General features: G+C 55.2%; 52 protein-coding genes, 1 pseudogene, 1 riboswitch and 2 other annotated features (1 of these 56 only partly in view). Of the genes and pseudogenes, 47 read left to right on the top strand and 6 right to left on the bottom strand.

Features of this window, described 5'->3' with window-relative positions; all coding sequences use genetic code 11:
- Positions 1–1268, top strand: partial view of a hypothetical protein gene (locus HGBM_RS05985; RefSeq protein WP_019120184.1) — the 3' portion only. 13 nt of this gene lie to the left of the window's left edge; the window shows 1268 of its 1281 coding nt (coding positions 14–1281); the start codon falls outside the window, past its left edge; its stop codon occupies positions 1266–1268.
- A gap of 593 nt (positions 1269–1861) precedes the next feature.
- Here HGBM_RS05985 and HGBM_RS05980 read toward each other — a convergent pair.
- On the bottom strand, positions 1862–2800 hold the full coding sequence (locus tag HGBM_RS05980) for a DMT family transporter (protein ID WP_019120183.1): 939 nt from the start codon (positions 2798–2800) through the stop codon (positions 1862–1864).
- 225 nt (positions 2801–3025) lie between these two features.
- Here HGBM_RS05980 and hemA point away from each other — a divergent pair, with 225 nt between their 5' ends.
- The 8 genes from hemA to hemL all read left to right on the top strand — a co-directional run bounded on the left by hemA (position 3026) and on the right by hemL (position 11829).
- Complete coding sequence (gene hemA / locus HGBM_RS05975; RefSeq protein WP_026074240.1) at positions 3026–4390, top strand: glutamyl-tRNA reductase; 1365 nt, start codon at positions 3026–3028, stop codon at positions 4388–4390.
- 22 nt (positions 4391–4412) lie between these two features.
- The gene (locus tag HGBM_RS05970; protein WP_019120181.1) at positions 4413–5234 is read left to right on the top strand and encodes a cytochrome C assembly family protein; all 822 of its coding nucleotides are present in this window, start codon (positions 4413–4415) and stop codon (positions 5232–5234) included.
- A 14-nt stretch (positions 5235–5248) separates the two neighbouring features.
- On the top strand, positions 5249–5926 hold the full coding sequence (locus tag HGBM_RS05965) for a precorrin-2 dehydrogenase/sirohydrochlorin ferrochelatase family protein (protein ID WP_019120180.1): 678 nt from the start codon (positions 5249–5251) through the stop codon (positions 5924–5926).
- Entirely contained in the window at positions 5898–6845 is a 948-nt protein-coding gene (gene hemC / locus HGBM_RS05960; RefSeq protein WP_019120179.1) for a hydroxymethylbilane synthase, read from the top strand. Before HGBM_RS05965 ends, hemC begins: the two co-directional genes overlap by 29 nt.
- Positions 6842–8368, top strand: a complete 1527-nt coding sequence (gene cobA, locus HGBM_RS05955; RefSeq protein ID WP_019120178.1) for a uroporphyrinogen-III C-methyltransferase — start codon at positions 6842–6844, stop codon at positions 8366–8368. The genes hemC and cobA overlap by 4 nt, the downstream gene beginning before the upstream one ends.
- A 19-nt stretch (positions 8369–8387) precedes the next feature.
- Entirely contained in the window at positions 8388–9371 is a 984-nt protein-coding gene (gene hemB / locus HGBM_RS05950) for a porphobilinogen synthase (protein WP_019120177.1), read from the top strand.
- A gap of 1 nt (position 9372) precedes the next feature.
- Entirely contained in the window at positions 9373–10425 is a 1053-nt protein-coding gene (gene ahbA / locus HGBM_RS05945; protein WP_019120176.1) for a siroheme decarboxylase subunit alpha, read from the top strand.
- Between the two features lie 102 nt (positions 10426–10527).
- Entirely contained in the window at positions 10528–11829 is a 1302-nt protein-coding gene (gene hemL, locus HGBM_RS05940) for a glutamate-1-semialdehyde 2,1-aminomutase (protein WP_019120175.1), read from the top strand.
- Positions 11830–11863: 34 nt separating this feature from the next.
- Here the strand turns inward: hemL and HGBM_RS05935 are convergent.
- The 3 genes and pseudogenes from HGBM_RS05935 to HGBM_RS05920 form a co-directional block, all read right to left on the bottom strand.
- A pseudogene (locus HGBM_RS05935) lies at positions 11864–13425 on the bottom strand (glycosyltransferase family 2 protein).
- Entirely contained in the window at positions 13422–14396 is a 975-nt protein-coding gene (locus tag HGBM_RS05925) for an NAD-dependent epimerase/dehydratase family protein (RefSeq protein ID WP_019120172.1), read from the bottom strand. Before HGBM_RS05925 ends, HGBM_RS05935 begins: the two are co-directional and overlap by 4 nt.
- The gene (locus HGBM_RS05920; protein WP_051029625.1) at positions 14393–15703 is read right to left on the bottom strand and encodes a nucleotide sugar dehydrogenase; all 1311 of its coding nucleotides are present in this window, start codon (positions 15701–15703) and stop codon (positions 14393–14395) included. Before HGBM_RS05920 ends, HGBM_RS05925 begins: the two co-directional genes overlap by 4 nt.
- A gap of 202 nt (positions 15704–15905) precedes the next feature.
- Here HGBM_RS05920 and HGBM_RS05915 point away from each other — a divergent pair, with 202 nt between their 5' ends.
- From HGBM_RS05915 to HGBM_RS05905, 3 genes are read left to right on the top strand one after another with little or no spacing between them, the layout of a single operon-like run.
- Complete coding sequence (locus HGBM_RS05915; RefSeq protein WP_019120170.1) at positions 15906–17318, top strand: LysM peptidoglycan-binding domain-containing protein; 1413 nt, start codon at positions 15906–15908, stop codon at positions 17316–17318.
- Between the two features lie 17 nt (positions 17319–17335).
- Positions 17336–18343, top strand: coding sequence for a hypothetical protein (locus HGBM_RS05910; protein WP_026074238.1), 1008 nt, complete (start codon positions 17336–17338; stop codon positions 18341–18343).
- Positions 18340–19335 (top strand): protein kinase family protein, encoded by a 996-nt coding sequence (locus tag HGBM_RS05905; RefSeq protein WP_019120168.1) that lies wholly within the window; start codon positions 18340–18342, stop codon positions 19333–19335. Before HGBM_RS05910 ends, HGBM_RS05905 begins: the two co-directional genes overlap by 4 nt.
- Before the next feature lie 194 nt (positions 19336–19529).
- On the opposite strand, the gene HGBM_RS05900 is transcribed toward HGBM_RS05905, so the two are convergent.
- Complete coding sequence (locus tag HGBM_RS05900) at positions 19530–19718, bottom strand: hypothetical protein (protein ID WP_035286459.1); 189 nt, start codon at positions 19716–19718, stop codon at positions 19530–19532.
- A 144-nt stretch (positions 19719–19862) separates the two neighbouring features.
- On the opposite strand from HGBM_RS05900, the gene HGBM_RS05895 reads away from it, so the two are divergent.
- From HGBM_RS05895 to obgE, 30 genes are all read left to right on the top strand, one after another.
- Complete coding sequence (locus HGBM_RS05895; RefSeq protein WP_019120166.1) at positions 19863–20750, top strand: YitT family protein; 888 nt, start codon at positions 19863–19865, stop codon at positions 20748–20750.
- Positions 20751–20779: 29 nt separating this feature from the next.
- The gene (locus HGBM_RS28815) at positions 20780–22897 is read left to right on the top strand and encodes a PP2C family protein-serine/threonine phosphatase (RefSeq protein WP_019120165.1); all 2118 of its coding nucleotides are present in this window, start codon (positions 20780–20782) and stop codon (positions 22895–22897) included.
- Between the two features lie 58 nt (positions 22898–22955).
- Entirely contained in the window at positions 22956–24119 is a 1164-nt protein-coding gene (locus tag HGBM_RS05885; RefSeq protein WP_245552884.1) for an ATP-binding protein, read from the top strand.
- A gap of 186 nt (positions 24120–24305) precedes the next feature.
- Positions 24306–24629, top strand: coding sequence for an STAS domain-containing protein (locus HGBM_RS05880; protein WP_019120163.1), 324 nt, complete (start codon positions 24306–24308; stop codon positions 24627–24629).
- A 56-nt stretch (positions 24630–24685) separates the two neighbouring features.
- Positions 24686–24932 (top strand) — a binding site (T-box leader).
- 37 nt (positions 24933–24969) lie between these two features.
- Positions 24970–27636: a valine--tRNA ligase gene (locus HGBM_RS05875; protein ID WP_019120162.1), complete on the top strand. Its 2667-nt coding sequence runs from the start codon at positions 24970–24972 to the stop codon at positions 27634–27636.
- A 50-nt stretch (positions 27637–27686) separates the two neighbouring features.
- Positions 27687–29054, top strand: coding sequence for a bifunctional folylpolyglutamate synthase/dihydrofolate synthase (locus tag HGBM_RS05870; RefSeq protein ID WP_019120161.1), 1368 nt, complete (start codon positions 27687–27689; stop codon positions 29052–29054).
- Position 29055: 1 nt separating this feature from the next.
- Positions 29056–30441 (top strand): UDP-N-acetylmuramate--L-alanine ligase, encoded by a 1386-nt coding sequence (gene murC / locus HGBM_RS05865; protein WP_019120160.1) that lies wholly within the window; start codon positions 29056–29058, stop codon positions 30439–30441.
- A 207-nt stretch (positions 30442–30648) separates the two neighbouring features.
- A complete protein-coding gene (locus HGBM_RS28810; RefSeq protein ID WP_019120159.1) occupies positions 30649–31323 on the top strand; it encodes a prepilin peptidase in 675 nt (224 codons plus the stop codon).
- A gap of 60 nt (positions 31324–31383) precedes the next feature.
- Positions 31384–32655, top strand: coding sequence for an SPOR domain-containing protein (locus HGBM_RS26720; protein ID WP_019120158.1), 1272 nt, complete (start codon positions 31384–31386; stop codon positions 32653–32655).
- Between the two features lie 155 nt (positions 32656–32810).
- Positions 32811–33053 (top strand): DUF4321 domain-containing protein, encoded by a 243-nt coding sequence (locus HGBM_RS05850; RefSeq protein WP_019120157.1) that lies wholly within the window; start codon positions 32811–32813, stop codon positions 33051–33053.
- Between the two features lie 12 nt (positions 33054–33065).
- Positions 33066–33656, top strand: a complete 591-nt coding sequence (locus tag HGBM_RS05845) for a Maf family protein (RefSeq protein WP_019120156.1) — start codon at positions 33066–33068, stop codon at positions 33654–33656.
- Positions 33657–33729: 73 nt separating this feature from the next.
- Positions 33730–34434, top strand: coding sequence for a RadC family protein (gene radC, locus HGBM_RS05840; protein WP_019120155.1), 705 nt, complete (start codon positions 33730–33732; stop codon positions 34432–34434).
- A gap of 83 nt (positions 34435–34517) precedes the next feature.
- A complete protein-coding gene (locus HGBM_RS05835; protein ID WP_019120154.1) occupies positions 34518–35561 on the top strand; it encodes a rod shape-determining protein in 1044 nt (347 codons plus the stop codon).
- Between the two features lie 19 nt (positions 35562–35580).
- Positions 35581–36531: a rod shape-determining protein MreC gene (gene mreC / locus HGBM_RS05830; RefSeq protein ID WP_019120153.1), complete on the top strand. Its 951-nt coding sequence runs from the start codon at positions 35581–35583 to the stop codon at positions 36529–36531.
- On the top strand, positions 36531–37055 hold the full coding sequence (gene mreD / locus HGBM_RS05825) for a rod shape-determining protein MreD (RefSeq protein ID WP_019120152.1): 525 nt from the start codon (positions 36531–36533) through the stop codon (positions 37053–37055). The genes mreC and mreD overlap by 1 nt, the downstream gene beginning before the upstream one ends.
- A gap of 27 nt (positions 37056–37082) precedes the next feature.
- Positions 37083–39503, top strand: coding sequence for a peptidoglycan D,D-transpeptidase FtsI family protein (locus HGBM_RS26715; protein ID WP_019120151.1), 2421 nt, complete (start codon positions 37083–37085; stop codon positions 39501–39503).
- A gap of 101 nt (positions 39504–39604) precedes the next feature.
- Complete coding sequence (gene minC, locus HGBM_RS05815) at positions 39605–40276, top strand: septum site-determining protein MinC (RefSeq protein WP_019120150.1); 672 nt, start codon at positions 39605–39607, stop codon at positions 40274–40276.
- Between the two features lie 26 nt (positions 40277–40302).
- Positions 40303–41097, top strand: coding sequence for a septum site-determining protein MinD (gene minD / locus HGBM_RS05810; RefSeq protein WP_026074236.1), 795 nt, complete (start codon positions 40303–40305; stop codon positions 41095–41097).
- Between the two features lie 57 nt (positions 41098–41154).
- Positions 41155–42288, top strand: coding sequence for a rod shape-determining protein RodA (rodA, locus tag HGBM_RS05805; RefSeq protein WP_019120148.1), 1134 nt, complete (start codon positions 41155–41157; stop codon positions 42286–42288).
- A gap of 235 nt (positions 42289–42523) precedes the next feature.
- Positions 42524–42724 carry a cold-shock protein gene (locus HGBM_RS05800; protein ID WP_019120147.1) on the top strand — a complete coding sequence of 67 codons (201 nt, stop codon included), beginning with the start codon at positions 42524–42526 and terminating at the stop codon, positions 42722–42724.
- Positions 42725–42878: 154 nt separating this feature from the next.
- The gene (locus tag HGBM_RS05795; RefSeq protein ID WP_019120146.1) at positions 42879–43649 is read left to right on the top strand and encodes a M23 family metallopeptidase; all 771 of its coding nucleotides are present in this window, start codon (positions 42879–42881) and stop codon (positions 43647–43649) included.
- Positions 43642–44484, top strand: coding sequence for a M50 family metallopeptidase (locus HGBM_RS05790; protein WP_019120145.1), 843 nt, complete (start codon positions 43642–43644; stop codon positions 44482–44484). The genes HGBM_RS05795 and HGBM_RS05790 overlap by 8 nt, the downstream gene beginning before the upstream one ends.
- A gap of 75 nt (positions 44485–44559) precedes the next feature.
- Complete coding sequence (locus tag HGBM_RS05785) at positions 44560–45324, top strand: hypothetical protein (RefSeq protein ID WP_019120144.1); 765 nt, start codon at positions 44560–44562, stop codon at positions 45322–45324.
- Between the two features lie 69 nt (positions 45325–45393).
- Positions 45394–46947: an Rne/Rng family ribonuclease gene (locus tag HGBM_RS26710; RefSeq protein ID WP_019120143.1), complete on the top strand. Its 1554-nt coding sequence runs from the start codon at positions 45394–45396 to the stop codon at positions 46945–46947.
- A 167-nt stretch (positions 46948–47114) separates the two neighbouring features.
- On the top strand, positions 47115–49052 hold the full coding sequence (locus tag HGBM_RS28805) for a methyl-accepting chemotaxis protein (protein WP_019120142.1): 1938 nt from the start codon (positions 47115–47117) through the stop codon (positions 49050–49052).
- A gap of 76 nt (positions 49053–49128) precedes the next feature.
- Positions 49129–49214 (top strand) — a sequence feature (ribosomal protein L21 leader region).
- A 13-nt stretch (positions 49215–49227) separates the two neighbouring features.
- Entirely contained in the window at positions 49228–49539 is a 312-nt protein-coding gene (gene rplU, locus HGBM_RS05770; protein WP_019120141.1) for a 50S ribosomal protein L21, read from the top strand.
- 13 nt (positions 49540–49552) lie between these two features.
- Positions 49553–49909, top strand: a complete 357-nt coding sequence (locus HGBM_RS05765; RefSeq protein ID WP_019120140.1) for a ribosomal-processing cysteine protease Prp — start codon at positions 49553–49555, stop codon at positions 49907–49909.
- 2 nt (positions 49910–49911) lie between these two features.
- A complete protein-coding gene (gene rpmA, locus HGBM_RS05760; RefSeq protein ID WP_026074235.1) occupies positions 49912–50205 on the top strand; it encodes a 50S ribosomal protein L27 in 294 nt (97 codons plus the stop codon).
- A 238-nt stretch (positions 50206–50443) separates the two neighbouring features.
- The gene (locus HGBM_RS05755; RefSeq protein ID WP_019120138.1) at positions 50444–51031 is read left to right on the top strand and encodes a Spo0B domain-containing protein; all 588 of its coding nucleotides are present in this window, start codon (positions 50444–50446) and stop codon (positions 51029–51031) included.
- A gap of 12 nt (positions 51032–51043) precedes the next feature.
- Positions 51044–52321 (top strand): GTPase ObgE, encoded by a 1278-nt coding sequence (obgE, locus tag HGBM_RS05750; RefSeq protein WP_019120137.1) that lies wholly within the window; start codon positions 51044–51046, stop codon positions 52319–52321.
- Positions 52322–52407: 86 nt separating this feature from the next.
- Positions 52408–52520, top strand: a riboswitch (SAM riboswitch).
- Between the two features lie 66 nt (positions 52521–52586).
- Here obgE and HGBM_RS30930 read toward each other — a convergent pair.
- Positions 52587–52748, bottom strand: a complete 162-nt coding sequence (locus HGBM_RS30930) for a hypothetical protein (protein ID WP_154653321.1) — start codon at positions 52746–52748, stop codon at positions 52587–52589.
- A gap of 174 nt (positions 52749–52922) precedes the next feature.
- On the opposite strand from HGBM_RS30930, the gene HGBM_RS05740 reads away from it, so the two are divergent.
- From HGBM_RS05740 to pheA, 5 genes are read left to right on the top strand one after another with little or no spacing between them, the layout of a single operon-like run.
- Entirely contained in the window at positions 52923–53369 is a 447-nt protein-coding gene (locus HGBM_RS05740) for an ACT domain-containing protein (RefSeq protein WP_019120135.1), read from the top strand.
- Between the two features lie 25 nt (positions 53370–53394).
- The gene (locus HGBM_RS05735; protein WP_019120134.1) at positions 53395–54699 is read left to right on the top strand and encodes a homoserine dehydrogenase; all 1305 of its coding nucleotides are present in this window, start codon (positions 53395–53397) and stop codon (positions 54697–54699) included.
- Positions 54696–55778 carry a threonine synthase gene (gene thrC / locus HGBM_RS05730; RefSeq protein WP_019120133.1) on the top strand — a complete coding sequence of 361 codons (1083 nt, stop codon included), beginning with the start codon at positions 54696–54698 and terminating at the stop codon, positions 55776–55778. Before HGBM_RS05735 ends, thrC begins: the two co-directional genes overlap by 4 nt.
- A gap of 5 nt (positions 55779–55783) precedes the next feature.
- Positions 55784–56719: a homoserine kinase gene (gene thrB / locus HGBM_RS05725; RefSeq protein ID WP_019120132.1), complete on the top strand. Its 936-nt coding sequence runs from the start codon at positions 55784–55786 to the stop codon at positions 56717–56719.
- A gap of 19 nt (positions 56720–56738) precedes the next feature.
- The gene (gene pheA, locus HGBM_RS05720; protein WP_019120131.1) at positions 56739–57614 is read left to right on the top strand and encodes a prephenate dehydratase; all 876 of its coding nucleotides are present in this window, start codon (positions 56739–56741) and stop codon (positions 57612–57614) included.
- The last annotated feature ends 57 nt before the right edge of the window (positions 57615–57671 follow it).

The following is a 57671-nucleotide window of genomic DNA, read 5'->3' as shown; positions in this document are numbered from 1 at the left end:
TTTCATTTTTCGAGCAAAACATTTGTCGAGTGGCATTGGTTGGAATACTTACGTCAGCAATTACACTTTCTCCTTACTCCATTAATTTACAGTCAAAAAGTGTACTTGCAAAATCCGAATCCAAGGAACTGCTATTTGCATCCCGGAATAATTTAGAAAATTTAGATTTCTGGTCCGATAATGGTGCATTTGATAATGTTAAACAGGCATTAAAAGATAAAAAAATCATAATAAAATCTATTCATCCTGAGGAAAAAGAAGATGTATCTGAATTTAATTCAATCGCCTATAACTATAAAGATGTTAAAGGAGACAAAAAATTACAAGAATCTCTACAAACCGCTCTTTCTGATGGTAAAAAGGTATTCTTATATGGTGGTCTTACTGTTGAAGAATACTGTGAACTATTAGGAATAGAAAACATATATTCTAAAATAGAAAGCAGTGATTCAAAAGAAACGATTAAAGTTTCCTTCCATGACAGTAAGAAAGAAAAAAAGAAATTGAAAGAGAAGGAAGGATCATACAATATTAGCGATAATATACATGAAATCATTGGTTACACTCTAGATAAAGATGCTTCCTATAAAGTGTTTATTTCTGATATTAATAATTACGATGATAAGGGAAAGATCGATTTAACCGATGAAATTTATTTGAAGGAAATCTTAGAACATGAAAACAAAGATATTGAAAAGTCAAATATGTCATTGGCCTCAGCCAAAATTGTTGATAGCGAATATGATATCATAGCCAATGCATATTATTTAAACGACAAAGTAGGATCGATAAATTCACAGTGGAAACTTTATAAAGTTACCGATGAATCTGATTCCGACTACGATTTCTTCTATGTTAAAGATACAAGCACAATCGAAACGTATTCATGGAGTTGGGATGCAGAAAGATTCAGTGTCAAACACGATCTTCCCTTTGATGGTGACCAACTTGATGATGCTTCTCCAAATGACACATCCTCTAACCCTTATAGTATTAGTTTAAGTTTCCCATTTAATATATCGTATACCTATACACTTGATTCAGAACCTGATATTGATCTTACATTAAATAAGACCTATGATTATGCTAAATGGATAGTTAGAGACAACCAATTGGAGTCTGATCAGTACGATTATGAGTTCGTTACTGCGTGGGCATCCACCGGTTCATATGCTGCAATTGATATTGACCACACTGTAAATTTTTACTCGGGGATAGATGTTGAGGCCGATGCCGATCACTCTATTACTGTGCGATACGATTATTAAAGGTCGTTAGTAATCTTTAACAACATACATTCCATAATGATTCACTTGAAATTTAGTGGTTTTAGATTTTTAAACAAACTCCCTTGACAAAGGAAGCAAGGGAGTTTGTTTAATGATTGATGCAAATACACCGAAGTTACGACGATTTCTACAGTTTAATCAACCTACCTTTCATTACCAGCCCTTTTTTCAAGTTCATTTGAGACAAACACCCGTAGGAATGTGAGTATGGCAGGCGAGTATGTATTAGGAGTATGAAATAGGGCTGCCCCGGTAGGAATACAAGACCACGGACTTTCTGACTTAGAGAAGAAAAGCCTCGTTGAGACCGGGAAAAATGGAGCGAGCTGAGGCCTTGGCAGCGCCCACCCAGTCGGAACGGAAAAAAACGGCACACGCTTGTCGACCAAATTCTACGTTGAGTTACTCATGGTGATTTTTAGTCGACATGCCGTTTTTTGGAGTGAAGACGGCCAGTCCAGCTTCCCCGCTGGCGTGCCACGAACGAAGCGAGCCCATTTTTCTCGGTCTCCACGGCCTATATTCACCAAAGCAAAAAACGCGAGGCGCTTTGATTTGCACCTCGCGTTTTCCTATGCCGACCTCTTTTCCGGCCTCCCCGTCCGCGGCCCTTTCCACTGCTTAACCCAAGCGTTGATCGGCAGCTCAGCCAAAATCATTCCACTCAGGATAAGCGCACAGCCGACCAATTGAGGCCCCGTAAGAATTTCGTTGATCCACAGATAAGAGGTGAGCGCCGCAAACACCGGCTCCAAAGAATAGATCAGCGCAACACGGGTCGGGGACGTCTTTTTTTGCAGCGTCGTCTGCGCCAAAAAAGCCAAGGCCGTACCTGGAATGGCGGTGACGAACAATCCCCAGGCTACTTCCGGTTTCGCCATGGTGCCGATGTCAAAGGCCAGATGCCAGTTTTCAAAGCAGAAAGCGTAGCTAAAGCTGAGCACGGAAACGGTCAGAAGCTGCACAATCGCCAACAGAAACGCCGAATAGTGCGGTGCGTACTTGCCGGTAAAGACGATCTGCAGGGCAAAACAGATCGTGCAGCCAAAGACCAGCAGATCGCCCAGGTTGATCGTCAGCGCGCCCTTCAGCGTCAAGAGGTACAAACCGCACGCCGCCAGCACCACTCCGAACACCGCCGGCAGCTTTACCCTCTGCTTGAGAAGCAGAAAAGCCAGCAGCGGGACGAGCACAACGGACAACCCCGTGATAAACCCGGCTTTTGACGGGGTCGTGTAGAGCAGGCCGACGGTTTGAAACGCGTAGCCGCCGAACAGCCAAACGCCGAGAAATGCGCCTGCACCGATAAGCCGCCACGAGATGGTTGACCAGGCATTGCGGAAAAACAAGGTCATGATGACGATCAAAAACAAAGAGGCAACCATAAAGCGAACGGCATTAAAGGTATTGGGAGGCAAAAGTCCGATGGCGTTTTGCACGACCACAAAAGTCGCGCCCCAAACGAGGACGACCAACCCCAGAATGATGTCAGCAAGTATCGAATTTTTCAACGCTTCGCACCCCATGTTCCACAGATAATAGAGCCATTTTATCACTTTTTTGCCAGAATGGTTACTCCCTTTTTTCTGGTGCCGGGGCGAGCTGGAGGGCTTGACAATCCCAGCCTTGCAAGCTTAATAAACTTTTCACATTTGAAAGTGGCCTTATCGGGACATAATGTTATAATAAGAGTGCATTTTACAAGAAGAAAACGCATGGAAATCTGGGAGGAAGCTATGGAAATTCTGCTCTTAGGCCTTAACTACAAAACGGCGCCTGTTGAAATTCGGGAAAAATTTACCTTCAATGACGACAGTACACCACGGGCTTTGCATCTCCTCTCCCAGACGAAAAGCGTGGTGGAAAGTGTCATTCTCGGCACCTGTAATCGCACGGAAATTTACGTTATCTGCGATCAGCTGCACACAGGCCGTTTTTACACGCGCAATTTTTTGGCGGAATGGTTTGGCGTCGACAAAGAAGCAATCCAGCCGCATTTGTATATAAAGGAAAACGATGAAGCGATAGAGCATCTGTTCCGGGTTACCTGCGGACTCGACTCCATGGTGATGGGCGAGACGCAAATTTTGGGGCAGGTGCGAGACGCTTTTCTTCTGGCCCAGCAGAACGGCACGACCGGAACCGTGTTCAACACGCTGTTTAAACAGGCCGTCACCCTGGCCAAACGCGCCCACACCGAGACGGCGATCGGCCAAAACGCGGTATCTGTCAGCTACGCAGCGATTGAACTCGGCAAAAAGATTTTCGGGTCCTTCCAGGGCAAGGAAGTCCTGATCATTGGCGCCGGCAAGATGAGCGAGCTGGCAGCCAAACATCTGCACAGCAACGGCGTGTCGCGTGTCCGCGTCGCCAATCGGACGCTGGAGCGGGCTGCCCAGCTGGCGGAGAAATTCCACGGACAGGCGTGCAGGCTGGATCAACTGCCGGATTTGCTCCTGTCGGCCGATATCGTGATCAGCTCTACCGGGGCCAGCGGTTACGTTGTGACCAAGGAACAGTTGAAGCCGATTATGAAGCAGCGGAAGCAGCGCCCGCTGTTTATGATCGACATCGCCGTGCCGCGGGACTTGGACCCGGGACTGCACGAACTGGACAACGTTTTCCTCTACGACATCGACGATTTGGAAGGCATCGTCGCCAGCAACCTGGAGGAGCGGTCCAAGGAGGCGGTGCGGATTGAAGCGATGATCGGCGAGGAAATGGTCGCCTTCAAGAGCTGGTTCCAGACGCTGGGTGTAGTGCCGCTGATCTCGGCGCTGCGGGAAAAGGCGTTGGACATTCACAGCGATGCGATGCGCAAAATCGAGAATAAGCTTCCCGGCTTGACCGAGCAGGAGCTTCACATCATTCGCAAACACACTCGGGGCATCATCAACCAGCTGCTGCATTCGCCGATGGTTCGCCTGAAGGAACTGGCGGTTCAAAAACGCGCAGACGAGGTCTTCGAGATTTTCTCCTCGATTTTTGCGCTGGAAGAGATTATGGAACGCCGTGAACAAGAGGCGGCATGGGAAGAGAGAAAAAAACAAGCTGCAGGGCGTGAAAATGGGTTGGCGACGCAAACGGGCAAACAGTTTTAGGTGATACAAGGAGGAGGGTGCGATGGCGGAAGCGAGATGGATCTACGATCTGACGATCTTTCTCTACGCAGCGAGCGTTCTCTTCTACTTTAACGACTTCTTGCTGAGCAACCGGAAAGCGAACCGCATCGCTTTCGGGTTGCTTGCTGTCGTTTGGGCGCTGCAAACCGTGTTCTTTGTTTCGCAAATGGCGGCGAAACCTTACTTTCCGGTGCTGACCCTGTTTGAGACGCTCTTTTTTTATTCGTGGATACTGGTAACCGTTTCCTTGGCAATCAATTACTTTTTCCGCGTCGATTTGCTGATATTTTTTCTCAATGTGATTGGCTTTGTCGTATTGACAGCATCCATGTTCTTTCCGGAAACGTCGAGCGCTGCCCATTCCAAAGTGATTTCCGAGCTGCTGTTTATCCACGTCACGCTGGCCATGTTCAGCTACGCCGCTTTCGCGCTGTCGATGATTCTGTCGGTGCTGTACCTCCTGCAAAACAAGCTGCTGAAGCAGAAGCGCTGGACGCCTCTCCTCAGGCGGCTGCCCAGCTTGGATAAGCTGGAGCTCTTCTCGTACTTCACCAATATGGTCGGGGTGCCGCTCCTCTTGCTGGCGCTGCTGCTGGGGGCGATTTGGGCCCAGTTGGTGGAAACAGGGGGGTTCTGGACGGACGCAAAAGTCTGGATGTCGCTCCTGGTGCTGCTTGCCTACTCCGTTTTGCTGTACAGACGGTTTACCGAGGACTGGCTGGGACGCAAACTGGCTTGGGGAAATCTCGTCGCATTTGTTATTCTACTCTTAAATTTTGTTTTTACCGATGTCTTTTCCAACTTCCACCGCTGGATGTATTGAAGAGGTGAGCAGCTATGAAAAATCAGTATCCTTTGATGATCGATCTGACAGGGCGGGACTGCCTGGTGGTCGGCGGCGGTGGAGTTGCCCTGCGCAAAGCAGGTTCGCTGGCTGCGGCGGGCGCGAATGTCACCCTGATCGCGCCCGAGGTGCATCCCGGCCTTGCGGACATGGTTGCTTGCGGTAAGGTCCGTTGGCGCAAGGAGCCTTTTGGCGGCCACGATGTAAGCGGCTATGACCTGGTTGTGGCGGCGACCGATCAACCGGAGGTGAATCTGGCCGTCTACCAGGCAGTGGCAGCCAACCGGGGCTGGATCAACATCGTCGATCGGCCCGACTTGTGCAACTTTATCGTCCCGTCTTCGGTGCATCGCGGGAAGCTGGTCATCTCCGTTTCTACATCGGGAGCCAGTCCCGCCCTGGCAAGAAAGATCAAGCAGAAGATCGAGCAGGAGTTTGGCCCGGAGTACGAGCGGTATCTCGACTTTCTCGCACAGATGAGACAGCGGGTGCTCGCAGAGGTGGAGAATCCCGAAGAGAGAAGGCAGCTTTTTCAACAGCTGCTTGACGACGCGTTTTTACACGCGTCCGAGGAACAACAAAATCAGATGGCAGAAGCCTTGCTCGAGCGGCGCAAGACGGGCGGGGCGCAGGGAGGCAACGATGAGACAGTGGAAAGTAGGTTCGCGTAAAAGCATGCTGGCATTGACCCAGACCAACTGGGTGATCGATCAGCTAAGGAAGCTTGAGCCTGGCTATTCTTTTGAGATACATGAGATCGTGACCAAAGGGGATGTCATCCTGGACGTCACGTTGTCCAAGGTAGGCGGCAAGGGTTTGTTCGTAAAGGAAATCGAACAGTCGCTGCTGGATAAAGCAACCGACATGGCTGTCCACAGCATGAAAGACATGCCGTCGGAACTGCCGCCCGGACTTGTGATCGGGGCCGTTCCGGTGCGTGTCGACCCCAGGGACGTGCTTCTGTCCAAGGAAGGCAAAACGCTGGACGAATTGCCGCAGGGGGCGCTGGTCGGGACAAGCAGTTTGCGGCGGGCCGCCCAGCTGCTCGCTTACCGTCCGGACCTCTCCATCGAGCCGATTCGCGGCAACATCGACACCCGCATGCGAAAGCTGCGGGAAGGCAATTTTGACGCCATCGTGCTGGCAGCCGCCGGACTGGCGCGGGTCAGCTGGGAAGGGACGGTCGATCAGTTCCTCCCGGTCGAGATCAGTCTCCCCGCCGTTGGCCAGGGGGCGCTTGCCATTGAATGCCGCGAGGACGACGAAGAACTGCTGGCGCTGTTGTCCCGCCTTGATCACGAGCCCACCCGGCTGGCAGTGACCGCGGAGAGAGAGCTGCTGAATAAGCTGCAGGGCAGCTGCCAGGTGCCAATCGGCGGGTACGCGACAGTGGAAGAGGGGCATGCCGAGGGCGGCGGGCCGCTGATCCGCTTGACCGGCCTGGTGGCCGATCCCTCAGGCAGGCAGGTATACAAAGAGACGCTGGCCGGCAGCGACCCGGCGGCATTGGGATCGCAGGTGGCCGAGCGGCTGCTGGCAAGCGGTGCAGGCGACGTGCTGGCAAAGGTGAGGGAGGAGAATCAGCGATGAGCAGAAGCAAAGTATTTTTGGTCGGAGCCGGTCCCGGGGATCCCAAGTTGATCACGGTTCGCGGATTGGAAGCAATTCGGATGGCTGACTGTATCGTTTACGACCGGTTGGCTAGTCCCCAGCTGCTCTCCCATGCCAAGCCGGACGTTGAACTGATCTACTGCGGCAAGCTTCCCGACCGGCACACCTTGACACAGGAAGAGATCAACCGGGTACTGGTCGAGAAAGCCCGGGAAGGAAAAGTGGTGACGCGGCTAAAAGGGGGCGACCCGTCCGTCTTCGGCCGTGTCGGCGAAGAGGCGGAAGAACTGGTCAAACACGACATCCCCTATGAGATCGTGCCGGGGATTACTTCCGGAATCGCCGCCCCGGCGTACGCCGGGATTCCCGTCACCCACCGCGATTTCAATTCTTCTTTCGCCATCGTCACCGGCCATGAGCGGCCGGACAAGACGGAGTCGAGCATCAATTGGGAGAAACTGGCTACCGCTGTCGAGACGATTATTTTTTACATGGGCGTCGGCAACCTGCCGTTCATCCGGGAGCAGCTGATCAAGTACGGCCGCTCGCCGAAGACTCCTGTGGCCCTGATCCGCTGGGGCACGACTGTCGATCAGGAGACGCTGGTCGGCACCCTGGAGGACATCGTCGAGAAGCGCGAAGCGGCCAATCTGACGAATCCGGCGATCATCATCGTCGGCGAGGTCGTCCGCTTGCGCGACAAGCTGCAGTGGTTTGAGAAAAAGCCGCTGTTCGGCAAGCGTGTGCTGGTGACGCGCGCCCGCAGCCAAGCGAGTGAATTGAGCGAAAAGATCGTCGAGCTGGGCGGAGAGGCGTACGAGTTTCCGCTGATTAAAATGGTGTCGCCCAAAGAGAGCAGGCCGCTTGACGAGGCACTGTCCAACCTGGGATCGTACGACTGGGTGATGTTTACCAGCGTGAACGGAGTATCCTTTTTCTTCCAAAGGATGCGCGAGCTGGGCATCGACATTCGCACGCTTTCGGGAAAATTGGCGGCGGTCGGTCCCAAGACGGCGGAAGCGCTCCGCGAGCGGGGACTGACAGTCGCCGTGCTGCCGGGCGATTTTACCGCCGAAGGACTGCTGGAGAGTCTGCAGGGCGAGTTGAAACCGGGCGAAAAGGTGCTGCTGCCGCGTGCAGACATCGCTCGCGAGACGCTGCCGCGCGAGCTGCGGAAGCTGGGGCTGGAAGTGACGGAAGCCGATACTTATGATACAGTGATAGATGCGGAGAATGCAGCGGAAACGGCGCAACTGCTGGAAGAGAAGGCGATCCAGCTGATCACTTTCACCAGTTCGTCCACAGTGAAAAACTTTGTGCAGGCCATGGCCGGACACGACCTGACCCGACTGCTTGAAGGGGTTCAAATCGCTTGCATCGGTCCGATCACGGCGGGGACGGCAAAAGATTTGGGCCTGCCTGTACACGTCATCGCCAAGGAGTACACGATTCAAGGACTGCTTGACGCTGTCCTGCAAAACCGAGAAGAAACAACCTGTTAACCGTTTGGGGGGAGAGAATATGGCTATACAGTTTGATCGCCATCGCCGGCTGCGCACCAGTCAGGGAATGCGAAGTCTCGTCCGCGAGCACTATGTACGGACGGAAGATTTGATGTATCCGCTATTCGTCGTCGAAGGGGAGAACATCAAGGAGGAGATCCCGTCGATGCCGGGAGTCTTCCACTTCTCGCTGGATCGGCTGAAAGACGAAATGGCGGAGGTGGCCGCTCTTGGCATTCCGTCTGTGATGCTGTTTGGCGTCCCTGGCCACAAAGACGCCTGCGGGTCGGAGGCGTACTCTGACACGGGGATCGTGCAGCGGGCGATTCGCCAGATCAAAGCCGACTATCCGGATATGATCGTTGCCGCCGACAACTGCTTGTGCCAGTTTACCGACCACGGCCACTGCGGCGTGCTGACAGAAGACGGTCAGATCGACAACGACGAATCCTTGACCCTGCTCGCGAAGACGGCTGTCTCCCAGGCCAAGGCCGGTGCTGATATCATTGCGCCGTCCAACATGATGGACGGCTTCGTGGCAGCGATCCGCGAAGCGCTGGACGAGGCCGGAATGGTTCATGTTCCGATCATGTCGTACGCCGTGAAGTACGCTTCCTCGTTCTACGGACCGTTCCGCGATGCCGCCCATTCGTCGCCGAAGTCGGGGGACCGCAAGACGTATCAGATGGATCCGGCCAATGCCCGCGAAGGGCTGCGCGAGGCGGCGTCAGACGTCATGGAGGGGGCCGACTTCCTGATGGTAAAACCGGGGCTCGCTTACCTCGACATGGTGCACCGTCTGAAGGAAAGCTTTGACCTGCCGCTCGTCGTCTACAACGTCAGCGGCGAGTACTCGATGGTCAAAGCAGCCGCCGAAAAGGGCTGGATCGACGAAGAGAAGATTGTGATGGAAATGATGACGGGCTTTAAGCGGGCCGGAGCGGATATCATCATTACGTATCACGCCAAAGACGTGGCCGGTTGGCTGCAAGGAGGGAAGTAAGATGTCAGTTGATGTAATGGATGCGTTGGATCGTGAGATTCTCGATGTGGTACAGAGAGAGATTCCGCTTGTCGCCGAGCCGTTCAAGGTGATCGCCGAACAGATCGGCACGACGGAGGACATTTTGCTTGAACGTCTGCGCAAAATGAAGGGAGACACGATCCGGCAGACATCGGCGATCTTTGACACCAAGGCGCTCGGTTACAAATCCAGCCTGGTTGCCGCCCGCATCGCACCGGAGAAGCTTGATGAACGGGCGAAGGTGTTCAACCAGCATCCCGGCATCACCCACAACTACAAACGCAACCACGACTTTAACCTCTGGTTTACAATCGCCGTCCCTCCGAACAGCCGGTACGGCTTGGAAAAGACGGTAGACATCCTCGGCGAGCTGGCGGAAGTGGAATCGATCCGCATACTGCCCACCTTGAAACTGTTTAAAATCGGCGTCCAGCTCGATGTGAAAAAAGAAGCGGCAGCAGCCGACAAAGCGGCTCCGACCTACAGCGAGGAGATGCGCCAGGCGGCGATGCAGATTCCCGTAACCGATCAGGATATTGCCGTCATCCTCGAATTGCAAAAGGACCTGCCGTTTATCAAGCGGCCGTTTGACGCGTGGGCAGAGAACATCAACATGACTCCTGACGAGCTGTTTGCCCACGCCCAAAAACTGATTGACGCCGGAAAAATGCGCCGCTTCTCTGCCGTGCTGAACCATCGCAAAGCAGGTTTCAGGGCCAACGGAATGGGCGTCTGGAACGTACCGGCGGAGAAAACGGACGAAATCGGCCTGAAGATGGGGTCGTTCCGCGCTGTCAGCCACTGCTATCTGCGCCCGACCTATCCGGATTGGAAGTACAACATCTTTACGATGGTGCACGGACGGGATCTGGAAGAGTGCGAATCGATTCTGCAGGCGATCGAAGACGAGACGGGTATTACCGATCGGATTACCTTGTACTCGACCAAGGAATACAAAAAGACCCGCGTCTCTTACTTCACGCCGGAAATCTACGAGTGGGAAGCAGAAGTGGCAGAGCGCCTCGGCTTGTAAGGGAGAAGTGCAAAGCGCTTGTTTGGAAATGGTCAAACAGGCGCTTTTTTCCAATATGGAAGTTTTAGGATTGTCGATCATACTTTTTTGAGGTGGTCAGGGATGAATACCAATGTAGAGAATTCGAAGCGGCTTTTTGCCGAAGCAAGGCAGTACATACCGGGTGGAGTAAACAGTCCCGTCCGCGCGTTTGGCAGCGTCGGCGGAACGCCTGTGTTTATTCACAAAGGGGAAGGCTCCAGGATGACGGATGTCGACGGAAATACGTATATCGATTACATCGGCTCCTGGGGCCCGCTGATCCTCGGGCACTCGCACCCGCGCGTTTTGGCTGCGATCCAGGAGGCGGCTGTGCTTGGAACCAGCTTTGGAGCGCCGACGGAGCGGGAGACGGAAATGGCAAAGCTGGTCTGTGAAATCGTGCCGTCAGTCGAAGTAGTCCGCATGGTCAACTCCGGTACGGAGGCGACGATGAGCGCGCTGCGGCTGGCCCGCGGGTATACCAAGCGGGACAAAATCATGAAGTTTGAGGGCTGCTACCACGGCCACGCCGACAGTCTTTTGATCAAGGCGGGTTCCGGCGTGGCTACGCTGGGACTGCCGGACAGCCCCGGTGTCCCGCAGAAAACGGCAGAGAACACGATAACGGTGCCGTACAACGATCTCGACAGCGTGCGGCTGGCATTTGAACAGTTCGGCCGGGAAATCGCTGCCGTGATCGTCGAACCGGTCGGCGGCAACATGGGCGTCGTTCCTCCGCTTCCGGAGTTTTTGCCGGGGCTCAGGGAAATCACCCAGTCCTACGGCGCACTGCTGATCTTTGACGAAGTGATGACCGGTTTCCGCGTCGCCCGCGGCGGAGCGCAGGAGCTGTACGGGATCAAGCCGGACTTGACGACGATGGGAAAAGTGATCGGCGGCGGCTTGCCGGTTGGAGCGTACGGCGGCAGGCGGGAGATCATGGAGCAAATCGCTCCGGCAGGCCCGATCTACCAAGCGGGAACGCTTTCCGGGAATCCCTTGGCGATGGCGGCCGGACTTGCCACGCTGCAGGAGCTCGGCAAACCCGGCGCTTACGAACAGCTGGAAGCGCGCTCTGCCCGCCTGGCCGAAGGGCTTGGCGACAATGCCCGCAAACTGGGGATCGCCCATACGGTAAACCGCGTCGGTTCGATGGTCTGTCTCTTCTTTACCGACACGCCGGTGATCAACTACGAAACGGCAAAAAAGGCGGATGTAAAGCTGTTCTCCGCTTACTTCCACAACATGCTGGCAGAAGGCATCATGCTGCCGCCGTCCCAGTTTGAGGGAATGTTTGTCTCGCTCGCCCATACAGAGGAGGATATTGAGCGGACGATTGACGCCAGCTACAAGGCGATGGAAAAGGCGGTCAACAGATCGTAGGAAAAAAGGGCTGAATCCTGAAGCAGAAAATCTTCTACTTCAGGTTCAGCCCTTTCAATTTGTTCCTGGCCCGATTGCCGTCGTACAGACCGCCTCTTGGCCCCCTCGCCTGCAGCAGGCAGTACAGCCCTTCCAGGTGATCGCCAAGGATCCGCTCTACGGCAGGGGGGTAGCCCACGGCTGCAAAGTGCTGGTCTGGACGAATGCGGTTGAGCCGATCCGCCTCGACGCGATGAACACAGCGAACAGAGCATCCGGACAAGGCGGCCATGACCTGTGCCGCAACGGGCGAGAGCAGCATCTCCCAGCCGATGTGCCGAAGAGCGCGGCGGCTGATTGCATGAGGTACGGCAATCATCGAGCCGGCCCCGACATCCTGGCGATCCAGAGCCAGGTTTACCGCGTACTTGCACGCTGTCACGATATGCAGCGGGAAGCGCAGGTCCAGGTAGTAGTTCAAGTCGTTCAAAGCGACATCCACTCCTTGGGCGACAAAAGCGGCAAACGGGTAGAGATCGGCTGGAGGGATCGCGAAGTCCCCGTCGATGAAGAGCAAAATATCGCCAACCGCCGCCTTTGCGCCGACGGCCCGGCCCACGTCGTTGCCCAAGGCTTCTTCAAACAGAATCGTTTTTGCCCCGAGCTCTGCGGCAATCCGAGCTGTCGCATCCCCGGAGCCGTTGACCACGACGACGATTTCTTTCGGCTCGATTTTTCGCGCTTGGCGGATCACTTCTCCAATGGCGGCTGCTTCGTTTTGCGCGGGGATGATCACGGACAGGTCCTGCCCGCCGTACAGAGACGACTGAACACCCCAACCAGGCGATGCAACCGGAATAGGCCGGCTGCCTGTGTCAATCTGCTGGATGATGTCTCTTTGCCTGTTACCGTCGGTGAATCCTCCGCGCGGTGTGGTTAAAAATTCCGCCAGCGCCGCCAGGTGATCGCCCGCCATCCGCTTCTCGGCGCGCGGCAGGGTGTGATCACACCGGCCGTGCTCATCGGGGCGAAACCGATTCGGGGTGATCACGTCGATCGCATAGCCGTGGGCGATGCGAAATCCCGCTTGGACCAGCCGCAGATGGGCGACGATCGGATCAGCCAGGGCCTCTACGCCTATTGTTCGAACCGCCTTTCTGGTGATCGCATGGGGAACTGACAGCACAGAATCGATCTTTAGATCACTGCGTCCGATCAGTTCGTTCAACACCTGTCGCCAGACGGTGGCGGAGTGCGGCCGCTGGTTGGCGGTGAAGAGGGCATCCAGATCATTTAGCACCACATCGGCGTGACCGTACCGGATCGGTTCCAGAAAACGCTGCAAACTTTTGGGGGCAATCGCAAAATCGGCATCGATAAAGAGCAGGATGTCACCGGTGGCAGCTGCCGCGCCGACGGCCCGCCCCACGTCGTTTCCGAGCGGCTTCTCTTCTTCGATCACGATGCATCCGCCGCTCTGGCGGGCGATCTCTGCAGTCTCGTCGGTACAGCCGTTTGCGACGACGATGATCTCATGGGGACCAGCTGTTTGCAGGAGTGAATCACTTCGGCGATGGTAGCCGCTTCATTGCAGGCAGGAACAACGACGGAGATCAACCGCGCTCCCCTCCACGTGCCCGGTACCAGTCGATTGTCCGGGCCAAGCCTTCTTCCAAGCCGATCCGTGCAGAAAAATCGAGTATTCGCTTTGTCTTTCGCATATCCGGGAACCGGTTGGGGATCTCTTCAAAGCCAAATGAATACACCTGTTCAAACGGCACATTGACAATCCGCGATGACGATCCCGTCAGGCGTTTGACTAACACGGCCAACGCCCCGATGCTGGTTTGATGGGCGGAGCCGACGTTGAGGATTTCCTGATCGGCCTTGGGATCCACAGCCCTGGCCGTCGCTTCGACGGCATCGCTGACGTAGGTAAAGCATCTCGTTTGCGTACCGTCTCCGTAGACCAGCAAGTCGTTTCCCGCAAGGGCCGCGCGGATGAACCGGGGAATCACTCCGGCATAAGGGCCTTCCTTGGCCCGCGGCCCGTATATGTTAAAATACCGCAGGATGGTGACGGGAAGCCCCTTGTCACCATACCCCAGGCATAGTGTTTCCTCCAGGGTTTTCGCAACAGCGTAGATCCAGCGCAGTTTGGCAGTCGCGCCATAGACCCGGTCATTCTCTTCGGCAAAGGGAGGAGTTCCCTTTCCGTAGACCTCTGAGCTGGATGCGAATACGACCTTGCAGCCGGAACGGTACGCCGCCGCCAATACGTTGCGGGTGCCTTCAACATTGGCTTCAATCATTTCGACAGGCCGTGTCATGGTCGTCTTCACACCCAAGATCGCCGCCAGGTGAAAGACGACGTCAAACTCAGGGATGATCGCGTCCATGAGCTGTTTATCTGCCGTACTTCCTTTTATCAACGGTAACGGCCCCGGCAGCTTGGGCCGATCGCAAAGCGCTTCGCGGTAAAAGTTGTCTACGATGGCCACCTCATGGCCGAGGTCCAGCAGACGCTCCGCGAGATGAGATCCGATAAATCCGGCACCTCCGGTCACCAAACAGCGTTTCCGGTTCATGCCCATCGAACCACCTTATCGTGTGATTCCGGATAAATTCCGCGCGTATCCAGGATAAACCGGGAGTGCCGACTGATAAAATCCCAATGAAAGGAAGAATGATCCGTGATGACGACGACCAGATCCGCCGCCCCGAGCCGCTCTGCGGTAAGCGGAATGGAGGTGTGCTTCCGGCCAGCCAGCTCCATTTCGGGGATGAGGGGATCGTGGTAGGTTACCTGAAAGCCTGCTTCCTGAAGCAGGGCAAAAATCTCGAATGCGGGTGATTCGCGAAGATCGCTCACGTCCTTTTTATAGGCGACGCCGAGGAGCAGAACAGACGGTTGGCTGTTCGGCGCATCTGGCCGCTTCAGCAGGTCAGTGACAAGCGAGGCGATCTCCTTGGGCATTTCCTCGTTTACCGTCCTGGCTGCCTCAATCATGCGGCTCGTCAATCCGAACTGGGCTGCCCGCCATTGGAAGTAAAGCGGGTCGACAGGGATACAGTGGCCGCCGATGCCTGGCCCCGGTTTGAACGGCGTAAATCCGAACGGCTTCGTTGCCGCGGCTTGCAGCGTCTCGTGGAAGCTGATGTTCATCTTCCGGCACAAAATCAGCATTTCATTGACGAGCGAGATGTTGATGAAGCGGTAGATGTTCTCAAACAGCTTGCACATCTCGGCCACCTTGGGCGAACTGACGGGGACAACGGTGTCGAACAGCCTGCCGTACAGCTCCTGCACCTTCTTGCAGCAGGCAGGTGTTAGTCCGCTGATGACTTTCGGAATCTGTCTGATGCCAAACTGCCTGTTGCCGGGATCGATCCTCTCCGGCGAATAACCCAGGAAAAAATCCTTTCCCGCCTGCAGGCCTGACGTGGCGAGAATCGGCAGGATCACTTCCTCCAGCGTTCCCGGATAGGTGGAACTTTCAAATACCACAGTCTGACCCCGCCGCAAGTGTCCGGCGATATACTCGGCGGCCGATACCAGCGCTCTGAGATCGGGTTCGTTGTTCTGCTTATCCATTGGCGTGGGCACGGTAACGATGACGTAATCGGCTTTGCCCACTTGTCCGAATGGCAGTCGGGCGGAAAAGCGTTTCGCTTGCATCACCTCTTTTACACTGTCTGACGGAACGTCAGGGATGTAACTGTTTCCGAACTGCTCGTTGTCAATGCCGAGGACGACACAGTTGTGCCGGGCCATGTGCACGGCGAGCGGCAGCCCGACAAAACCGAGCCCGACGACCGCGACATTGACAGAAGTACTGCCCAAGTTAACTCCTCCTTTGTAAAGTTTCCAACAACTGCCGATTACGTCCTCCATCTGCAAATCCGCCTCGCGCATCGGTTACGGACAGGAGGTAGTGCAGCGCCTCCGCGTGGTCTCTGTAGATCCGATCGAACGCAGGCAGCCTGCCGTTTTGCCGTTGGTGCTCCGGGCGCAAGCGATTGGGCCAATGGTCTAAACACTTCCTTCTGTCCATATAGTAATAGGGAAATGTTTTTACCTGAAAGGAGGAGCAAGTGTGTCGTTACAAGATGGCATGTTGACGTTTCGCATTAAGGAGACCATCTTCCTCTCAGCAGATAAAGCAGGCATCGGGGAGTTGAAAGAATTGGAACTGCTTCCCGATGTGGAAATTATAGAAAATACCCAGGATATCTCCATTACAGGCTGCCTGCATCTTCAGGGAAAGTATCTGGTGGCGAAGGAAGGCCAGGAAACAGAGGGCGAAGGGGACTCCTTGCTGTCAGCGATGAAATTTCCCCCCTTCCATCTGAATACCGGACCGGAGCCGCCGTTTCTCTATGACACCGAACAGGAGCTGACCCACAGAATTCCGCTCAATATTACCATCCCCTTGTCCCGCGTCGCGGAAGTCGGGGAAATTTTTGCGGTTGTGGACGGATTGGACTACGAGTTAAAAGCGAACAACCAGCTTCAGATCGAAGCCGAACTAAAGCTTACCGGAATCACCTTGTTTGAACCGGAGACTGCGAGGAAAGCCGGGGAAGAGTGGGAGTTTGTCCATGTCGCCCACGAAGTGGATGATCGGGGCGGGCAGGATGTTCCATCCTCTTCCCTGGATGAAATCGAACAGAAACTGGAAGCGCTGGAACGGGCGGTAGAAGCGGACGAGGAACGGCAGCCGGAGCCGATCCAACCTCCAGCTCCTCCTTTCCTGCCCGTATGGGAACAGTTGAATGCGATCGAATCTACTGACGTTCGCCCTGTTTCCGGCGGTTACGCTCAGGCAGAATCGGAAGAGCCAGACGAGCAGGCGGAAGCCGCCGCATCCGCAGCGGGCCGCTCCGCTGGCGATGCGGAGTCGGAGCTGGCCTATGACGAGCCGGATGAACAGTCAGAGGCGGAGCAAACAGCCGTCCGCGAAGAGGAGCCGGCAAAAGAGGTACTGGCAGAGAATGCAGCGGAGTCTGAGACACAGGAGATGGCCGAGGGAGAGCCTGATCATCAGGACGCAGCCGAAGCGGCAGTGGAAGCGGAGGCGGCAGCGGAAGAAGTCGGCGCCGAAGAGGTCATGGCACAACCGGACGTCCCTCAAGAGACGGAACTGCGGGTTGCGATCAGCGGCAAACCGGCCAAGGAGAGCGAAGAGGAGCTTAATTTGACCTCGATCTTCACTCAGTCAAAACGCCAGTCCGCACCGCCGCCCGAGGCGACCGAACAGGCCTACCAAACCGACATGCCCGACGGCGAGACGGCAAGCAGCACATTGACCGCGGTCGGCAGTCTAAGCTCGTTCGTCCGTGAAGAAGAGCAGCCGTTCAGCCGGCTGAAGATGTGTATCATTCAACGCGAAGAGACCCTGCAGTCCATTTCCGAGCGTTATTCTGTGCCCATCTCCCGTTTGATGGAGGCCAACAGCCTCGAATCAGACCGCATCACGGAGGGGCAAGTTCTATACATTCCCCAATGAGGGGGGAGTGAAGACAAGTGCTACGTGACGAAAGAGAGTTGAACCGGATTTGCCAGCGATACCGCATGCGGGTGATCCGCATCCAGCCGCAGGAGGATTTCTATCTGTTGGAAACCAATCGCGGCCCGAAGGAACTGCGGGTTTGGCCGCGGGTGGATGTGCTGCGCTGGTCCTTTATGTGGAGGGAGCAGCTTGCCAGGCAGGGATTTCGCGATGTGGAACGATTTATTCGAACCCGCGACGCCAAACCGTATGTCGTATCTGGCAGAAAGGGATACACCTTGACCGATCATGTACGCTCCTGGACCCCGCTGACGCCGACGGTGGAGCAGGCGAAACTTTGCGGACAGTTGGTCGCTTCGATGCATCTGGCGCAGAGCAGCCAATCTTCCCCGGCTGCAGTAGACCTGTTAAACCGGGAACAGGCCCTGATTGCGGCCGAAACAGAGCGGGTTCGCAACCTTCACGATTCCTTTACCAGCCGTTCCCGGTTGTGGCAGCCCGAAGACAAATGGGTTGCCAGCCAATTCAGACCGCTTTTGGAGAGGATGGGACGCGGCGTAAGGCTGCTCTCGCCGGAATCGTTCGACGAGACGGAACTGGCAGTGTCACACCGTTTCATGGATCGGGGGAACCTCGGGATCATGAAGGAGCGCGTTTTTCTGCGCGGCTTTTACAGTCCCTCTCTCTCGGTTCAGCAGCGGGATACGGCACATTTTTTGCGAGATTTGCTGCTTGGCGGGGAGGGGGCAGAACGGGACCGGATTGACGCCTTTTTGGACGGATATGAGGCGGTAAAGCCGCTCACGTACTCCGATTACCGATTGCTGCTCGCGTTCATGGTTCCGCCGCAAGAGCTGTGGCAGGCATTGCACCAGTATGTCCATGCCGCTTCGGCAGGGCAGCGGGAGGATTGCGACATAGCCCTGATAGCCGAGTCCATCCGGCAGCAGCAATCCGTCGATGAACTGCTTGCCCACATCGCCCGGCGAGCGGAAGACGCGCGAAGAGGTCGTGGCGTATGAGCCGATTTGACGATATCTACCCCTTGTTTCCTGAATACGACATGTTCGCCCAGACGATCGACGTGTTAAAGGCGCCCAATGTGTACAAAGTGATGACTCCGTACGGATCGTACGTATGCAAGCGAACCTCGGCTTCGCCGGGACGTTTGGCGTTTGTCGCAGGGCTGCTGCGCAACTTGCAGCAGCGCGGATGGGACGGAGCTGTTCCGCTTGCGTACACCAAGTACGACGAACCGTACGTCCAAAGAGACGAACAGTACTACTACCTTACCGGGTGGCGGCCATCCGCGGCGATTGGCGAAGAGCAAATCCCCGTCTGGGGGAGGGCCACCCTGGTTCGTTTAGCTGAACTTCACCATTTGACGCAAAATTATCGCTTCGACGATCCCCGTCAAGTAGATCCGTTGGTAGATTCCTTGCTGGCCCGCTGGGAAAAATGGCTCGGGCTGATGGAGAAGAACGCCGCGATTGCCAGGGCCCGCAGCTACCCTTCCCCCTTCGACACCGTCTTCCTGGCGAACCAGGCGTATCTCACGGAAGCCGCGACCACAGCGATCTCCTCCTTGCGTCGGTGGGGGGAGCAGCACCGCACGTATGCCCACTTTCGCTTGAGCCTGGTTCACGGGGCGCCATATCCGGCCCACACGCTGCTTGATTCTTCCGGAAATGTTCAGTTCATCAATTTTGACCGTGCTGTTTTCGATACCCCAGCCCGTGACGTCAGCAAGTTTTACCGGGCGTATTTTCACTTGGGAGGGGAAGGGACGACAGCGTCCGAACTGTTTTCAGCGTATCAGGCGGTTTTCCCCTGGCGGCCGGAGGAAGTGAATCTGTTGATGGTCTTCCTCTCTTTTCCCGAACGAATCATGGGCGACCTCGAACTGTATTACCGGCACGCCAGGGAATGGTCTGAACTGTATGCCGTTCGCCGCCTGGAAAAAGATCTGGACCGCTACATGCGGATGCAGCGGTGGATGCAGCAAGCTTTTTGACAGGATAAGAAAGTATAACTTCTTGAGAGGGCTTCCCCATCCTGCATGAAAAGCTTCCTCAAAAGAAGGACTCGACAACTTCTTGGCGGAGGCTTCAATCGAAGCTTTTCATACTGGAAGTAAATATCCCCCTTCAAAGGCGTGCGCTGCGTTCCGGCAGCAGGAGATGGAAGGGGGATTTTTTGCGCTTACGTTCATATCCAGTCAAAGGTAATGGCTAAATGAACCGCCGCCAGCAGGCCGAGAATGATAACGTCAAATGTGCTGGGGACGATGATGGTGCGCACGAATTGGAAGATGATCAGAGGTACGATAATCTGGCGGCAAACGTTCTTGATGCGGTACAAATGGTGGTTAAACCTCCAACGTTGATTCACGGTCATCACCTCATTTCAGCTTATGCAAGCGTACGGATACCGGTACCTTTGTGCGGAATTTGCCTTGCGGAGAGTTCAGGTTTAGCGCTCGGCGGAAAAATACGGTATAATAGTCAAATGTAATTTGGAGTAGGAGGAGTGTCTGTATAAATGTCAGAAAATGGTGTTAGAGACTTAAAAAAACATCACCCGCATTCGCTTGCCTCAATTATCAGACGAGCGGTTTTTATTGTAATTGGCGCAATCTTGTACTCAGTCAGCTTGGAAGTTTTCCTGGTTCCCAACAACATTATTGATGGCGGGATCACCGGTATTTCCATCATCCTGTCGCACTTTACGCACCTGCAATTGGGAATGTTCCTGTTCGTGATCAACCTTCCTTTTTTGATCATTGGATATAAACAGATCGGCAAGACGTTTGCGATATCCACCCTGTTCGGGGTCGCGGTCATGTCGGTAGGAACCTACCTGCTTGGCCCGGTAACCGCCTTTACGGAGGATCCCCTCTTGGCGGCGGTGTTCGGCGGAGTTATCATGGGGATCGGCATCGGGTTGGTCATCCGCAACGGCGGCTCGCTTGACGGGACGGAGATCATCGCGATCTTATTCAACAAAAAGACCCCGTTTTCCGTCGGCGAGATCGTCATGTTTTTAAACCTGTTCATCCTCGGCAGCGCCGGCTTTGTCTTTTCGTGGAACAGCGCGATGTACTCGCTGATCGCCTATTTTATCGCCTATAAGATGATCGACGTCACCATCGCGGGGCTTGATCAGTCCAAGTCTGTCTGGATTATCAGCGATAAATTTCAGGAGATCGGCGATACGCTGCTGGCCCGTCTCGGCCGGGGGGTCACCTACCTTCACGGCGAAGGCGGATACTCGGGAGATGACAAGAAGGTCGTATTTTGCGTCATCACCCGCCTGGAAGAAGCGAAGCTGAAAACGATCGTGGAGGATGCCGATCCCAACGCGTTTCTGGCGATCGGAAACATTCACGACGTAAAAGGGGGCCGTTTTAAAAAGAAGGATATCCACTAAATCTGTCAAATTAAAGGATGTTATGTCGCTTGGAAGCGGAGCAGCCATCCGCTGCAGCCCAAAGGGACCGTATGGAAGGGGTTGAAGTAGTGGTTTGGCAGACAATGTTGTATGCCTTCAGCCTGTTTGTTTCGCTTTATGTTTTGCTGGCATCCCGTTTGACAGGTGCGGGCAGCTGCCGGTATGGCTATGGATTTTTGCTGGGAGGAGCGTTTTTCTTCTGGGGTCTTGGCGGGCTCTTATCGCCGGACAGCCCCTCCTCCCGCATGATCGTACCCTTTCTCTCGAACGGCCTGGCCTACGCATTTGCCTTGCTGGCTTTGCGCAGGTACCCACTGCTGCCGTCCTCCTACTTTGATCGCTGGAAAAGTGCGTGCGATGTCGGTTTGCTGATTCTCCTGCACTTTGCTTTTGGCGATGACGTCCTTCCCCGTTTGTTCCTTGCCGTCTCGGGTATTGCCGTCCTGGTTTTTGCCCGCCGGAAACACGGACTTAGAGAGTACAGCCTGCTTTCATTAGCGGGGACGATTTTGTTCTGGTTGATCCTGGCGCAGGGACCTTGGCTACCCGGCCCGCTTCTGTTTTTCCTCGGGGCTGCCTCACTCGTCGCCGTCTGTGCGGGCCTTGGGAAACAGTCTGCCCAGCCCGGGCAGGAGTGCGGGTGTGACGTATCCCGGCATACCCATGAACAGATCCTCGTCTACAGCCACTATCAGGGATTGGTCTTTTTCTATTCTGCGATAGCTGTATTTGGCGTGCTTGTCTATCCGCCTGACGCCATCCGGAATTGGGGGTTGGGTTTGTACACTGTTTTACTGACGTTTCGATGGCTGATTTTACAACATGAAAAGCGAGGAGTTCTGGAGCAGTCGTTCCAATTCACCCGAAATCTGGAACGGCACTTCGAGACAAATTTGGCGCAAATTCGCAAGAAAAATGAAGATTTGTCCCGGGTGTTGAAGCTGAAACAGAGCTATGAGGAACTGCTGATGAAAAGCAATGAACATACCATGCAGCCGATCAGCTATGAAAACCTGCATCAAAAGATCGAGCAGATCGTGGACGTTTGGTATATGACTATGATCGGAATGAGATTTTTACGGGTTTCACTGCAATCCGAACGGGGGGAAATATACTATCAGACGGAACGCGGTTCACAGCCCGAGCGGTATAAAGAGGGGTATGTGCTGGTTCGCCTGATCGTCGACAAGGAGCGCGACACCCCGCTGTCTCCCCGATATGTGGCGGTGGAGGCACTGACGGACGAATCGACGGAGGAAGTCAGATCGTTCTATCAACTGTTGGCGATTTACGTCAGCCGCCTGATCATGCGCTGTCTTCAGGAGCAGCAGTCCCTGGGGCTGCGCCTGATGGAACAAGAGATGGAGCTGGCTTCGCGCATTCAGTTTTCCCTGATCCCCAAAAACCGGCTGGTTTTGCCAGACGTGCAGGCGAAGGCGGTCTACATCCCCGCTGCTTACATCGGCGGCGATTACGTAGACTACTTTTCCATAAACGAGCGCTACACCTGTTTTCTCATCGCCGACATCTCGGGACACGGCATCCCCGCCAGCCTGCTGACGACGGGTATCCGCAATTCCTTTCGGGCCGTGGTGCAGATGTGTACATCGCCTGACGAGATGCTGGTCAGGCTGAATCACCTGTTGTACGAAGATTTGTCGGAAACACGCTCCTACATCACGATGTTGATTGCGGTTTTCGATCATCAGGAAATGGTGCTGCGGATAAGCCGTGCCGGTCACCCGGCCCCGTTTTACCTGTCGGGCACAAAGCAGATACACCTCACCTGTGCCAGGGGAATGGGGCTGGGTCTGTCGCTTGCGGCAGAGTATCCACTGGATGAATGGAAGGTGGAGGAAGATTTTACCTTGCTCTTGTACACGGATGGATTGATCAATCTTGGACGGGGGAGACAGATACCCGACTCCGAAAAGTGGCTGAAGCTGCTGGGACGAGTGATAAAGGCAGATCAAGCCAGGGAGAAGGACCGAATCGCTCTGCTCGAGCGTGAGATCTGGAAAAAGACCAGACAGCAGCAGCAGAATGACGATATCTCGGTTCTGATCCTTGATGTGAAGGCCCCTGGAAAGGGAGAGAGAGGAGGAATCGAGGATGTTTCTGTGTGATCAATGTCCCGCTCATCCGTCCTGCCGCAGATGCTTGGCTCTTCTTAACTGTGGGGAAATGGCATACAAAGTGCTTCCTCCTCGGCCTGTTTCACTGCTTCGACTGTCGACGGGAGAGCGCGTTTCGGGCGAATTGAGGGCAGTCAGCCGTCTGGCCATTGGCATCGCGTCAAAAGAGCCGCTTGTGAGCGACCGTTACGAAGTGGATTTGGCCACCGATTTTCGCATTATTGGCTCGACCGTTTCCGCTCCGCGCGATTCCCGTTACATGGTTCTCGATATCGAAAAGGTACTGCGCAAGGAAGAGGTTTTAGAGCGGCTTTTGCTGGAAGAGTTTCAACACTGGCACCTGACCCATGAACTGGAGCCGGCGGCCATACTGGAGCGGGCGTCTGGGCTGAACAAAAAACAGCTGGAAGCGGTCAAACGGGAATTGGACAAACTGTCGATCCTTCGGCAAATTCACGACATCTACATGTTTGTCTGGGACAAGGGGCAGTTTCGTTCACTGGGCGACATCCCGCTCGGCGGCGCCAATTGGGACCAGCTGAAACGCCTCTGCAAAGATTCCGTAGCCAGCGGAAACCCGATCCGGGAACAGCTGTTTTCCGAACAGTTGAACAAGGTGTTCGATACCCATATCGTGCCGATGTCAGACCGCTCCTGCGGCATAGCGATCATCGATGTGACGGAGGCGATTCTCGCTGAACGCATACGAAAGCAGCAGGAATGGCAGCTTTACAAAGACATCCTGTCTGTCGTCACTGGCGAGAAGCTGATGCTTTTGCAGGACGAGCAGCTGTATGAGCTGATTCGCTCCAGCAAGAAGTACGGCACCGTTCATATGCAGCACCCGGCGGATCTGGCTCACTTGCGGAAAGTACTGCGCGAGCTGCTTGGTCCGTTTGGGCTCCCGTCGAAAAGGCTGCTCCATTATGTGGTGGCGGTCAATGAGGCGGCGACCAATACGTTGACACACGGACAAAGCGGAAGTGTGGAGATTTACGTCAATGAAGTGGAGCAGGTGTGCCGCGTGGTCGTTTTTGACAAGGGACAGGGCATTTCTCTCGCCGATCTGCCAAAAGCCGCTCTGGTTCACGGTTTTTCCACCCGGGCATCGCTTGGTGCCGGGTTTCACGTCATGCTGCAATACGCGGACAAATTAATGATAAACTCGACCCCGCAAGGGACAAAACTCGTCTTGGAGTTACACCTGGCGTAAACTCCGGATTGAACACATCGCAGCCGAACGGAGGGGAACGTTTTAACAACCTCTTTTCGGGGAATTGAACTATACATCAGGTTAAAAGTGTTACTTTGGATTGTTCAGAAACTTGATACACACAATTTTGAAAGACGCAGAAAAAGAGATCAGCTAATGTAAGTTGAGGTGAAAGGAGATCAAGTGATGAACTATCAAGTGCAGGAGATGGAAAAGCAGGCATTGGTGACAATTAAAGGGGAACTGGACATGGCTGTCGGCGAGAAACTGGGCAATCTGATCCGCGAGGTAGGCCAGCGGAAACAATCTGTCATCCTCGATTTCCACGGGGTGACGTTCGTAGATTCGTCGGGGATCGGCAATCTGTTTTACACCACCAAAGAGCTGCTCGCCAGCGGAAAGCACGTGGAGATCGTGAATGTCCAGGAGGACATTCTTGATATATTGCGGGTGCTTGGCTTTGTCGAAGCGCTCGGAGTCAAAGTAAGCACCTGCGGATATGAGCGGTAAAAATTGACGAAGCCGGGAGTGTCGCTTATAATATCGTTGAGAAAGCGATGCATAGAAGAGATGCGATGAACGGGAAGAGTAGACTTTTTACCCTTGTCAGAGAGGGAGAATCAATTGCTGCGAGATTCTCTAAGGCGTGACGAGTCGAAGGTCGCCTGTGAGCAGCTCCGGCGAACCCACAAGTAGCCGGGGTCGGTGGACAGCCGTTATCAGGTAAAAGTGAGCGCAACAAGGCCGGGGTTCTTCGGCTGCCTGCTGCGCTAACAAAGGTGGTACCGCGGAATAACTCCTTTCGTCCTTTGGATGAGAGGGGTTTTTATTTTGGCAAAGGAGGAACGTTATGCAAGCGCAATCTGACTCACATGACCAGCAGCTTCCAAAAAACTACGATCCCAAGGCGGCCGAGGCGAAATGGTATCCGTACTGGATCCGGAATCTCTTTTTTCAGGCTGAACGCGACCCGGACAAACGTCCGTTTACGATTGTAATCCCGCCTCCCAACGTGACGGGAAAGCTGCACCTTGGACACGCTCTTGACACGACCTTGCAGGACATCATCACCCGGGCGAAGCGCATGCAGGGCTACAGTGCGCTCTTTTTGCCGGGGATGGACCACGCCGGCATTGCCACTCAGGCGAAAGTGGAAGCCAACCTGCGGGAAGAGGGGATTTCCCGCCACGACCTGGGACGCGAAAAATTCCTGGAGAAGGTCTGGGAGTGGAAACACGTCTACGCCCAGCACATTCGCGAACAATGGGAAAAACTGGGACTGGCGCTCGATTATTCCCGCGAGCGGTTTACCATGGACGAGGGGCTTTCCCGCGCGGTTCGCGAAGTGTTTGTCCGCCTGTACGAAAAAGGGCTGATCTACCGCGGAAAGCGGATTATCAACTGGGATCCGGTAGCCCGCACGGCCCTGTCCGACATCGAAGTGATCTACAAAGAAGTAAAAGGCGCCCTGCACCACATGCGCTATCCGCTCTCGGACGGCATCGGCTACATCGAGGTGGCCACCACCCGTCCGGAGACGATGCTGGGTGATACCGCTGTCGCTGTGCACCCGGACGACGAGCGCTACCGGCACCTCGTCGGCAAGACGGTCATCCTACCGATTGTCGGCAGGGAAATTCCGATTGTGGCGGACGACTACGTCGATCCCGAATTCGGCTCCGGTGCCGTAAAGATTACGCCGGCCCACGATCCGAACGACTTTGAGCTGGGCCTGCGCCACAATCTCCCGCAGATCATCGTCATGGATGAGACGGGCACGATGAATGAAAACGCCGGAGTTTACCAGGGACTTGACCGCTTTGCCTGCCGCAAGCAGATCATTCGCGATCTGACCGAGCAGGGCGTGATGTTCAAGATTGAAGAACACATCCACCAGGTCGGACACAGCGAACGCAGCGATGCGGTCGTAGAGCCGTACCTGTCCACCCAGTGGTTTGTCAAAATGCAGCCGCTGGCCGACGCTGCTTTAGCCAACGCTGCCAGCGACGAGAGCGTCAAGTTCGTACCCGAACGCTTCAAGAATACCTACCTGCGCTGGATCGAAAACATCCGCGACTGGTGCATCTCCCGGCAGCTTTGGTGGGGCCACCGGATTCCTGCCTGGTACTGCGGCGACTGCGGCAGCGAGATCGTGTCGCGAACGGACGTCAGTGAGTGTCCGAACTGTCACGGGCACGACCTGAAACAGGATGAAGACGTTTTGGACACCTGGTTCAGCTCGGCGCTTTGGCCGTTCTCGACGCTTGGCTGGCCGGACGAGACGGAGGACCTGAAGTACTTTTATCCTACCAATGTGCTGGTCACCGGCTACGATATCATCTTTTTCTGGGTGGCGAGAATGATCTTCAGCGGCCTGGAATTTACCGGGCAAAAGCCGTTTGACACGGTGCTGATTCACGGCATCATCCGCGATTCGGAGGGCCGCAAGATGTCCAAGTCGCTCGGCAATGGCGTCGATCCGATGGAAGTGATCGAAAAATACGGGGCTGACGCGCTGCGCTTTACGCTGGCGACCGGCAACTCCCCGGGAAATGACCAGCGCTTTTACTGGGAGAAGGTGGAGTCCAACCGCAACTTCGCCAATAAGATTTGGAACGCTTCGCGCTTTGCGCTGATGAATCTGCAAGGCTTTGCCCACCAGGATATCGATTTGTCGGGAGAGCTGTCCACACCCGACAAGTGGATTCTTACCCGGCTGCAAGCGACGATCAGCGATGTTACCCGCCTGATGGACGCTTATGAGTTCGGCGAGGCGGGCCGGGTCTTGTACAACTTCATCTGGGATGATTTGTGCGACTGGTATATCGAAATGGCGAAGCTGCCGCTCTACGGCACCGACGTGGCGGCCAAGCGGACGACGCAATCCGTGCTGGTCACGGTCCTCGACCAGACGCTGCGCCTGCTGCACCCGTTCATGCCGTTCATTACCGAGGAAATTTGGCAGGCGCTGCCGCACGAAGGCGACAGCATCACGGTCGCTCCGTGGCCGAAAGCGGATGAGGGACGAAGCTTCCCTGAGGCAGAAGCGGAGATGACCCTGCTGATGGATGTCATCCGCAGCGTCCGCAACATCCGCGCGGAAGTGAACGTGCCAATGTCCAAGAAAATCGAGCTGTTGATCAAAGCGGGCGATACCGTGTCACTGGAGCGGTTGAAGCGCGGAGAGGAGTTCCTCGTCCGCTTCTGCAACCCGGAAAAACTGGTGATCGAGCAGGAGCTTGACGCACCGGAAAAGGCGATGTCTGCTGTCGTGACTGGAGCGGAGCTGTTCCTCCCGCTGGCCGGCTTGATCGACCTCGACCAGGAGCGGAAGCGGCTGGAAAAAGAGCTTGCCACCCTGCGCGCGGAAGTAGAGCGCATCGAGAAAAAGCTGAACAATCCCGGTTTTATCGCGAAAGCTCCGGCAAAAGTGATTGAAGAAGAGAAAGTAAAAATGGCGGATTATATCGATAAACGGGACAAAGTGGTTGCGCGACTGGCCGAACTAGAGGCTTAGGTATGAACCTGGATGTACGTTCATATTTATGAGAATGGAGTTAACTTACAATGGGGCATCAATTGTTTTCCAGCTATGACGAAGCGCTAGAGTGGATTCACAGCCTGCTTCGATTTGGACAGAAACCGGGCTTGGAGCGAATGGAATGGATGCTGGAGCAGCTTTCGCATCCCGAGCGGCGCCTGGCGTTTGTCCACGTTGCCGGGACCAATGGCAAAGGATCCACGTGCGCGATGCTATCCCAGGTGCTGCGGGAAGCCAACTACACCGTTGGGATGTTTACTTCACCGTACGTGCTTGATTTTCGCGAGCGGATCCGTTATAACAACGAGATGATTTCGGAACAGGATTTGCTTGCGTTAGCCAATCAAATAAAACCTCTCGTCGACCGGTGCTGCGTCGAAACGGAGTACGGATCGCCGACGGAATTTGAAGTGATTACCGTCATGGCCCTGCTCTACTTTGCCAATATGACGCGTCCGGCGGTGGTGATTTGGGAAACTGGCCTGGGCGGGCGGATGGACTCGACCAATGTCGTCCACCCGCTGGTCTCGGTGATTACCAATGTGGGGACTGACCACGCGGATGTCCTCGGTCCGACGATTTCGGACATTGCCCGGGAAAAAGGCGGGATTATCAAGCCGGGAGTTCCCGTCGTGGTCGGTGAAGCGGGGACAGTGGCCCTGGCAGAGATCGAACGAATCGCACAGGAAAAGCGTGCGACCCTGTATCAGCTGGGCCGGGATTTTCACGTGCAGGTGGAGCGGATCGAAGGGTTGGAGGAACAGTCCTTTCGCTACTGCAGCTTCCATCGGCGGGGTGAGTCCGAGTACGTCCTTCACCTGCCTGGTCTGCATCAACTGAAAAATGCCGCCGTTGCCTTAATGGTGCTGGATTTGCTGCGCCAGTTTTTCGCTTACCTTATCGAAGAAGAAGAAATTTCGAGCGGACTGCAACAAACTCGGTGGCCGGGACGTCTAGAAGTCGTTGCAAAACACCCGTTGATTCTGTTGGACGGTGCACACAACAAAGAGGGCATGACGGCCTTGGTCCGAAGCGTATCGGCACTGCTGCCTGAGGAGGCCAGGCTGCATCTGCTGGTTGCCGCGCTGGCCGATAAGCCACTCGCTGACATGGCGGCTGCCTGGAAGCAGCTGGACAGCCGTCTGGAGCGGGTGTACGTCACATCCTTTGAGTTTCACCGCGCCGCTCCCCCAAAGATGCTGACAGATGCCTTTATAACGGCAGGGATTGCCGCCGATCGAGTGACAGAGGTGCTCGATTGGCGCCCCTTGCTCCGCAATTGGCAGCATGAGACAGAGCATCCGGATGATGTGTTCATCGTCTGCGGATCGCTTTACTTTATTGCACAAGTGCGCTCTTTCTTCCCCATTCCCATTGAAGAGGCAGGTGAATAGGGTGGATCAGACAAATCACGTCCACTTTGTAGGCATCGGCGGCTATGGCATGAGCGCCATCGCCCGCGTCCTGATTGACCTTGGCTTTAAAGTGACCGGCTCCGACGTCGCCTTGAACGACTTAGCCCAAAAATTGCAAGCGAGGGGAGCCTTTATTACGGTGGGTCACGATCCAGCCAATGTCAATGGTGCCGATCTCGTGGTCTATTCCACTAGTATCCCGAAAGACAACCCAGAAGTGATTGAAGCACAGGCAAAAGGGATTCCCCTATTGCACCGTTCACAAATGCTGGCAAAGATGTTGAATGAAAAAACCGGGGTGGCTGTCGCCGGAGCGCATGGCAAGACCACCACGACCTCGATGATTGCCCACGTTTTGGATGTGTGCGGCGTGGATCCCACGTATATCATCGGCGGCGAATTAATGAACGCCGGGACGAACGCAAAGGCGGGAAAAAGCGAGTACGTCATCGCCGAAGCGGATGAGAGTGACGGGTCGTTTCTGGAATACCGTCCCCAGATTGCCGTTGTGACGAATATCGAAGCAGATCACCTCGAGCATTTTGACGGTCAATTCGCCAATCTGAAAGCGGCCTATGTAAAGTTTTTGAGCCATCTGAAACCGGACGGCTTGGCGGTCTTGTGCGTGGATGACCCACACGTTCGCGAGCTCATACCGCAACTGGGGAGCAAGGCGCTGACGTACGCGATTCACCCTGACAGGTTCAAAGCCGACTACACGGCCACGGATATCGTCTGCGGCGACCGGCGAACCGCTTGCAAGGTGTGGGCGGGAGAGGACTGCTTGGGCGAGCTTGTCCTGCATATCCCGGGCAAACACAACGTGGCCAATGCGCTGGCCGCGATCATCGTCTGCATGCAGACAGGCCTGTCCTTTGCCCAGATCGCCAAAGCACTGGAGACGTTCCGCGGAGCGAAGCGCCGGTTTCAGGTCATCGGCGAAGCGAGCGGTGTCCTGGTGGTGGACGACTACGCCCACCATCCGACCGAGATCATGGCGACGCTGGGAGGTGCGCGTGCTTCCGGCCGGCGGGTCATCTGCGTATTCCAGCCCCAGCGATATACCCGAACCTATTTTCTCATGGAAGAATTCAGCCGCGCTTTCCGGGAAGCGGATGAAGTGATTATTACGGACATATACTCTCCAGCCGGCGAAAAAAGAATTGACGGCGTCAATTCGCAAGTACTGGTAGAGAAGATTCGCGCAAACAGCCATCCGGGCGCCCTGTACATCCCGACAAAAGAAGAAGTGCAGGAACATCTGCTCCGGCATCTTCGCCCGGGTGATCTGGTGATTACGATGGGGGCGGGCGACATCTGGAAGTCAGCCTATTGGTTTGTGGAACAATTAGACAAACTCGCATAATGGAGGAGACCGTGCAGAAGTGAAAGCTGCACGGTTTTTTTTGTGCCATCGGCAAGGCTATAATGTCTCCGCGGTCTGCAGTAAGAAAAGCGTCTAAAGATGCCCTTTCGGAGAAGCTGGTTCTTCTTTAGCGGATGCTTTTCTAGCTGTATCAGGATACTGGTTCACGGAAGTTTTTCCTGATACAGTCAAAAAAGGGGGGATGGCATGCCGGCTTTCAGTTTTCTGCTCGGGTTCTTTCTGCTGGGCCTGCTCGCCGGCGCCTCCTGCTTCTGCCTGGGGATGCGCTCGGGAGGCGATGGCGAAAAAAAGCATGCCAGGGCGGGCGTATTTTTCATGATGCTGACAGCGCTGGCCGCCGGGGGCGTCTTTGCGTGGACCGGCGTCGTATACGGCACTGGCCGGGAGTCGTTGATGGGGGCTTTGTTTGCCGCGATGCTGGCAACCGTCAGCGTCACCGATGTGCGTTTTCGCCTGATCCCGAATCGGGTGATCGTTCCTTTTGGGGCGGCATTCTTTCTCCTGCGCTGCCTTTTTCCGGCTGATCGCACCGTCGGCCCGCACCTGATGGCGATGGCTGCGAGTTTTGCTCTGCTGCTTCTGCTGGCACGGCTGCCTGCAGGCGGGATAGGAGGCGGGGATGTAAAGCTGTACGCTGTTGTCGCCCTCTTTCTGGGTATGCCGAAGTTTGCATGCGCCGCCTTGCTGTCCGCCGGGCTTGGCTGCCTGTACGGGCTTAGCCTCTGTGCGATCAAAGGGAGAGGAAAAAGAGTAGAAGTGCCGATGGCCCCTTTCATCGCCGCAGGCTCGCTCGCCGTTTACCTTGGCGGCCCCTCCCTCGCGGCTCGGCTGCCGCACTTTTTGTCCTCGTTGTTGGCATAACCTCCTGTCTGTCCTCGTATGCTAGTACTACTAGAGCTCTAAGGCGAGGAGGTTTTGGGATTGGAGCCAAAACGGACCGGACGGATTTCGATTAAATTGAATGGCGCGGATATTACCGAGCGGCAAAAGCAAACGGCGGGGCAGGCCGCTCCCGCTCATGCACCTGCAGCCCCGGAGCCAAAACGGTGGACGTTTCCTGCAGTGGACCGGGGCGGCGATTTTACCGGGTCACAGCCCGGGCTCCCGAAGGGGGAGGACGCATTTACCCGCCTCAGAAGGCTGCAGCTGGAAGTCCCGGCTTCAGAGCCGCGGGAGTACGTCCTTTTGGACGAAAGCAGCGATGAAGGGAAAGAGACTTACAGCGGGCAGGCGGCAGATGATCCCCCGCATTTTTCCTGGGAAGGCTGGCGGCCGTCCCGAAAACCGCCGTTCTCGCTGCTCCTGGCTGCAGCAAGCGCCGTTTCGCTGGGGCTTCTCTTCGGCTTTGGAGCGATGTCCGTGTTTCAGCAGGAGCAGGTGACAAAAACGTACCAGACGGTATTGGACGGGACCTTCCAGACCTTGACAGCCGCAAATCCGGCCGGCACGCCATCCGGCGCAAAGACAGCGGGGAACGACTCAACCGTTCCGGCGAGCGCAACGCCTGCCGCGGAAGATCCAGCCGGTGCACCCGCCAGCCTTCACCTGCCGCAGCTTTCGGTCTACATGGCACAAGTAGGCGTATTCAAGGACAAGGCGAATGCGCAATCGGCGGTCGATAGCCTGCAGAAGCAGGGATTGCCTCATTTCCTGTACGAACATCAGGGAGACCACTACGTCTTTGTGGCGACAGCTCCAACACGCGACGACATTCTTGGACTCGGGTCGGTGCTAAAAAATAAGCAGATGGAAGTGCATGTCAGGGAATTAGTCTTCCCCGCCGGTGACAAGCAGCTAGGATCGAACCAGGCGGCCGGGGCTTCGGCGGGAGGTTCTGTGATCGATCCCTTGGAGCGGTTTTTTGCAACGGGAAGCGAATTGGCCCGGAGTCTGTCGATCCTCTCAAGCCGCGTCGCAAACGACAGCCAGGGCCAAAAACGGATCCCCCAGGAGGAAGAAGCAAGCGCAAAGGAACTGCACTTGAGGTTCCTCGAGGAGAGCAGGGCTTGTGAGGCGGTGATTCCCGAGCAGTGGAAGCCGTTTGTCACGGAGATGGTAAACGGCATCAATCAGGCATTTACGGCTATGACAAAGGCGAAGACGGACAACGCGCAGCCCTATGCCTGGCAGGCCCAGGGCGGGATCCTCCGCTATTATGAAAATTACATGAATTTTACCCGGCAGCTTGGATAGCTTTTTGGCAAAAAGACCCTCTCGCAGAAACATTGCAGGAGGGTCTGTCTTTTTGTAGTATAGGATTGTCCTCCCCACCTCCATTTGCTACACTAAGTGTTGGTTACTTGAGCTACACTACCAACCTTTTGCTGAGGAATTGAAGGAAGAGGAGAATGAAGGGAAAAGAGACGCTGAAGCTCCTGATTCTGCTCGTTTTGGGCACGATCCTGGGCAACATTTTGGGGGAAGTGCTGGGACCGTACTTGCCGTTTTTGAACGTAACCGAGGTGATTACGTGGTCGCCGGCAGCGGACTTGGTTGTTTTGCAGTATGATTTACACTTTCAGGTAAAACTAAGTTTAGCGAGATTGTTGGGACTGGCCCTTGGTTTTTGGGCATATCGCAGATTGAAGTAGGATGTGAACGAAATGCAGAAGCAGGGTTCGGCAGCGATCATTTTGGCCTCGACATCACCCAGGCGCAAGGAACTCTTGCAAGCGATCGGGCTGCCATTTACGGTGATCGCCAGCAATGTCGATGAAACCGTGCCTCCTGAAATGAAGCCTGACCAGGCGGTAGAGTACCTCGCATTGAAAAAGGCCCGGGAAGTTGCCGGGAAAAGTGCCTCCGGACTGGTCATCGGTTCGGATACCATCGTTTTTCTGGACGGCGAAATCCTGGGAAAGCCTCGCGATGAAGAGCATGCGTTCGCCATGCTGCAGTCACTGCAGGGCAGGCAGCATACGGTTTACAGCGGAGTTGCCGTCGTCGAGGCGGATACAGGGCGCACAGAGGTATCGCACAGCGCTGCAAATGTAAACATTCGTCCGATGACAGACGAGGAGATTCGCGCTTATATCGCTACCGGCGAGCCCATGGACAAAGCAGGATCATATGCCATTCAGGGCATCGGCTCTACGATTGTTGAGGGAATTGTCGGAGATTATTTTGCCGTCGTCGGGTTGCCTTTGCATCTCACGGCGCGGCTGTTGGCCAGGTTTGGCGTAAGCCTTCTGTAAGCGGCAGATACCCGCATCCTAGACGGTTCTCATTTGACATGCCGTTATGATGATAACAGGGAGCGGAGATTGTATGGAAATTATTTCCTGCAACAAATGGAGCATGAAAAACGTCCCAATTTATGAACGTCCGCGGGAACGGCTGCTGCACAAAGGGGCAGGCCAGCTTGCCGATGCCGAACTGCTCGCCATTCTGCTGCGGACCGGTTCGGAGAAGGAGACGGCATTTGAGCTTGCCCAACGGCTGCTCTCCGTGTTCGGAGATTTGCAAGGGATCGTGCAGGCGTCGCATGAAGAATTGAGACGGATCAAAGGGATCGGCCCGGTAAAAGCGGTTGAATTGCACGCCGCATTCGAGTTGGGGCGGAGGCTGGTTCAGCGCCCCCAAAAGAGGCGCGTCGCGATTCGTCTGCCCCGTGACGTTGCAGAATTGATGATGCCCGAAATGCAGCATTTGACACAGGAGCATTTTGTCTGCCTCTACCTCAACACCAAAAATCAAGTCATCGGCAAGCAAACCGTGTTTGTCGGAAGTCTTGATGCCTCTATCGTACATCCTCGGGAAGTTTTCAAGGAAGCGATCAAGCGCAGCAGCGCTTCTATTATTTGCCTACATAACCATCCCAGCGGCGACCCGACGCCGAGCCGCGAGGATATCGCGGTCACCCGGACCTTGCGGGAAGTCGGCGATCTGATCGGCATCGCCCTGCTGGATCACGTCATCATCGGTGACGGGCGTTATGTCAGCCTGAAGGAACAAGGATATTTTCATTCATAGAACAACTGGCCGCGAGCAAGCAGCAATGCTTTGCCAGAGGTTTTGGCATGGGCCAAGTTTTCAAATACGGAAGGAGTTTTCTTATGATAGGCGGTTTTTCGCGTGATCTGGGGATTGACCTCGGCACCGCTAACACCCTCGTATATGTGAAAGGAAAAGGAATCGTCGTTCGCGAGCCCTCAGTGGTGGCGATTCGCACGGATACCAATACGATTGAAGCCGTCGGCAATGCGGCGAAGAGCATGATTGGCCGGACGCCGGGCAACATCGTGGCCCTTCGCCCGATGAAAGACGGGGTCATTGCCGATTTTGACACGACCGCTACGATGATGCGGTATTTTATTCGCCAGGCGCAAAAAAATCAGGGCATGTTCTCGCGGCGTCCCAGCGTGATGGTCTGCGTGCCGTCGGGGATTACGGCGGTGGAAAAGCGGGCTGTGGAGGATGCGACGAAACAAGCTGGCGCCAAGGAGGCATTCACCATCGAGGAGCCGTTCGCCGCAGCGATCGGTGCCGATCTGCCGGTCTGGGAGCCGACGGGAAGCATGGTCGTCGACATCGGCGGGGGGACCACGGAAGTGGCGATCATCTCCCTCGGGGGGATCGTTACCAGCCGCTCGATTCGCGTGGCCGGGGACGAGATGGACCAAGCGATCATTCAGTACATCAAGCGCCGCTACAACCTGATGATCGGGGAGCGCACATCCGAATGGCTCAAGATGGAGATCGGCTCGGCAATGGCTCCGGATGAGCCGGAATCCGTGGAAATTCGCGGCCGTGACCTCGTCACCGGACTGCCGAAGACGATTTCCGTCACCAGCACGGAGATCGCCGAAGCCCTTTCAGAAACCGTGGTGGCGATCGTGGATGCGGTGAAGATCACGCTGGAGAAGAGTCCGCCCGAATTGGCCGCCGATATCATGGATCGCGGCATTGTGCTGACCGGCGGCGGCGCCCTGCTGCGCAATATAGACCGGCTGCTCAGCAAAGAGACGGGAATGCCTGTTCACGTCGCGGAAAATGCGCTCGACTGCGTCGCGATCGGGACGGGGCGCGCCTTGGAAAACATCCACCTCTTCAAGTCAAAACACGGAATAACCTCGTCTCGCATCAAGCGGGGAAGATAATAACAGGAGATCAGAAAGAATGTCGTTCTTCGGAAATAAGCGACTCATTATCCTTCTCGTCGGGTTGGTGCTGCTCATCTCGGTGATCGGATTTACCTCTCGGGAACGGGCCAGCCTGACTTGGCCAGAGAAATTTTTAAAGGATACATTTAGCGTGGTGCAGGGTTTTTTCTATCGCCCTGCCCAGGCTTTTTCTGGTTTTTTAAAAGAGGTAGAAGATGCGTACAACGTTTACGAGGAAAACCGCCAGTTAAAAGCCAGCCTGGACCAGTTTGCGGAAATGTCGGCCCAGCTTAAACTGCTGGAGACGGAAAATGAACGCCTGCGATCGCTGCTTCAGGCCAAATCGCAGTTGAAGAACTACGAGTTTCGCGTCGCCGAGGTAGTCGCCCGCAACATGGAACAGTGGAACGATGTCATTACCATCGACAAGGGAAGCAAGAACGGTATCAAGAAAGACATGGCCGTGATTTCCTCATCCGGACTGGTCGGCCGGGTGAAGAGCGTCGCGAACTTTTCCTCGACGGTCGAACTGTTGACTGCGGCCAACCGAAGCAATCACATCTCCGCCTTGATTCTCGGCAAACCGGAGCTAAACGGGATTATAGACGAGTACGATCCCCGTGAACACCTTCTGATCATGCGGAAAATTCCGCTCGGTCCCAAAATCCAGGAAAAGTCGCAGGTGGTCACTTCCGGGCTCGGCGGGGTGACTCCCAAGGGGCTCTTGATCGGAGAGGTCGTCAGAGTAGAGCCGGGCGACTACGGGTTGACGCAGACCGCCTACATCAAGCCCAGCGCCGACTTCTCCCAGTTGAACGAGGTCTTGGTAGTGGAGCGGGCGTTTGTGACGACCGGGAGCGGAGAGCTCGTCCCCTCCTCGCAAGTGAATGTATCGGGACAAACCACTCCAGCTGATGCCGGCACCGGCGCGGGCAGCACTTCGGGAAGTCTGGGGGGAGGCCGTTGATGCCCCGGTTTGTTCTGACACTTACCATTCTGATCCTGTTCTTGCTGGAGGGGACGGTCCTGCAGCTGCTCTCGCCGACCGCCTGGGGCCTATCGGTGGTGACCGTTCCCCGCTTCGCGCTGGTTAGCATCATCATGGTAGCCCTCTTCCTCGGGCGGCGGGAAGGCCTCCTCTACGGCATGTGTTTCGGTTTTTTGCAGGACGTGCTGTACGGGCAGGTCATTGGCGTTTACACGCTGTCCATGATGGTTGCCGGCTACTTTGCCGGACTCGTGCTGCTGTTGTTTCACCGCAGCCTCGCCGTGGTGGTCGCGACTGCGGCCGTGATCCTGTTCGGACACGAATGGCTGTTGTACAGTTTATTCCGATTGTTTTCCGGAACGGCAGTTGATGTACAATGGATGTTGACGGAGAGAATTTTACCCAGTGTCGGTTTGAACCTTGTGTTTGCCTTGCTCATCTACCTGCCGATGACAAAAATGTGCGAATCGGTGCTGGCGCGCAAGGACAGACAGCATGATTAACCCCTGTGGTAATCGGAGGTGGGGCCTGTGGGAGAGCAGGAAAAAGAGAAGTCCCATATTCCAACGAGATTAAATATCTTGTTTTTGCTCGTCTTTTTGTTTTTTGCGGCGATTATCCTTCGACTCGCTTACGTGCAGCTGGTAGAGGGAGAACAGTACATGCACGATCTTGAGAAGTACAGCACGCGCGAGCTGTCCATTCCCGCTCCGCGGGGGCGAATCGTCGACCGCAATGGCGAAGTGCTCGTCGACAACAAGCCGGTCTTTACTGTGACGTACGTGAAAGAACAGGGACAGGATATCGACGAAGAGCAGCTCGCAGACAAGCTTGCCCAGATCTTGAAGATGGATGACGTAGAGCCGGGGACGGACTCAGAGCTGCTGAAAAAAGTCGTCGAACTGCACGCAACCCTGCCGGTTTCGTTCAAGCCAGACGAGACGAACGCCCTGATCGCCAAAATCGCTCCCAAGCTGAGCAGCTTGCCGAAAGTGGATCAGGTGGATCAATTTTCCGATCCTGTATTGGCCAAGGCGGCGATCCAGACGGGGATGCGGGTCAATGCCTCCCTCGACAAGGCGACCCAAGACAAGCTGATCAAACAGCTCAAACCGCTTGTCAAGCCGGTGCTTACCGATGAGAAGTGGAACAACATGTCCAATGCCGATCTGTTGAAATACGCAGTGGCCAATAACCTGTCTTTTTCGTTGTCCTTTGCCGACGACGACCGGAAAAACCTGAGAAAGAACCTCAAGGAGGAGCTGCGCCTGCTTCCGGACGCGGCGGACCTGCCCAAGCAGGATGATATGGAGCTGCTCCGTCTGGCGTCCCGATTTGACATCGAGGTCAAACTTCCGTTCAACGACGCACAGCGTCAGTATCAGTGGCGCAAAATGGCGATTCTGAACGAAATTCGCTCCTACGGGATTGCCAGCTACATCCCGCGGCGGATTAAAGTCAACATCACCCCGGAAGAAGACGCCAAAATCGAAGAGCGCTTGTCTGAGCTGCCGGGAATCAGCGTCATCTCCGAGCCGATCCGCCAGATCAGGCCGGATCCTGACGGCACGCCTTTTGCCACCCATATCCTCGGCTACACCAACACGATCAGCGAAAGCCGCCTGAACGAATACCTGGCGCAAGGCTACAAACAGACAGACCGCGTTGGCGTATCCGGGTTGGAGGGCTATTACGAGCGGCAGTTGAGAGGCAAAGACGGGGCGATGGAGGTCCAGATCAACAAGAACAGCCAGATGGTGGAGAAGAGCTTGAAACGGCCGGCCGAACCGGGGAATGACCTCGTTCTCGCTCTCGACTGGCGCTTCCAGAGCGCAGTCGAAGCTGCGCTCAAGCAGAAAGTGGAAGAGATGAAAAAGGATCCGAAGGTGCCCAAGGAAGCGACGGAAGCCCATGCGGTCGTCATGGACGTCAATACGGGCGGAGTTCTCGCGATGGCAAGCTATCCCGATTACGACTTGAACCTGCATTACGATCGCAAGGCATTTAACGAGAACTACGATACCTTGATCCGGAACGTAGAGGAAAACAAGCTGATTCGCGGAGCGTGGCCGCCCGGGTCGACGGCGAAGCCGCTGTCTGTCATGCTGTCCTTGCAGGAAGGTCTGGTCACGCCGAACGAGACGATCTACGACCCCGGCTACTGGATCGTCGGGCGGGACACCAAGAAGTACAACTGGAGGCGCAGCGGCCACGGCTACGTCAACGCCAGACGCGCCTTGCAGGTATCAAACAACACGTACATGTACGCGATGGCGATGCGCCTTGCCGATGTGGGATATAAAAAATACGGCAGCTACAAGCCGATGTTTTCCGTCGTTGACTTTTACAACGCCCAGTTCGGCCTCGGTGTGACGACAGGGATTGATTTGCCGGGCGAGCTGACCGGTTGGTTCTCGCAGTACCAGGAGATCGGGAACCTGGCGGACGCGTTTATCGGCCAGTACAACTCGTTTACGCCTATGCAGCTGGCCCAGTACGCCGCGACGATAGCCAACGGCGGTTACCGCCTGCGCCCTCACCTGGTCGAAGAGATTCGCGAAGGAACGGTCGATCCCAAACAACCCGGGCGGGTACTGAGTACCATCGAACCGGAGGTGCTCAACCGGGTCAACGTCGACCCGAAGTGGATCAAGCTCGTTCAGGAAGGGATGTTCATGGTAACGCAGGGAGACGGTACGGCCTCCCGGACGTTTGCCGGTCTGCCGTTTCACGTGGCGGCCAAGACAGGGACTGCCCAGACCGGAACCGGCGCCGACAACGCGATCATGATCGGATTTGCCCCCTATGAAAACCCGCAGATCGCATTCGCGGTCGTCGTTCCGAAGTCCCTGAGAGACGGATTCCACAGTGCTGACACGTCAGGTGCGATCGCCCGCAAGATCCTGGAGGCTTATCAATCGTTCTATATGGAAAAACAGCCAGCTAAATAATGGATCGATCACACGGGCGACACCATCCGGCAAATTTTTCCCGTTTGGCAGGAATTCTTCCTTTCCGTGGCGAATGGTAACGGTCGAGGTGAATCGGGACCATGACGATAACAAAAAGCAAGGTGACGATAAAAGGCACGAAAAACGGGCTTGTCTTTTTTATGGACGATACCTGTTCCTTTGAAGAGCTGGTCGCCGATTTGCGCGAAAAAATTGAGCACAGTCACCAGCAGATCCTCAGCGGACCGCTGATACGCGTGACGGTCAAGCTGGGCAAGCGGTACTGCACGCCGGAGGAGCAGGAGCTGTTGACGCAGATTATCCGGCAGCGGGGAAATCTGGTGATCCATCTGATAGATGCCGACGTCATCTCGAAGGAAGAGGCGTTTGCAGAGCGGTTGAAATCCACCTTTACAATAGAGACCCGGACGGTTCGGTCCGGCCAGGTACTGGAGTTTGACGGTGATATTTTGCTGCTCGGCGATGTAAATCCCAGCGGCGTAGTCAAGTGCACAGGCAGCATCTTTGTGCTGGGCAGCCTGCGCGGGGTTGCCCACGCCGGATGCAGCGGAGACAGAGAGGCGATCATAGCAGCATCTGTGATGAATCCGACCCAACTGCGGATTGGAGAAGTCATCAGCCGGCCTGGAGAAGAGTGGGCCAAAACGACGGGAAGCGCAGAGTTTGCCTACCTGGAGGATGACAAGATGTTGGTGGCCAAGATGAATTACTTGCACCGTGTTCGGCCCGACCTGGGGAGAAAGAAAGCTTGAGGCGGCATGAAGAGGGGGAAGACAAAGTGGGTATCGCAATTGTCGTAACTTCTGGCAAGGGGGGAGTGGGAAAGACCACCACCTCGGCAAATATTGGAAGTGCTTTGGCGCTGAATGGACAAAAAGTGTGTTTGGTAGACACGGATATTGGTTTACGCAATTTAGACGTAGTAATGGGACTTGAAAACCGCATACTGTTTGACTTGATCGATGTAGCGGAAGGAACGTGCGCGCTGCAGAAGGCGCTGATTGCAGACAAACGCTTTGAGAGTTTGGCCCTTTTGCCTGCCGCCCAGACCAGGGATAAAAACGCGATTACCCCGGAACAGATGAGTGAGATTGTCACCCAATTGAAGCGCGAATTCGACTATGTCATCGTCGATTGTCCGGCCGGTATCGAGCAGGGCTTCCGTAATGCCGTCGCCGGGGCAGATCAGGCGATCGTCGTTACCACACCGGAAAAAGCTGCCGTTCGGGATGCGGACCGGATCATCGGCTTGTTGGAGCGGGAGCGCGTCGGGATGCCGAAACTAATCATCAACCGTGTTCGCTCGCATATGGTAAAAAGTGGGGATATGCTGGATGTGGAAGATATATTGGCTGTTTTAGCCATTGACTTGATTGGCGTTGTACCCGATGATGATTTTATCATCAAGTCCGCCAACTCGGGTGAACCGGCAGTGATGAACCACGAGGCCCGCGCTTCGATTGCTTACCGCAACATAGCGAGACGGCTGCTGGGTGAATCGGTTCCTCTGCTTCCTCTCGAAGAGAAAAAAGGCGTGTTCACCAAAATGCGCAAGTTCTTCGGATTTAAATAGGACTGAGGGAAAACGGGACAGGGGAGGCCTCCTGTTTCTTTTTTTGGAGGAGAACGAATGGGTTTGGAAAAACGCTACCTCAAGGAACTTGATTGGGTGATACTTGTCATCTTGCTCTGCCTCGGCGTATTCAGTTACCTCGGGATCTCAGGGTCAGGCACGGCACCCGAAGTCGCAGTGAAGCAGATTATCTGGTATGTCCTCGGTTTTGTCATCTTGTTTGTGACACTCCTGTTTGATTACCGCGTGTACCAGGGATTGGCGTATTTCGCGTACGGAATTGGAATTGTCCTGTTGATCGGGGTGCTGTTTACCGAACCGATCTACGGCGCACACAGCTGGTACAAGCTGGGGCCGATTTTGTTCCAACCCTCGGAACCGATGAAATTGTTTGTCATTGTCGCGGTGGCCCGGATGATGGCCAAACAGCAGGAGAATCATCTGAAACCAATTCAGACCCTTCCGCAGCTTCTTTCCGTCTGCTTGGTGGTCGGGGTGCCGATGCTGCTCATTTTGAAGCAGTCTGATTTGGGGACGGCGATGGTGTATGCCGGATTTCTGGCGACGATGCTGATCGTCGGCGGGATTCGGCTGCGGCATGTGGCGATGATCGGCTGCTGCGTCGGTCTGTTTTTCGCCGCGATGGCGCTGTTGTATGAGTACGATCAGAACTTGTTTTTTAAAATCATCAAACAGTATCAGTGGAACCGGATCGTCTACTGGATTGACCCCTATGAGGATGCCAAAGGATTCGGATTTCAGTTGATTCAGTCACTGATCGCCATCGGATCGGGACAGCTGTCGGGCAAGGGGTTCACGACTGCCACCCAGGCGAGCTACGGCTGGGTGCCTGTAGGTGAAAGCGACTTTATTTTTACCGTACTCGGGGAAAAGATGGGATTTATCGGCGGCGGGTTGTTGATGATCCTGTTCTTCCTGCTGATCTATCGCCTGATCCGGATCGCGATGGAGGCGCGGGATCCGTTCGGGACCTACATCGTGGCAGGGGTAGTAGGGATGCTGACATTCCAAGTGTTTGAAAACATCGGCATGACCATACAGCTGATGCCGATCACCGGAATCCCGCTGCCGTTTATCAGTTACGGCGGCAGTTCGATAGTCACCAACTTTTTCATCATGGGGATTGTCCTGAACATCGGGATGCGAAAAAAGGCGCTGATGTTTGATTAATGGCGCGTGACAAAAGCGTAGAAGTATGCTATCATCAGGAGTAAGTTAACCATTTTACTTACTAATACAAGTGATTTGATGGATTGGTTGATAAGCCGTACCTGTTAAGAGATACGTCACCATGTGATCAAATCTCTTTTAGGGCGGCTTTTTTCCATACATGAAAGAACATCTGGTAAAAAGGTTAACGCATTTCTCGTCCGGATCTGGGCGAACATTTTTGGGAGGTTTTTCCATGCAACAAGGTACTGTAAAATGGTTTAACGCAGAAAAAGGTTTTGGTTTCATTCAAGTAGAAGGCGGCGAAGATGTATTCGTCCACTACAGCGCAATCCAAAGCCAAGGCTTCAAAACCTTGGAAGAAGGCCAAAAAGTCGAATTTGAAATCGTTCAAGGAAGCCGTGGACCGCAAGCGGCTAACGTTGTAAAACTGTAAGCCAAACACGACAAGTAAAAGCAGTCTCTCTTCGGAGGGACTGCTTTTTTGGTTCACATTGATGCGAAGGCGGCACCTTGTCCCCTCCTTACAGCATAAAGCAGGTAGACAAGTCATATGATGTACAAAGCTCGGCCTTAAGGGGGGATGCCTGATGTTTGGAGAAGTGGACCGCGTAAAAGAACGGCGGCATGAACGAATGGAGCGGATCAGACTGCAGATGAGGGACAGCCTGCCTCCCTATCTGCACGAGCTGAGCGATCCTGCCGAGGAGCCGTTCACAGCGGGTCCGGCTGAATTCCGTTCCCGCAAGGAGATGCCTCCACGAGAGAGGTTTAGCATTCAGGTGGCTGTTTCCCTGCTGCTCATGGGCGTCGCCTTTGTCATCTTCAAAACATCACTGCCCCTGCCGGAGACCTGGAAGACGGCAGCTCGTGATGTCATGCAGCGGGATTTTAATTTTGAGGGCTCGGCAGCCTGGCTTCAGTCAAAATTGGGCTTGTCGCCAAGCGTCTTGCCCGCGCTGCAATCGTCCAAAACGGCGGCTGCGCCGACTCCTGCAAAAGTGGCCCTCTGGCAGATGCCGCATGAGTGGAGGCTGGTCAAGCCGTTTGATCCGACAAGCGTACACGTCGTGTTTGACCTCGGGTCAGAGAGCGATGTCATCAATAAAGAGCCTGGTTGGGTCACGTTCATCGGCGAGAAATCGGGCATGGGTGAAACGGTCATCGTGCAGTACGGCAGAGGGCGTGAAGTCTGGTACGGCAATTTTGCCCAGGTGCACGTCGCTGTCAATGACTGGGTCAAGCAGGGGGACCTGCTGGGCGCAATCAAAACAGTCGACGAATCGTCGAGCTACCTATTTGTCGCTCTGAAGGAGAGAGATACTTTTGTCAATCCGCTGGACGTGATCGCGGTTGACTGAGTGGAGATGCTTCGGTGTCGTCATCCGCATCCATCTGCTGTTTTGGGCAGTGATCGGCATTTCCCTGGCAGCCGGATACTTCATGGAGACATTGACGTTGTTCGTGATCGTGATCATTCACGAACTGGGCCATGTTGCCGCAGCCCGCGAACTGGGGTGGCGGGTGGCAGAGATCCAACTGCTGCCCTTCGGCGGGGTGGCGACGATGGAGGAGGACCTTGCCGCTGACCCGCTTGAAGAGATTGTCATTGCCCTGGCCGGCCCATTTATGAATGTCGCAATGATTTTTTGCTCGCTCATGTTCTGGTGGATGGGGATTTGGTCCGAGGCCTGGACCGTTTTTTTTATCAACAGCAATCTGATGATCGCCGGCTTCAATCTGCTGCCGATCTGGCCCCTCGACGGAGGGAGGATTCTCCAGGCGCTGCTCTGTTACCGCTTGCCATACAGAAAGGCGGGACTGCTGTCGATCGGGGCAAGCGTCCTGTTTGCCGCAGCGCTGTTCGGGCTCGGTTTTCTCTACTGGCATCTCAACCTCATGGCTGTCGCTGTGTACCTGACTGTCGTCAACGCGCAGGCCTTCGTCCGCTTTCCCTATCAGTTTCTCCGCTTTCTCATGGGGAAGCACGCAATCAATCCGGAACTGTCCAATCTGCGCTCCGTTTCGCTGGCTCCGACCGTTACTGTGATGGAAGCGTCCCACCATTTGAAGCGGGGCTATTACCACCTGTTTTTCATCGAGGGAGGAAATGGCGCCCTGCTGTGGGAGGAGCAGCTGCTGAATGCCCTGCTGTTTGAACAAAAGCACCACGCCCCCTTAAGCAAGTTGATCTGACTGCGATCGAAACCTTTTTCTTCCTGATGTGTCTAATGTGTAGGTGAACGACACACGGGAGCAAGGAGGGATTCGATGATTTCAGACGCTTTTTTCAAGCTGCGGCGGCAGCTTTTGCTGGCGCTCGTTCCGATTGTTTTGGATCTGTTCGGTTTTTTGGTGGGGTTGGCTGTCTACGGTTTTTCCGGGGGTTCGAAACTGACGCTCAAATTGACCCTCAACATCGGGCTGCCATCCGTCAGTTCTCTGCTGGACAGACAATTTATGCCCGGCGGCATCCAATTTAACTTTAGCGAAGCGGCTCCGTTTGCGGCCATATTGTTATTTGTCTTGTTCATGATGCTGAGTGCCTTCTTTCAAGGGGGATTTATCTCCTTGCTGCAAAAAGCGGCGGAAGACCGCCGGATATCGCTCGAGCATTTCTTCAGGGGAGCGGTTCATTACTTTGCGCGTTTTTTTGTTTTGCAGCTGCTCATCATGCTTGTCTTTCTCGCTGCGGGGGGCCTGTTTTTGATTACGCTGGGGCTGGTTGGCGGACTGCTTTTCCTGGTGGTATTCCTATGGCTGCGGATTCTGTTCGTCTACCTGGAATTTACCATCGTGACAGACGACCTGTCACTTGCGGCTTCGTTTGGGCAGGCGAGGCACTACTTTCGCCGCCGGCTGCCCGATACCGCCTTCATCATCATCGCCATTATCGCCTGCGCGGCCGTATTCGCCCTGCTGATCAATGGACTTTGGTTTCCGCTGCCGTTTTTGATCTTGCTGATCGCTTACGACTTCGTAGCCTCTGGACTGCAGCTTGCCCTGATGCTTTCGCTGCTGCGCATCCGCGGTTAGGTGCCGTTTTGTTCTCTTTCCTCGCGCCATGGTATGATAGAGGAAGGGATATGACGAAGGAGGTTTCTTTTGAAGCAGATACTGATCAGCAGCGAAAAAAACCTGTCGCGAATCGCCGTCCTCGTACAGGGACGGCTGGAAGACTTGCATGTGGAGACGGGCAAAACAGACCAGCTTGTCGGCAACATCTACCGCGCCCGTGTCGTCAATGTGCTGCCTTCGGCACAGTCGGCGTTTCTCGACATCGGCGCGGATAAAAACGCCTACATGTACATAGACGATGCCATACCTCCCGGGCAGAAGGCAAATCGGCAGGGCAAGGAGAAGCCCAACATTCGCCATCTGGTGCAAGTCGGGGAAGAGCGGCTGGTCCAGGTGATGAAGGAAGCGCAGGGGACAAAAGCGGCCCGGGTGACGACGGAGATCAGCATACCGGGCCGAATGCTTGTCTATCTTCCCGATTCAGCCCGCATTTCCATTTCCCGGCGCATTCAGGCCCCGGCGGAGCGGAAACGGCTGGAGCAAACGGCCGCCCGGCTGCTCACGGGTTCGGAGGGAGTCATTTTTCGGACGCAGGCAGAGGGAGCCGACGAGCAGCGGATCGCCGATGAGCTGTGCTATCTGAGATCCGTCTGGAGCGAGGCACTTGCCGCGGCGGCTGCCAAAAAACTGCCTGTGCTGGTGCATCCGGGGGACGACCTGATCACGCGTGCGGTAAGGGACTTGTTTTCTGCGGATGTGGACGAGTTGATCGTCGATCACGGGCCTACATTTCAGCGAGTAAAACAAATGCTGCTCTCTTTTTATCCCGATTTGGCCGACCGCTTGTCGCTTTACCAAGGGAAGCTGCCGCTGTTTGAGCAGTATGCGGTGGAGGCGGAAATCGACAAGGCGCTGCGGCGCCAAGTGTGGTTGAAAAGCGGCGGTTCCATCGTGATCGACCGGACGGAAGCGATGACCGTGATCGATGTCAACACCGGCAAGTTCACCGGAGGCGCTTCGATGCAATTGGAGGAGCTGGTCACCCGGACCAATCTGGAGGCGGCCAGGGAGATTGCCCGCCAGTTGCGGCTGAGAGACATCGGCGGAATTGTCATCATCGACTTTATCGACATGAAGTCGAGCGCCAATCAAGCGCGCCTGCTCGCCGAGCTGGAAAGCGAACTGGCGAGGGACCGGACAGTCACCAGCGTGCTTGGCCTGACCAAACTGGGGCTGGTGGAATTGACGCGCAAAAAGGTCCGGCAGAGCCTGTCCGAAGCGCTGACCAGTCCGTGTCCGACCTGCGGCGGAAAAGGCAGGGTGCTGTCCCTTGCTGAAGTCAGTCGCAGGCTGGAGCGGGAGATACGCGCCCTGGTAAAGACAGGCGAGGCCGAAGCTGTCGTGGTCGAACTGTCAGCCGAGCTTGCCCGCCACTGGCAGGAACCGGTTGACGGCACAGCACGGAGTCAGCGCGTCGAACAAGACTTGCAGATCCGGCTTCACCTGCTGCCCGAAGCAAGGCTGCCCGTACACGCCTACCGGGTGCGCTACACAGGAACAAAGCAGGAGGCAGACAGACTGCTTGCTTTGGAGGCAGGCGAGGCAAAATTCATTGGCGATTCAAGCCGGCATCAAGTATAGCTCCCCCCCTCCCCGCGCTTTGCGGGGAATTTTTTTGCAGGAAAAGACATCGTTCTCATGCCTGTTTTCAAAAAGTCAAAAATAATCAGGTTTCGACAGTCGAAAGAAAGGTAATAGAAATGGTAGTAGTTTTAGGTTGTCGCATCGTACCAAGGAGGTTAACCGGATTGAAGGACTTATTTCGTAAACTGACAAAAAAGTCAAAATGGAAGCTGCCAAAAGCTCCAAGAAAAAGCTATTTTTCGGTTGGCAAACTCATCGGCAGGCAAAAAGATAAGCAGCTAATGCCTGAGCAGCCGGGTGAAAGCACAAGCGCTGCGGCCGCCCTGGCAGCGGACGGGCCGTCAGGAGGACAAGGCAGTGCGACCAAGAAGCCCAGGAAGGGCATGAAGCTGATCTTCAGGCTGTACGGATCATACGCCTTGATCCTGTGCATTTTGCTTGCGGTTGGCGGGACAGGTTTGTACTCCGGCACAAAATCGCTGCAAGTAATCGAGGACATGTATCAAAACCGCTTGATTTCCGTATCCGAAATGATGCACCTCTCTTCCGATTTCGAGAAGTTAAACGGAACGATCGCCTCCGCGCTGCTGCTGCAGCCCGCGTTGGCTGCGGGTCAGGTCAAGCCGATACAGGGGATCCGAGATAACGTCAAGCAGGAAATTGAACTGTTGAAGCACAAGCAGGACATTTACGGGATTAGCAAGGATGACCTGGATACCTTCAACATCATCTGGAATGGTTACGAAAGCGATTTGAACAAGATTCTCGACTGGATCCAGAAAGGCAATGAGGCAGTAGGGAGCGGCACAGGCATGAGCATCGCCATCAGCACCTACAACACCAACCTTGCAGCGAAAATCAGCGCGCTGACGAAATACCTGCAAGATGTGGTCGCGAGCAACAGCAGCATGGCAGAGGAAAACTACCAGGAAGCACAGGCGCTGCAGCAAAAAATCTACATCGTGCAAATTTCTCTCGCGATCGTCGCTGCCGTGTTGACAGTGGTGGTCGGTGGGATGGTGACCAGATCGATTCTGGGTCCGCTGCGGCTTGTCGGCACGGCCGCCCAGGAAATCGCCCGCGGCAAGCTCAACCAGCAGATTGAAGTCAAGAGCATGGACGAAGTGGGGATGTTGGCCGTCTCCTTCAACCAGATGGCTGCGAACATCCGGGCTCTGATCATTCAGGTGCAGCATGCCAGCGGGAAAGTGACCACTTCATCGGATGAACTGTCGCAAAGTACGGAACAGACGAAAGTGGCAATCAACCAGATCGCCGAGATGATTGAAGAAGTAGCGTCGGGCGCCGATGCACAGGTGCAGGGCGTGGAGGAAAGCAAGCAAGCCATCAACGAGATGGTCAGCGGCATCATGAACATCAGCGAATCCTCTTCACAGGTAGCAGAAGCCTCGCAGGAGACGGCCAGAGAAGCCGAGCAGGGGAACGATTCGCTGCAGCGGGCCGTCAGCCAGATGGGGGCGATCAAATCCTCTGTGGGAGACACGGCTGCCATGATCAAGGCGCTGAACGAGCGCTCCCGCGACATCGGCAAGATCGTAGGCACGATCACGGACATCTCAGCGCAAACCAACCTGCTGGCGCTTAACGCCACCATCGAAGCGGCACGGGCCGGGGAACACGGCAGAGGATTTGCCGTCGTCGCTGACGAAGTCCGCAAGCTGGCCGAACAGACAGGTGAATCGGCCCGCCAGATCACGAGTATGATCACAGAAATCCAGACAGACACCAACCGGGCCGTGGAAGCGATGAACAAAGGCACGCAAGAGGTAGATCTGGGCATGGGAATTATCAACGAAGCTGGTGAAGCATTCCAGCGGATCTACGCCTCGATCCAGAATGTCGCTTCGCAAATCCAGCAGGTCTCTGCCGTGACGGAAAATCTCTCGGCCAGTTCGCAGCAAGTGGCCGCTTCGGTCGAGGAGCTGGCCCGGATCGCCAGGGAATCCTCCGCTAACACCCAGGGTGTCGCTGCCACCACGGAGGAGCAGCTGGCCTATATCGAGGAAATATCTTCTGCTGTGCACCAGTTGAACCAGATGGCAAATGACCTGCAGTCGGTAATCAACAAGTTTGAAGTGTAAACGGGACAAGATCCTTGACGAAAGCATTCGCCTGTGATATCCTATTGTTTGTTATACAAGGATGCTTGACACCTCAAGCATGCTGTAACCGCACGAAACGGGTCTGCCAAGTTGATTTTCTTCGGGAAATCACACCTGAATGAGGCGAGTCTTGGTATAGGGAGGTGCAAAGAGAATGTACGCAATCATTGAAACTGGCGGCAAACAGTACAAAGTGGAAGAAGGCAGCGTACTCTTCATCGAGAAGCTGGCTTCCGGCGAAGGAGAGACTGTCACTTTCGACAAAGTGCTGCTGGTCAGCAAAGACGGCAAGGTAGCAGCTGGTACTCCTACTGTAGCAGGGGCGACGGTTACAGGCAAAGTAGAAAAACACGGCAAAGGTGAGAAAATCACGGTGTTTAAATACAAAGCCAAAAAGAACTACCGCCGCAAACAAGGCCATCGTCAACCGTACTCCAAAGTCGTGATTGAAAAAATCAACGCGTAATTTTGGTGGGAAGATGATTCTGGCAACGGTTAAGCGAGATGGTGGGGATATTGAAGAAATTACCATCTCGGGACATGCTCATGCAGCCGAGTATGGGAAAGATATCGTCTGTTCCGCTGTATCAGCGATCAGCTTTGGCACCTTGAACGCCGTCCACGCCTTGCTGGGGATTACTCCGCAAGTAGAGCAGGCGGAACGGGAAGGCGGGTTTCTCCGCTGGCGTCTGGAGCGCACTGCCGACCAGGCGGTCCATGAGAAACAGCAACTGCTGGCCGAAAGTTTGGTCGTCTCTTTATACAGCGTGTCTCAGCAGTACGGAACGTTTCTTACTGTACACGATACCAAATGGCAAGGAGGTGCTACAACATGAACATGCTTTTTACTGTTGATCTGCAGTATTTCGCCTCGAAAAAAGGGGTAGGTTCCACGAAGAACGGTCGCGATTCGATCGCGAAACGACTGGGTACCAAACGCGGTGACGGTCAATTTGTGCTGGCAGGCAACATCCTCGTTCGCCAACGCGGAACGAAAATCTACCCTGGTGCGAACGTAGGCATCGGCGGCGACGACACACTGTTTGCCAAAGTGGATGGTGTGGTTCGCTTTAAGCGCCTGGGCCGCGATCGTAAACAAGTTGTGATCGAACCCGTAGCGGTTGAAGCCTAAAATCGTGACGATCAAGAAAAACCCAGCCTAGACGCTGGGTTTTCTTTTTGCGCGGACCATCTTGTGTTAGAATAGAGAATCGATGGATTCGAGTCATCTTCAGCAGAAGCGGTATCGAAGAGTCGTGCCACATCTGATGCGAACGCCGAGGAACTGCGTCATACCGTGCGAGAAAGACAAGTCAGCCAAGTATAACCTTGCTGATACGGTAGAAAATACGAGTGTTTGGTGGGGAAAAATGAACGAACAGCAAAAGGTTTTCACCCGGCAGGCCGATCTGTTGTTAACAGTGCTGAACCAGCAGCGACACGACTGGTTAAACCATATCCAGGTGCTGCTCTGTCTGCTCCAATTGGGAAGAGTGGAAGAGGGGACGGCTTACTTGCGCCGCATCACCGAGAAGACCCACCTTGAAAGCGGAATAGCCAGAATCAATTCCCCCCTCCTGTCTGTTTTTTTCTTGACGTTCAATGCGTTGCACAGCAAGCTGCAGCTTGAAGTAGAGGCAGATCACAAGGTAAATCTGGCTCGGCTGCGGGTGGATGCAAACGACCTGTTCCACTTCGTCAGCGATCTCGTATTTGCCGTGATGAAGCATGTCAGAGAGGATCTGGCAGAGCCGGCGAGCTTGCTCGTCTCTTTTCAGGCTGCCAAGGAAACGGCGGTACAACTTCGCTTTGACCTGGCTGAAGGCTTGCCCCAGTCGGCAAAGCCGGACATCCAACCAATCATCGGCAGGGTGAACGGATTGGGTGCCTCTGTAATCACATCGATACATAGTGAAGCGGAATGGGTAGCGGAATTTCTTTTCCCCTGCCAGACGTAATGAGGTGAACGAATGTTTGTCGATCAGGTGAAAATATATGTAAAAGGCGGAGACGGAGGCAATGGTGCCGTTTCCTTCCGGCGTGAAAAATACGTTCCCTTGGGCGGACCGGCCGGAGGAGACGGCGGCCGCGGCGGCAACGTCGTATTCGTCGTCGATGAGGGGCTGCGTACGCTTATCGATTTCCGCTATCAGCGCCATTTCAAGGCCGCGCGCGGCGAGAACGGCCGCAACAAGTCGCAGCACGGCGCAGGCGCAGAAGACCTTGAAGTGCGGGTGCCGCCGGGGACGGTGGTCAGCGATGCAGATACAGGCGAAGTGATTGCCGATTTGACCGAACACGGGCAGCGCGCCGTCATCGCCAAAGGCGGACGGGGCGGCCGCGGCAATATTCGCTTTGCCACCTCGGTCAATCCCGCTCCCGAGATTGCCGAGAACGGCGAACCGGGGCAGGAGCGCAATGTGATCCTGGAATTAAAGCTGCTTGCCGATGTCGGCTTGGTAGGCTACCCCAGTGTAGGCAAATCGACACTGCTGGCCAGCGTTACGGCTGCCCGCCCGAAAATCGGTGCCTACCATTTTACCACGCTAACGCCCAACCTCGGGGTGGTCGACCTCGGAGAACAGAGCTTCGTGCTTGCCGACCTTCCCGGCTTGATCGAAGGGGCTCACGAAGGCGTGGGGCTGGGTCATCAGTTCCTGCGCCACGTCGAGCGTACAAGGCTGATCATTCACGTCCTTGACATGGCCGGTTCGGAGGGACGGGACCCTTATGAGGACTACGTGCGCATCAATGAAGAGTTGAAACGGTACAATGCCCGTCTGGAGGAGCGTCCGCAGATCGTGGCGGCAAACAAGATGGATTTGCCCGACGCCGAGAAGCACCTGGCGCGCTTCCGGGAAAAGGTGCCCGATGCGCGGATTTACGCGATTTCGGCCGCTACCCGGCAGGGTGTGAATGAACTGATGCGGGCAGCAGCCAACCTGCTTGCCGAGCTTCCGGACAAACCGGTAGTGGAAGAGGTTGCCGACGTGGAAGAGCGGGTTATTTTCAAGGCGGAGCCGGAGCAGGCCCAGTTCGAGATTTTCAAGGAGAATGAGGTCTTTGTCGTCAGCGGAGAGAAAATCGAAAGGCTGGCCAAGATGACCAATCTCAACAGCTATGATTCGATCCAGCGGTTTGCCCGGTTGATGCGGTCGATGGGCGTCGATCAGGCGCTGCGTGAACGGGGAGCCAAAGACGGCGACACGGTTCGCATCGGCGATTTTGAATTTGACTTTATCGAGTAGGAGCTTTGTTTCCTGAAGTGATTGACAAACGGATAAAATCCGGGTAAGATAAGGTCAATTTCAAGACAATGGCAATTTCATACGACTTCTTATCAAGAGAGGCGGAGGGACTGGCCCGATGATGCCCGGCAACCGATCGCTTCCGTCAGCTGCGATACGGTGCCAATTCCTGCAAAGCGGCGGCTTTGAGAGATGAGAGGATTTGACTTACGGGATGTAACCAAGCCTTCTTCGACTGCCGAAGAAGGCTTTTTTCTCTATCCGTTCAGCCTCCGCGCTCGTTGCCTTCCGTGACGCGGGATGAAGCCGACATGCGCTTGCCCCTGATATCGCCGCCAAACTGATCGAGATCGCTTGGTTTGGCTGGGGGGTGGTTATTGCGGCGCTCCGATTTGTCGTACTTGCCTCGTCCGCCCATCTGATTCACCTCGCTTTCTCGTACTGGCTTTTAGTCTGCGCAGAACCTGTCGCAGTCATGTAGGGGCGGGAAAAGCGGGCAGGGCCCATTTTCGCATGTTTTCACAATTTGGGGTTGTCACCGGGAAAGGAGTTGGTTATAATGTCCTCTATAGAAAAACAAATGTATTCACATGGAGGACAAATGAGTAAACGGGAAGAAAAGTTTTATTTGATCCGTGCGGACATCCTGCCCGAATCCATCGCAAAGACGATTGAAGTGAAGAAGCTTTTGGATTCAGGTGAAGCGGATACGGTAAACGAGGCGGTTGAGCGAGTCGGCCTCAGCCGCAGCGCCTTTTACAAATACAAGGATGGCATATTTCCGTTTAACGCCTTGATGAGCGAACAGATTATGACGATTCACCTTACGCTGGATGATCGCTCAGGCGTCCTGTCCAAAGTGCTTCAATGTGTTGCAGAAAACGGGGGGAGCATCCTGACGATCAATCAGACCATCCCCCTGCAAGGAATCGCCAGCGTCTCCATGTCGGTCGATATGGCGAAACTGAAGGTTCCCAGTACCGAGTTTTTGGAAAACTTGCATCGTTTGGACGGTGTCCGCAAAGCGGCGATCATCGGCCGCGGTTGATGGGATGAGGATAGGAGGAAAAGGGATGGAAAAACAGACAGTCAATGTGGGATTATTGGGGCTTGGAACGGTAGGAACGGGTGTCGTTCGCATAGTTCAAGGCCATCAGGAAGATCTGCAGAAGCAGACAGGGCTCGGCATTCACATACACAAGATCCTCGTACAGGACAAGGATAAGCCTCGCTCGATCGATACGGTGTCAGATCGGATTACGACGGATGCAAATGAACTTTTGTCCGATCCGGAGATCGACGTGATCGTAGAAGTCATCGGCGGCATCTCGCCCGCCAAGGAATACATTCTGCAGGCGCTTGAACACGGCAAGCACGTGGTTACCGCCAACAAGGATTTGATGGCGCTGCACGGCGCAGAAATCCTGCAAAAGGCTCAGGAGAGAGGCTGTGACGTCTTTTACGAAGCCAGCGTTGCCGGCGGAATTCCGATTTTGCGGGCGCTGGTAGAGGGCTTCTCCTCTGATCGGATCACCAAAATGATGGGCATCGTCAATGGTACGACGAACTACATATTGACGAAGATGACCCAGGAAGGCGCTGACTATGCCGAGGTGCTGAAGGAAGCACAAGAGCTCGGCTACGCGGAAGCGGATCCCACCTCTGACGTAGAAGGGCTGGATGCCGCCCGCAAGATGGCGATCCTTGCGACGCTTGGATTCAGGGCTTCGGTCGAATTGGCGGAAGTAGACGTCAAAGGGATCAGCAGCGTGACCAAGGAAGACATCGCTTACGGAAAGAAACTGGGTTACGTCGTCAAGCTGCTCGGGCTTGCCCGCCGTGACGACGATGAAATCGAAGTGAGCGTTCAGCCGACGATGATTCCCAAGGAGCATCCGCTGGCATCGGTCAACGGCGTGTTCAACGCTGTCTACGTACACGGTGAAGCAGTAGGCGAGACGATGTTCTACGGGCCTGGCGCCGGTGAACTTCCCACTGCGACGGCGGTCGTCTCCGATCTGGTGACGGTGGTGAAAAACAAGAAGTTAGGAGTGAACGGACGCGGTATGGTAGCTCCCTACAAAGAGAAAAAATTGAAAACCGACGATAAAAAACTTTCGAAATACTTCCTGCGTCTGATCGTCGCCGACGAACGCGGGGTGCTTGCCCAGATTACCAAAATACTGGCTGATGCGGACATCAGCCTGGAACAAGTCCTGCAGCAGCCGTACAACGGCGGAAAGCAGGCGGAGATCATCATGGTGACGCATGTAGCAGCGAAGAGCTCGCTTGACCAAGTAATCGGCACGTTCAGCGACCTGTCGGTGATAACAGAAGTGAAGAGCTGTTACCGCGTAGAAGGAGGAAGCGTAGAATGAGCCAATTCAATTCCAGCGTACAGCGTCAATCAGGCATCATCAGCCGTTACCGGGAATTTTTGCCGGTAACGGACCGGACCCCCGAGCTAAGCCTGCATGAAGGCAGCACTCCGTTGATCTACGCTCCCAATTTGTCCAAAGAGTGGGGCGTGCAGCTCCATTTTAAATATGAAGGTTTGAATCCAACCGGTTCCTTCAAGGACCGCGGTATGGTGATGGCGGTAGCGAAGGCGATGGAAGAGGGCAGCACGACGATCATGTGCGCATCGACCGGCAACACCTCGGCCGCTGCCGCCGCTTATGCGGCACGGTCCGGCCTGCGCTGCATCGTACTGATACCAAGCGGCAACATTGCGCTCGGCAAGCTCGCCCAGGCGATCGCGTACGGAGCAGAGGTCATCGCCATCGACGGCAACTTCGACGAAGCCCTGAACATCGTCAGGGAGATTACCGAGCGCGAGCCGATCACGCTGGTCAACTCGGTCAATCCGTACCGGATCGAAGGGCAGAAGACGGCCGCTTTTGAAATTTGCGATGCGCTTGGACAGGCGCCGGATATCCTGGCGATCCCGGTGGGCAATGCCGGAAACATCACCGCTTACTGGAAAGGGTTTAAGGAGTATAAACAGGCGGGCCGCATCGAAGCGCTGCCCCGGATGTTTGGATTCCAGGCGGCTGGAGCCGCTCCGCTGGTGCATGGCGAGCCGGTGCCCAATCCGGAGACGATCGCTACCGCCATTCGGATCGGCAATCCGGCCAGCAAGGAGGGTGCGCTGGGTGCACTGCGCGAGTCGGACGGGCAGATCGAAGCGGTTACCGACGACGAAATCCTGGAAGCGTACAAGATGCTGGCCCGTTCGGAAGGCATCTTCTGCGAACCGGCATCTGCGGCTTCCCTGGCCGGCATCATCAAGCTGCGCCGCGCCGGCAAATTGGCGGACAACTTGACCATCGCCTGCGTCCTTACCGGAAATGGGCTGAAGGATCCCAATATCGCGATGAAAACAGTGGCAGCTGAGCCGAGTGCGGTTCCTGCGACCCGAGAAGCCGTTCTGGCTCTGATTCAAAAAAGCAGGTGAATACGGTGAAGAACAAGTTGGTACGGGTCAAAGTACCGGCGAGCACGGCCAATCTGGGTCCGGGCTTTGACGCGATCGGGATGGCGTTTCAATTGTATACCACGTTGGAGATGCGGCTGGCGGAGCAGACGGAAATTCATCTGGTCGGAGATGAACTGACGGCTTTACCCGCAGACAAAAGCAACTTATTATATATAGTAGCGGCAGACCTGTTTGAGCAAGCAGGTCTCGGCGTACCTGAACTGCATCTGACTGTAAGCACAGAGGTGCCGTTGACGCGGGGATTGGGAAGCAGTGCAGCGGCGATCGTCGCCGCATTGACAGCCGCCAATGCGCTTGCCGGAGAACCTTTCAGCCGTGAGCAGCTGTTCGCCATGGCAAGCCGCCGCGAGGGACATCCCGACAACGTCGGTGCGTCCCTGTTCGGCGGCATCGTGGTAGCTGCGATGCCGGAGCAAGCAGACGCGGCCGTGCCTTATATCCGGCTGGCTGTGCCCGAGGGGTTGGAGACGCTGGTCGTCATCCCCGATTTTTGGCTCTCCACGGAAAAAGCCCGCTCGGCCCTGCCGGACAAATACGAGCGCCGGGACGCGGTCTACGCCGTCGGACACAGCAGCTTGCTGGTGGCGGCGCTGGCGCAGGGCCGCTTGGATTTGCTGGCGGAGGCGATGCGCGACCGCCTGCATCAGCCGTACCGGTCAGCGCTGGTTCCAGGTCTTGCGGAGATGCTGGCTGATGCTTCCGAACATGGAGCACTCGGGGCGGCGCTCAGCGGAGCAGGACCGACGACCCTGTTTTTCTTCTCAGGTGAATCTGCTCGCGAATCGCTGCTCCGGTTTGTCGCCCGGACGATGGCTGATAACGGCATCTCTTACCGGACAATGGTGCTTGCGCCCGATCAGTCAGGTACAGAGATAGAGGTGCTGGATCTGTCAAGATAGCACCGGTTAGGAGAGAACCATGGCAAAGCAGATAGCGATATTAGGGCCGCTTGGGACGTTTACGGAAGAGGCCGCCCGTTCCTTTCCCTTTCAGCAGGAATACCACTTGAAGACGTTTCCCAGCATCGTAGACGTACTGGCTGCAGTCTCCAAAGACGAGATTGAATACGGCGTCGTTCCCCTGGAAAATTCGATCGAAGGCTCTGTCACCTCTACACTCGATTGGCTGCTCCATGAGGTAGAGCTGCCGATTTTAGCCGAGTTGGCCATGCCCATTTCCCAACATTTGGTAGTTGCCCGGCGTGAGCAGCCCCTTTCGTTCGCCGAAATCAAAAAGGTCGTCTCACATCCCCAAGCGATTGCGCAATGCCGCAATTTTTTGCAGGAACACCTGCCGCACGCCGAAATCGAGTACATGAACAGCACGGCGACAGCGGCCCAGTACGTGAGCGCCCACCCGGAAGAACCGCTTGCGGCGATCGGACCCCGGTTGACGACAGAGATCTACCCGCTGGTGTTTGCCCGCCAAAACATCGAGGATTTTCAGAATAACTTCACCCGGTTTGTGCTCGTCGGCAAACAGCCGATCGAATTGCCGCCCTCGGAGCGGGAGAAGACGACCGTGCAGGTCACGCTGCCGGAGGATTTCCCGGGAGCGCTGTACCAGGTTCTGGCCGTTTTTGCCTGGCGTAAAATCAACCTCTCGCGAATCGAGTCGCGGCCGACGAAGAAGGGCCTCGGCAGCTACCATTTTGTCATCGACATCGAGCAGCGCATGGATGAGGTGCTGATGCCCGGAGCCTTCGCCGAAATTGAGGCACTGGGCTGCCAGGTGCGTCAGCTTGGCACGTACCCGTCTTATCTTCAGCAGCACACTGTCAAGGAAACATGCTAGGCGCATCTCATATGACGGAAATGCGGTTGTCCCCAAGGGGAGAACCGCTTTTTTCTT

Origin of the sequence: Brevibacillus massiliensis, from assembly GCF_000311785.1 — a bacterium.
Taxonomy (GTDB): Bacteria; Bacillota; Bacilli; order Brevibacillales; family Brevibacillaceae; genus Brevibacillus_C; species Brevibacillus_C massiliensis.
This window is presented reverse-complemented; position numbering and strand designations above follow the sequence as displayed.

Bases quoted from the DNA above. Each gene is read 5' to 3' on its own strand.
- hemA (WP_026074240.1), top strand. From the start codon at position 3,026: ATGGAAATTCTGCTCTTAGGCCTTAACTACAAAACGGCGCCTGTTGAA.
- HGBM_RS05970 (WP_019120181.1), top strand. From the start codon at position 4,413: ATGGCGGAAGCGAGATGGATCTACGATCTGACGATCTTTCTCTACGCA.
- HGBM_RS05965 (WP_019120180.1), top strand. From the start codon at position 5,249: ATGAAAAATCAGTATCCTTTGATGATCGATCTGACAGGGCGGGACTGC.
- hemC (WP_019120179.1), top strand. From the start codon at position 5,898: ATGAGACAGTGGAAAGTAGGTTCGCGTAAAAGCATGCTGGCATTGACC.
- cobA (WP_019120178.1), top strand. From the start codon at position 6,842: ATGAGCAGAAGCAAAGTATTTTTGGTCGGAGCCGGTCCCGGGGATCCC.
- hemB (WP_019120177.1), top strand. From the start codon at position 8,388: ATGGCTATACAGTTTGATCGCCATCGCCGGCTGCGCACCAGTCAGGGA.
- ahbA (WP_019120176.1), top strand. From the start codon at position 9,373: ATGTCAGTTGATGTAATGGATGCGTTGGATCGTGAGATTCTCGATGTG.
- hemL (WP_019120175.1), top strand. From the start codon at position 10,528: ATGAATACCAATGTAGAGAATTCGAAGCGGCTTTTTGCCGAAGCAAGG.
- HGBM_RS05925 (WP_019120172.1), bottom strand. From the start codon at position 14,396: ATGAACCGGAAACGCTGTTTGGTGACCGGAGGTGCCGGATTTATCGGA.
- HGBM_RS05920 (WP_051029625.1), bottom strand. From the start codon at position 15,703: ATGGAGGACGTAATCGGCAGTTGTTGGAAACTTTACAAAGGAGGAGTT.
- HGBM_RS05905 (WP_019120168.1), top strand. From the start codon at position 18,340: ATGAGCCGATTTGACGATATCTACCCCTTGTTTCCTGAATACGACATG.
- HGBM_RS05900 (WP_035286459.1), bottom strand. From the start codon at position 19,718: ATGACCGTGAATCAACGTTGGAGGTTTAACCACCATTTGTACCGCATC.
- HGBM_RS05895 (WP_019120166.1), top strand. From the start codon at position 19,863: ATGTCAGAAAATGGTGTTAGAGACTTAAAAAAACATCACCCGCATTCG.
- HGBM_RS05885 (WP_245552884.1), top strand. From the start codon at position 22,956: ATGGCATACAAAGTGCTTCCTCCTCGGCCTGTTTCACTGCTTCGACTG.
- HGBM_RS05880 (WP_019120163.1), top strand. From the start codon at position 24,306: ATGAACTATCAAGTGCAGGAGATGGAAAAGCAGGCATTGGTGACAATT.
- HGBM_RS05875 (WP_019120162.1), top strand. From the start codon at position 24,970: ATGCAAGCGCAATCTGACTCACATGACCAGCAGCTTCCAAAAAACTAC.
- HGBM_RS05870 (WP_019120161.1), top strand. From the start codon at position 27,687: ATGGGGCATCAATTGTTTTCCAGCTATGACGAAGCGCTAGAGTGGATT.
- HGBM_RS28810 (WP_019120159.1), top strand. From the start codon at position 30,649: ATGCCGGCTTTCAGTTTTCTGCTCGGGTTCTTTCTGCTGGGCCTGCTC.
- HGBM_RS05850 (WP_019120157.1), top strand. From the start codon at position 32,811: ATGAAGGGAAAAGAGACGCTGAAGCTCCTGATTCTGCTCGTTTTGGGC.
- HGBM_RS05845 (WP_019120156.1), top strand. From the start codon at position 33,066: ATGCAGAAGCAGGGTTCGGCAGCGATCATTTTGGCCTCGACATCACCC.
- radC (WP_019120155.1), top strand. From the start codon at position 33,730: ATGGAAATTATTTCCTGCAACAAATGGAGCATGAAAAACGTCCCAATT.
- HGBM_RS05835 (WP_019120154.1), top strand. From the start codon at position 34,518: ATGATAGGCGGTTTTTCGCGTGATCTGGGGATTGACCTCGGCACCGCT.
- mreC (WP_019120153.1), top strand. From the start codon at position 35,581: ATGTCGTTCTTCGGAAATAAGCGACTCATTATCCTTCTCGTCGGGTTG.
- mreD (WP_019120152.1), top strand. From the start codon at position 36,531: ATGCCCCGGTTTGTTCTGACACTTACCATTCTGATCCTGTTCTTGCTG.
- minC (WP_019120150.1), top strand. From the start codon at position 39,605: ATGACGATAACAAAAAGCAAGGTGACGATAAAAGGCACGAAAAACGGG.
- rodA (WP_019120148.1), top strand. From the start codon at position 41,155: ATGGGTTTGGAAAAACGCTACCTCAAGGAACTTGATTGGGTGATACTT.
- HGBM_RS05800 (WP_019120147.1), top strand. From the start codon at position 42,524: ATGCAACAAGGTACTGTAAAATGGTTTAACGCAGAAAAAGGTTTTGGT.
- HGBM_RS05795 (WP_019120146.1), top strand. From the start codon at position 42,879: ATGTTTGGAGAAGTGGACCGCGTAAAAGAACGGCGGCATGAACGAATG.
- HGBM_RS05785 (WP_019120144.1), top strand. From the start codon at position 44,560: ATGATTTCAGACGCTTTTTTCAAGCTGCGGCGGCAGCTTTTGCTGGCG.
- rplU (WP_019120141.1), top strand. From the start codon at position 49,228: ATGTACGCAATCATTGAAACTGGCGGCAAACAGTACAAAGTGGAAGAA.
- HGBM_RS05765 (WP_019120140.1), top strand. From the start codon at position 49,553: ATGATTCTGGCAACGGTTAAGCGAGATGGTGGGGATATTGAAGAAATT.
- rpmA (WP_026074235.1), top strand. From the start codon at position 49,912: ATGCTTTTTACTGTTGATCTGCAGTATTTCGCCTCGAAAAAAGGGGTA.
- HGBM_RS05755 (WP_019120138.1), top strand. From the start codon at position 50,444: ATGAACGAACAGCAAAAGGTTTTCACCCGGCAGGCCGATCTGTTGTTA.
- obgE (WP_019120137.1), top strand. From the start codon at position 51,044: ATGTTTGTCGATCAGGTGAAAATATATGTAAAAGGCGGAGACGGAGGC.
- HGBM_RS05740 (WP_019120135.1), top strand. From the start codon at position 52,923: ATGAGTAAACGGGAAGAAAAGTTTTATTTGATCCGTGCGGACATCCTG.
- HGBM_RS05735 (WP_019120134.1), top strand. From the start codon at position 53,395: ATGGAAAAACAGACAGTCAATGTGGGATTATTGGGGCTTGGAACGGTA.
- thrC (WP_019120133.1), top strand. From the start codon at position 54,696: ATGAGCCAATTCAATTCCAGCGTACAGCGTCAATCAGGCATCATCAGC.
- pheA (WP_019120131.1), top strand. From the start codon at position 56,739: ATGGCAAAGCAGATAGCGATATTAGGGCCGCTTGGGACGTTTACGGAA.